The 56,742-nt window shown below is 71.4% G+C and carries 48 protein-coding genes (1 of these 48 only partly in view); 23 read left to right on the forward strand and 25 right to left on the reverse strand.

What is annotated here, in order from left to right; translation table 11 throughout:
- Positions 1-132: 132 nt before the first annotated feature.
- Positions 133-1,209, reverse strand: coding sequence for a trypsin-like serine peptidase (locus tag ACZ4VI_RS15050; RefSeq protein WP_467999649.1), 1,077 nt, complete (start codon positions 1,207-1,209; stop codon positions 133-135).
- A gap of 444 nt (positions 1,210-1,653) precedes the next feature.
- On the opposite strand from ACZ4VI_RS15050, the gene ACZ4VI_RS15055 reads away from it, so the two are divergent.
- Positions 1,654-2,157: a hypothetical protein gene (locus ACZ4VI_RS15055; protein ID WP_467999650.1), complete on the forward strand. Its 504-nt coding sequence runs from the start codon at positions 1,654-1,656 to the stop codon at positions 2,155-2,157.
- Positions 2,158-2,300: 143 nt separating this feature from the next.
- Here ACZ4VI_RS15055 and ACZ4VI_RS15060 read toward each other — a convergent pair whose 3' ends face one another.
- Positions 2,301-2,510 (reverse strand): DUF397 domain-containing protein, encoded by a 210-nt coding sequence (locus ACZ4VI_RS15060; RefSeq protein WP_467999651.1) that lies wholly within the window; start codon positions 2,508-2,510, stop codon positions 2,301-2,303.
- On the reverse strand, positions 2,507-3,382 hold the full coding sequence (locus tag ACZ4VI_RS15065) for a helix-turn-helix domain-containing protein (RefSeq protein ID WP_467999652.1): 876 nt from the start codon (positions 3,380-3,382) through the stop codon (positions 2,507-2,509). Before ACZ4VI_RS15065 ends, ACZ4VI_RS15060 begins: the two co-directional genes overlap by 4 nt.
- 154 nt (positions 3,383-3,536) lie before the next feature.
- Here ACZ4VI_RS15065 and ACZ4VI_RS15070 point away from each other — a divergent pair, with 154 nt between their 5' ends.
- The 4 genes from ACZ4VI_RS15070 (at position 3,537) to ACZ4VI_RS15085 (ending at position 6,326) form a co-directional block, all read left to right on the forward strand.
- Positions 3,537-3,971: an ATP-binding protein gene (locus ACZ4VI_RS15070; RefSeq protein WP_467999653.1), complete on the forward strand. Its 435-nt coding sequence runs from the start codon at positions 3,537-3,539 to the stop codon at positions 3,969-3,971.
- A gap of 244 nt (positions 3,972-4,215) precedes the next feature.
- Positions 4,216-5,079 carry a helix-turn-helix domain-containing protein gene (locus tag ACZ4VI_RS15075; RefSeq protein ID WP_467999654.1) on the forward strand — a complete coding sequence of 288 codons (864 nt, stop codon included), beginning with the start codon at positions 4,216-4,218 and terminating at the stop codon, positions 5,077-5,079.
- A gap of 104 nt (positions 5,080-5,183) precedes the next feature.
- Positions 5,184-6,068: an RpnC/YadD family protein gene (locus ACZ4VI_RS15080; RefSeq protein ID WP_467999655.1), complete on the forward strand. Its 885-nt coding sequence runs from the start codon at positions 5,184-5,186 to the stop codon at positions 6,066-6,068.
- A 30-nt stretch (positions 6,069-6,098) separates the two neighbouring features.
- Positions 6,099-6,326 (forward strand): hypothetical protein, encoded by a 228-nt coding sequence (locus tag ACZ4VI_RS15085; RefSeq protein ID WP_467999656.1) that lies wholly within the window; start codon positions 6,099-6,101, stop codon positions 6,324-6,326.
- A gap of 78 nt (positions 6,327-6,404) precedes the next feature.
- On the opposite strand, the gene aspS is transcribed toward ACZ4VI_RS15085, so the two are convergent.
- On the reverse strand, positions 6,405-8,228 hold the full coding sequence (aspS, locus tag ACZ4VI_RS15090) for an aspartate--tRNA ligase (protein WP_467999657.1): 1,824 nt from the start codon (positions 8,226-8,228) through the stop codon (positions 6,405-6,407).
- 138 nt (positions 8,229-8,366) lie between these two features.
- Here aspS and ACZ4VI_RS15095 point away from each other — a divergent pair, with 138 nt between their 5' ends.
- Positions 8,367-10,586, forward strand: a complete 2,220-nt coding sequence (locus ACZ4VI_RS15095; protein WP_467999658.1) for an ATP-binding SpoIIE family protein phosphatase — start codon at positions 8,367-8,369, stop codon at positions 10,584-10,586.
- Between the two features lie 715 nt (positions 10,587-11,301).
- Positions 11,302-12,120, forward strand: a complete 819-nt coding sequence (locus ACZ4VI_RS15100; protein WP_467999659.1) for an oxygen-binding di-iron domain-containing protein — start codon at positions 11,302-11,304, stop codon at positions 12,118-12,120.
- A gap of 21 nt (positions 12,121-12,141) precedes the next feature.
- Here the strand turns inward: ACZ4VI_RS15100 and ACZ4VI_RS15105 are convergent, their stop codons facing one another.
- Both ACZ4VI_RS15105 and ACZ4VI_RS15110 read right to left on the reverse strand, forming a co-directional pair.
- The gene (locus ACZ4VI_RS15105) at positions 12,142-13,203 is read right to left on the reverse strand and encodes an AI-2E family transporter (RefSeq protein WP_467999660.1); all 1,062 of its coding nucleotides are present in this window, start codon (positions 13,201-13,203) and stop codon (positions 12,142-12,144) included.
- Between the two features lie 179 nt (positions 13,204-13,382).
- On the reverse strand, positions 13,383-14,345 hold the full coding sequence (locus tag ACZ4VI_RS15110; protein ID WP_467999661.1) for a pirin family protein: 963 nt from the start codon (positions 14,343-14,345) through the stop codon (positions 13,383-13,385).
- A 131-nt stretch (positions 14,346-14,476) separates the two neighbouring features.
- On the opposite strand from ACZ4VI_RS15110, the gene ACZ4VI_RS15115 reads away from it, so the two are divergent.
- Positions 14,477-14,971 carry a hypothetical protein gene (locus ACZ4VI_RS15115; RefSeq protein ID WP_467999662.1) on the forward strand — a complete coding sequence of 165 codons (495 nt, stop codon included), beginning with the start codon at positions 14,477-14,479 and terminating at the stop codon, positions 14,969-14,971.
- A gap of 87 nt (positions 14,972-15,058) precedes the next feature.
- Here the strand turns inward: ACZ4VI_RS15115 and ACZ4VI_RS15120 are convergent, their stop codons facing one another.
- Positions 15,059-15,514, reverse strand: coding sequence for an SseB family protein (locus ACZ4VI_RS15120; RefSeq protein WP_467999663.1), 456 nt, complete (start codon positions 15,512-15,514; stop codon positions 15,059-15,061).
- A gap of 49 nt (positions 15,515-15,563) precedes the next feature.
- Complete coding sequence (locus tag ACZ4VI_RS15125) at positions 15,564-16,001, reverse strand: BP74-related protein (RefSeq protein WP_467999664.1); 438 nt, start codon at positions 15,999-16,001, stop codon at positions 15,564-15,566.
- A 272-nt stretch (positions 16,002-16,273) separates the two neighbouring features.
- Between ACZ4VI_RS15125 and ACZ4VI_RS15130 the strand changes: the two genes are divergently transcribed.
- Both ACZ4VI_RS15130 and ACZ4VI_RS15135 read left to right on the forward strand, forming a co-directional pair.
- The gene (locus ACZ4VI_RS15130) at positions 16,274-18,103 is read left to right on the forward strand and encodes an acyl-CoA dehydrogenase (protein ID WP_467999665.1); all 1,830 of its coding nucleotides are present in this window, start codon (positions 16,274-16,276) and stop codon (positions 18,101-18,103) included.
- A 188-nt stretch (positions 18,104-18,291) separates the two neighbouring features.
- Positions 18,292-19,581 carry a M18 family aminopeptidase gene (locus tag ACZ4VI_RS15135; RefSeq protein WP_467999666.1) on the forward strand — a complete coding sequence of 430 codons (1,290 nt, stop codon included), beginning with the start codon at positions 18,292-18,294 and terminating at the stop codon, positions 19,579-19,581.
- Positions 19,582-19,604: 23 nt separating this feature from the next.
- Here the strand turns inward: ACZ4VI_RS15135 and ACZ4VI_RS15140 are convergent, their stop codons facing one another.
- Both ACZ4VI_RS15140 and ACZ4VI_RS15145 read right to left on the reverse strand, forming a co-directional pair.
- The gene (locus ACZ4VI_RS15140) at positions 19,605-21,392 is read right to left on the reverse strand and encodes an NHL domain-containing thioredoxin family protein (protein ID WP_467999667.1); all 1,788 of its coding nucleotides are present in this window, start codon (positions 21,390-21,392) and stop codon (positions 19,605-19,607) included.
- 201 nt (positions 21,393-21,593) lie between these two features.
- Complete coding sequence (locus ACZ4VI_RS15145) at positions 21,594-23,279, reverse strand: recombinase family protein (protein WP_467999668.1); 1,686 nt, start codon at positions 23,277-23,279, stop codon at positions 21,594-21,596.
- Positions 23,280-24,878: 1,599 nt separating this feature from the next.
- Between ACZ4VI_RS15145 and ACZ4VI_RS15150 the strand changes: the two genes are divergently transcribed.
- Positions 24,879-25,634, forward strand: a complete 756-nt coding sequence (locus ACZ4VI_RS15150; protein ID WP_467999669.1) for a bestrophin-like domain — start codon at positions 24,879-24,881, stop codon at positions 25,632-25,634.
- 30 nt (positions 25,635-25,664) lie between these two features.
- Positions 25,665-26,156 carry an LURP-one-related/scramblase family protein gene (locus tag ACZ4VI_RS15155; RefSeq protein ID WP_467999670.1) on the forward strand — a complete coding sequence of 164 codons (492 nt, stop codon included), beginning with the start codon at positions 25,665-25,667 and terminating at the stop codon, positions 26,154-26,156.
- 37 nt (positions 26,157-26,193) lie between these two features.
- Here ACZ4VI_RS15155 and ACZ4VI_RS15160 read toward each other — a convergent pair whose 3' ends face one another.
- Positions 26,194-26,967, reverse strand: a complete 774-nt coding sequence (locus tag ACZ4VI_RS15160; RefSeq protein ID WP_467999671.1) for a carbon-nitrogen family hydrolase — start codon at positions 26,965-26,967, stop codon at positions 26,194-26,196.
- 179 nt (positions 26,968-27,146) lie between these two features.
- Between ACZ4VI_RS15160 and ACZ4VI_RS15165 the strand changes: the two genes are divergently transcribed.
- Positions 27,147-27,971 (forward strand): maleylpyruvate isomerase family mycothiol-dependent enzyme, encoded by an 825-nt coding sequence (locus ACZ4VI_RS15165; RefSeq protein ID WP_467999672.1) that lies wholly within the window; start codon positions 27,147-27,149, stop codon positions 27,969-27,971.
- Between the two features lie 18 nt (positions 27,972-27,989).
- On the opposite strand, the gene ACZ4VI_RS15170 is transcribed toward ACZ4VI_RS15165, so the two are convergent.
- The 4 genes from ACZ4VI_RS15170 to ACZ4VI_RS15185 all read right to left on the reverse strand — a co-directional run bounded on the left by ACZ4VI_RS15170 (position 27,990) and on the right by ACZ4VI_RS15185 (position 33,348).
- Positions 27,990-29,285, reverse strand: coding sequence for an MFS transporter (locus tag ACZ4VI_RS15170; RefSeq protein ID WP_467999673.1), 1,296 nt, complete (start codon positions 29,283-29,285; stop codon positions 27,990-27,992).
- Positions 29,282-29,923, reverse strand: coding sequence for a GntR family transcriptional regulator (locus ACZ4VI_RS15175; protein ID WP_467999674.1), 642 nt, complete (start codon positions 29,921-29,923; stop codon positions 29,282-29,284). Before ACZ4VI_RS15175 ends, ACZ4VI_RS15170 begins: the two co-directional genes overlap by 4 nt.
- Positions 29,924-29,995: 72 nt before the next feature.
- The gene (locus ACZ4VI_RS15180; protein WP_467999675.1) at positions 29,996-32,809 is read right to left on the reverse strand and encodes a DUF7948 domain-containing protein; all 2,814 of its coding nucleotides are present in this window, start codon (positions 32,807-32,809) and stop codon (positions 29,996-29,998) included.
- A gap of 146 nt (positions 32,810-32,955) precedes the next feature.
- Positions 32,956-33,348 carry a winged helix-turn-helix transcriptional regulator gene (locus ACZ4VI_RS15185; RefSeq protein WP_467999676.1) on the reverse strand — a complete coding sequence of 131 codons (393 nt, stop codon included), beginning with the start codon at positions 33,346-33,348 and terminating at the stop codon, positions 32,956-32,958.
- Between the two features lie 99 nt (positions 33,349-33,447).
- Between ACZ4VI_RS15185 and ACZ4VI_RS15190 the strand changes: the two genes are divergently transcribed.
- Positions 33,448-34,293 (forward strand): NAD(P)H-binding protein, encoded by an 846-nt coding sequence (locus ACZ4VI_RS15190; RefSeq protein ID WP_467999677.1) that lies wholly within the window; start codon positions 33,448-33,450, stop codon positions 34,291-34,293.
- Positions 34,294-34,370: 77 nt separating this feature from the next.
- Here ACZ4VI_RS15190 and ACZ4VI_RS15195 read toward each other — a convergent pair whose 3' ends face one another.
- The 3 genes from ACZ4VI_RS15195 to pdhA are packed head-to-tail and all read right to left on the reverse strand — an operon-like array spanning position 34,371 to position 37,919.
- Positions 34,371-35,723, reverse strand: a complete 1,353-nt coding sequence (locus tag ACZ4VI_RS15195; RefSeq protein ID WP_467999974.1) for a dihydrolipoamide acetyltransferase family protein — start codon at positions 35,721-35,723, stop codon at positions 34,371-34,373.
- Positions 35,724-35,754: 31 nt separating this feature from the next.
- Positions 35,755-36,735 carry an alpha-ketoacid dehydrogenase subunit beta gene (locus tag ACZ4VI_RS15200; protein ID WP_467999678.1) on the reverse strand — a complete coding sequence of 327 codons (981 nt, stop codon included), beginning with the start codon at positions 36,733-36,735 and terminating at the stop codon, positions 35,755-35,757.
- A gap of 2 nt (positions 36,736-36,737) precedes the next feature.
- Complete coding sequence (pdhA, locus tag ACZ4VI_RS15205; protein WP_467999679.1) at positions 36,738-37,919, reverse strand: pyruvate dehydrogenase (acetyl-transferring) E1 component subunit alpha; 1,182 nt, start codon at positions 37,917-37,919, stop codon at positions 36,738-36,740.
- 335 nt (positions 37,920-38,254) lie between these two features.
- On the opposite strand from pdhA, the gene ACZ4VI_RS15210 reads away from it, so the two are divergent.
- The 3 genes from ACZ4VI_RS15210 to ACZ4VI_RS15220 all read left to right on the forward strand — a co-directional run bounded on the left by ACZ4VI_RS15210 (position 38,255) and on the right by ACZ4VI_RS15220 (position 40,490).
- Positions 38,255-38,914: a response regulator gene (locus tag ACZ4VI_RS15210; RefSeq protein ID WP_467999680.1), complete on the forward strand. Its 660-nt coding sequence runs from the start codon at positions 38,255-38,257 to the stop codon at positions 38,912-38,914.
- A gap of 76 nt (positions 38,915-38,990) precedes the next feature.
- Positions 38,991-39,407, forward strand: a complete 417-nt coding sequence (locus tag ACZ4VI_RS15215) for a pyridoxamine 5'-phosphate oxidase family protein (protein ID WP_467999681.1) — start codon at positions 38,991-38,993, stop codon at positions 39,405-39,407.
- 15 nt (positions 39,408-39,422) lie between these two features.
- Positions 39,423-40,490 carry a phosphotransferase gene (locus ACZ4VI_RS15220; RefSeq protein ID WP_467999682.1) on the forward strand — a complete coding sequence of 356 codons (1,068 nt, stop codon included), beginning with the start codon at positions 39,423-39,425 and terminating at the stop codon, positions 40,488-40,490.
- A gap of 40 nt (positions 40,491-40,530) precedes the next feature.
- On the opposite strand, the gene ACZ4VI_RS15225 is transcribed toward ACZ4VI_RS15220, so the two are convergent.
- Entirely contained in the window at positions 40,531-42,132 is a 1,602-nt protein-coding gene (locus ACZ4VI_RS15225; protein ID WP_467999683.1) for a protein kinase domain-containing protein, read from the reverse strand.
- A gap of 269 nt (positions 42,133-42,401) precedes the next feature.
- Here ACZ4VI_RS15225 and ACZ4VI_RS15230 point away from each other — a divergent pair, with 269 nt between their 5' ends.
- From ACZ4VI_RS15230 to ACZ4VI_RS15255, 6 genes are all read left to right on the forward strand, one after another.
- Positions 42,402-44,027 carry a protein kinase domain-containing protein gene (locus tag ACZ4VI_RS15230; RefSeq protein ID WP_467999684.1) on the forward strand — a complete coding sequence of 542 codons (1,626 nt, stop codon included), beginning with the start codon at positions 42,402-42,404 and terminating at the stop codon, positions 44,025-44,027.
- Positions 44,028-44,141: 114 nt separating this feature from the next.
- The gene (locus ACZ4VI_RS15235; RefSeq protein WP_467999685.1) at positions 44,142-44,885 is read left to right on the forward strand and encodes a hypothetical protein; all 744 of its coding nucleotides are present in this window, start codon (positions 44,142-44,144) and stop codon (positions 44,883-44,885) included.
- Positions 44,886-44,990: 105 nt separating this feature from the next.
- Positions 44,991-45,641 carry a PadR family transcriptional regulator gene (locus ACZ4VI_RS15240; RefSeq protein WP_467999686.1) on the forward strand — a complete coding sequence of 217 codons (651 nt, stop codon included), beginning with the start codon at positions 44,991-44,993 and terminating at the stop codon, positions 45,639-45,641.
- 158 nt (positions 45,642-45,799) lie between these two features.
- On the forward strand, positions 45,800-46,534 hold the full coding sequence (locus tag ACZ4VI_RS15245; protein WP_467999687.1) for an ABC transporter ATP-binding protein: 735 nt from the start codon (positions 45,800-45,802) through the stop codon (positions 46,532-46,534).
- Positions 46,531-49,398, forward strand: coding sequence for an ABC transporter permease (locus tag ACZ4VI_RS15250; protein ID WP_467999688.1), 2,868 nt, complete (start codon positions 46,531-46,533; stop codon positions 49,396-49,398). Before ACZ4VI_RS15245 ends, ACZ4VI_RS15250 begins: the two co-directional genes overlap by 4 nt.
- Positions 49,399-49,504: 106 nt before the next feature.
- Positions 49,505-50,053 (forward strand): bacterial proteasome activator family protein, encoded by a 549-nt coding sequence (locus tag ACZ4VI_RS15255; RefSeq protein ID WP_467999689.1) that lies wholly within the window; start codon positions 49,505-49,507, stop codon positions 50,051-50,053.
- 65 nt (positions 50,054-50,118) lie between these two features.
- On the opposite strand, the gene ACZ4VI_RS15260 is transcribed toward ACZ4VI_RS15255, so the two are convergent.
- From ACZ4VI_RS15260 to ACZ4VI_RS15285, 6 genes are all read right to left on the reverse strand, one after another.
- The gene (locus ACZ4VI_RS15260) at positions 50,119-51,108 is read right to left on the reverse strand and encodes an NAD(P)H-quinone oxidoreductase (RefSeq protein WP_467999690.1); all 990 of its coding nucleotides are present in this window, start codon (positions 51,106-51,108) and stop codon (positions 50,119-50,121) included.
- A 10-nt stretch (positions 51,109-51,118) separates the two neighbouring features.
- Entirely contained in the window at positions 51,119-52,177 is a 1,059-nt protein-coding gene (locus ACZ4VI_RS15265; RefSeq protein WP_467999975.1) for a potassium channel family protein, read from the reverse strand.
- A gap of 20 nt (positions 52,178-52,197) precedes the next feature.
- Positions 52,198-53,709, reverse strand: a complete 1,512-nt coding sequence (locus ACZ4VI_RS15270; protein ID WP_467999691.1) for a molybdopterin molybdotransferase MoeA — start codon at positions 53,707-53,709, stop codon at positions 52,198-52,200.
- On the reverse strand, positions 53,706-54,569 hold the full coding sequence (locus ACZ4VI_RS15275) for an NTP transferase domain-containing protein (protein ID WP_467999692.1): 864 nt from the start codon (positions 54,567-54,569) through the stop codon (positions 53,706-53,708). Before ACZ4VI_RS15275 ends, ACZ4VI_RS15270 begins: the two co-directional genes overlap by 4 nt.
- A 100-nt stretch (positions 54,570-54,669) precedes the next feature.
- Positions 54,670-56,010 (reverse strand): dihydrolipoamide acetyltransferase family protein, encoded by a 1,341-nt coding sequence (locus ACZ4VI_RS15280; RefSeq protein WP_467999693.1) that lies wholly within the window; start codon positions 56,008-56,010, stop codon positions 54,670-54,672.
- Positions 56,010-56,742 carry the 3' portion of an alpha-ketoacid dehydrogenase subunit beta gene (locus ACZ4VI_RS15285; protein WP_467999694.1) on the reverse strand. It continues 287 nt past the right edge of the window, so 733 of the gene's 1,020 nt are visible here — the last part of the coding sequence; its start codon lies off the right edge, out of view — the gene reads right to left on this strand; it ends in the stop codon at positions 56,010-56,012. Before ACZ4VI_RS15285 ends, ACZ4VI_RS15280 begins: the two co-directional genes overlap by 1 nt.

The following is a 56,742-nucleotide window of genomic DNA, read 5'->3' on the forward strand; positions in this document are numbered from 1 at the left end:
GCACCCACCCCATACGACAACGTCGGCCTTCAAGACCACAACCAGGTCTCGAAGGCCGACGTCACGCACAGGCCCCGGATTTGCCAACAGCATCCGGGATGCTCGGGGCCCCTTCGTGTCGGCTGCCGGCGGCTAGCTCAGCGTGTTGGCAGTGTTGATCGTGTTCGCCGACTTCGAGTCGTACTCGCTGGAGAAGATGTCGTCATCGACGCGGGGGTCCCCCTCGTAGTGCGAGAAGTTCGCGACGATCCTCGGGTTGGTCGTGGACTTGCCCCAGATCCACGGGCCGCCGGATGAGCCCTTGCCCTGGTCGCAGTCCATCTCCTTGCGGTCGTCGATGAACGGGTCGTAAGGACCGGCGTCGATGGTGTTGCCGTAGCAGTAGAACATCCGCTCACCGATCATGTCGGTGCGGTTGTAGCCCTCGCCCGGGTAACCCGCCGCGTAAATGTCGTCGTACTCCTCCACATTCTCGGCGAAGTAGTAGCCGAGCGCACCAACGTTGTCCTGCAGCTTCCCGCGGGTCGGGTGATCGTTCAGCACGAGGGCCGCGTAGTCGGCGTCGAACATGTCGCCGTTGTCGATCCAGTCGTCGTTGACGACCTTGTACTTGACGGTCCACGCGCCATAGGGGGCGGCCCCGTCGCGGTAGCCGGGGATGAAGTACATGTCGTTCATGAACCCTGCGGAACCGGTGCCGTCACCCATGTGTGCGCAGTGGGCGGCGGTCCACAGGGTGTTGCGGTTGTTGGAGACGATCACAGAGGCGCTGCACTTGGACTCGGTGGTCGCACCGGGCTTCTTGAAGAACAGCTTGCCGACGATGGAGTAGGACGGCTGCGTGGTGTAGGGGACTTCCTGTGCGACGGCGACCTCGGCGGCGGCCATCGGCGTCATCGTGCTGGTGGTGGTGGTGGTGGTCTTCTTCGGCTTGGCTGCGGATGCGGAGGCGAAGATCCTGCCAGTGCCGGAGGTATGGCTGTCGCCGTTGGCGGTGTGCTTTCCCCTGTTGGTGGGGGCGAGTTCCTTGGCGTTCTTCAGGCGCTCTGGTGTCCAGTACTCGCGTATCTCGCGGTCGGTGCTGGTCTCTTCGCCGATGGTGACGCCGGCGGGTTCCTTGGGCTGCTGGTTGGATGCGGCCTGGGCGTTGAGGGGGACGAGGGCGAGGGCCGCGGCGGTAGCGACGAGTACGGGGCGCCGGATGCGCATAGCTCGTGATCCCTTTCTGTTGTGGATCTTGAGCGTGCATCCAAACATGCTGGTGAGCGGGTAAAGGTGTCGCTCTCGTAGAGGGACCGAGTTGATCAAGAGCCGAGTGTGAAGCTGTCCTGGCAGCGGACTTGGTGGACGCGATGGCGCTGTTGTTGGAGGTGCGTCAGGGGAGTCGTGCGAGGTCACTCCCGCCGCCAGAGGCACGCCTTCGGCACCCGCCCACTGACCGGATCGGCCCGCATCCGGAGGCCGCTGATGGCGAGATCCCGGGCCGGCTGGAACGTCTCGCGCAGTCCCGACCGCGTGATCCACGCGGGTCGCGGCACCGCTGGTGAAGGTTCTTACACTGAGGCGTGCACCGTCCTCGCCGGGGCGAGATCGCTGGTTGAGCGGGGGCGACTTCGTCCGCCAGGCACTGATCGACACACTGGAGAACTGGACGTGACAGGCATTGGATTTCTCGCCTCTTTCATCACCACTGGAAAGCTGCACGGGATCGGCATCGGCTCGACACTGGGCGACGTCGATCGGGCTTTCCACCATCCCTTCGTCGACGTTGTCGGCGAAGAGGGAACGTGGCTGCGGCGAGACTCCGGACTTATCGAGTTCGCCTTCAACCCAGCGCCGGAATGGGTCATGGCCACCGCATCCATCCAGCTACATCGCCTGGCGTCGGACGGCGACTTGGCACGGGAATGGGCGCGGAACATGGGGATCGAGTTTCCTCGATACATGTCCTGGGAGGAGTTGCAGGACGAACTCTCCCGCACCCCGGACGCCCTGGAGTGGAAGGTCACCGACCAGGGCGGATTTCTCGAGTACCGCGCAGCACCCTCGAACGTCTCCATCCTCGCCGTGGACGACGAGGATGAGGAGCGAGGCTATCGGGTCGGTCACGGTGACGTATGGAGTCTTGATCTGTGGGCGCCCGTTCAGGCGGGCTGACGTGCCTGCCCGGCATAGGGGGTGTGGGGGCGCTTCGATGACGGGGGGCTCTTTCCCCCGGTCGGACGCCCGGTTCTGAGCCGTACGATCACGTGCCCCGCGTCCTGCGACAACCAGGCGCGGGGCGTGTGTAGTTGGGGATGTCAGCTGCGCGACGCGTACGACACGAAGCCCGCCCAGGCGCCCGGAGTGAGCGCGAGCTGAGGGCCGTCGAGGCACTTGGAGTCGCGGACGTGGATCGTGCCGGGGGTGGGGGCGACCTCGACGCAGGAGTCGCCTTCGCTGCTGCTGCTGTAGCTGCTCTTGAACCACGTCAGTTCGGAGGTGTCCCCGGCGGAGGCCTTGCGGATCATGTCTCTCCCAGCAGTTGCTCGATGCGGGCGGTGGACTCACGGGGAGTGAGGGCCTGAGTCCGGATGATGCCATAGCGCAGTTCCAGGATACGGAGCTGTTTCGGGTCGGTCACCGGTCGGCCGTTGGCAACGGCCGGCGAGCGTCCGACGACCGAGCCGTCCTCGAACTTCAGCACCTCGATGCCGCCTGCCAGTCCGGCGTGCTCCTCGCGGTCCATCGGCATCACCTGGAGCTCGACGTTCCGCAACTGCCCGACCTCCAGCAGGTGTTCCAGCTGGGAACGCAGCAACCCCCTCCCGCCCAGCGGACGCCGGAGCGTCCACTCCTCCAGGACGAAGCTGAGTTCCGGTGCGGGGTCCCTCTCGAAGACGGCCTGCCGAGCCACGCGGCCGGCCACCATCCGCTCCACGTCGTCCTGCGTGTACGCCGGACGACGCATCAGGAGCAGTCCGCGTGCGTACTCCGGTGTCTGCAACAGGCCGTGGATGTTGAGCGGGTCGTACAGCTGGAGCTCCACCGCTCTGGCCTCCAGCATCGCCAGGTCCCGTACTTTCTTCGGGTACCGGACCTTCGCCACGTCCTCCTTCATGGCCGCGACCTGCCCGCCCGCGCCCAGGACCTCGTCCGCCTTGTCCAGGAATTCGGGCCTCGGGATCCGCTTCCCGCCCTCGATCTTGTAGATCATGTCCTCGCCGTAGCCGACCGCCTCGCCGAAGTCGGCGGCCCGCATCCCTACCGCCTCCCTCCGCAGCCTCAACTGCCGTCCTACGGTGGCGACGACGGCCACACCCCAGTCGTCGTCCGGGTCCACCTCCCAGCCCGGTTCGTCCGCCTCGGTCTTGAGCCGTCGTACCTCGCCGTCCACCGACATGCCGTACCCCTCCGTCGTGCCTCCATGTCGCGACGCCCCTACCCGTCGGACGGGTCCCGACAGCCCGGACAGCAGTGGACAAGCCTCGGACAGTCACCCTACGCATCGGCGTCGTCACTGTTCACGGTACGGGCGGGCCGCCACGCTCGGTGACATGAAGCAGAACATCGCCATCCAACTCACGTACCCGACACGTCACTTCAGCGTCCAGTTGTCCCCTACGCCACGCGGAGCCCGCCTCGCCCGGCTGCTTGCCGTCGAGTGGCTGCGCACTTGGGAGGTGCCGTACCGCGTCAGTGAGGCCGCCGAGCATGTCGTCGCCGAGCTCGCCGCGAACGCGGCCACTCACGGCAGGGTCGCCGGCCGGGACTTCCGTCTCGCGCTCCTCGCCCAGGCGGACACCCTCCGTATCGAAGTCACGGACACCCGGGGTGACGACCTCCCTCGGCTCGGGCGCGGGCGTGGGCTGCTCCTCGTCGAGGCGCTCGCCGACCGGTGGGGCGTCGGACTCGGTCCCGTACCCCGGAAGACCGTATGGGCCGAACTCGACCTGCCACGCACCGGAGTCCGTGAATGCGGACGTCGGTGAGGCCGACGGTCTCCCCAAGGACGACGAGAGAGAAAGAAACCGGACCAGGCCCCACCCCTCCTCCCCGCTCAGGCCGGACTCACTCACTTGAGTGAAAAAGACCAACTCGGCTGGCTTTGGGACGGGTTGCTTGATCTACGCTCAGCGCGACACACCACATCACTGCCGACATGGGTCGGCCCCCGCCGGGAGTGCGAATCCCATTGCGAGGGCCTGACCACCGAGGAAGTCTGGACCCTTCCCGATGGATACTCAGAACACTAGCGTGCGCCCGCACGCCCAGTCCCGTAACAGCGGGAAAAGCCACCCGAACCGGCGCTGCGGCGGCGTCATCCACGACAACGCCCGCCACACCACCCGCTTCACGGTGATCGGCAACCACCTCGCCCAGCATGCCGAGTTGTCGCTGCTGGCCATCGGCCTGGCCGTTCACATCCAGTCCCTCCCCGGCGGGGCCCAGATCGACATCGGGACCCTTGCCGCCCGCTTCCCGGAGGGGAAGACCCGGATTGCCGCAGCCCTGCGCGAGTTGGAGGCCCACGGCTATCTGCGCCGTACCCGCGTACGCACCGAGGAGGGCCGCATCGTCACCCGTACGGTCTCCTGCAACCAGCCGGGGCGGACCGGCGACGGGGGCGGGGACGAGCCGAGGCCCCAGCCCCCGCCCCGGCGGGCCGCCGACAAGCCACCGCGCCGCCGCGCCCTGCCCGCCGTACCGCAGCCCGCGTATCCCGCCCCCGACCTGCTCCAGACCGCCATCGGAGTCCTCGCCGGCCTCCGCCGCGAGGACCCCCGCCTACTGCTCTCCGCCACGGACACCGAACACCTCGCCCCCGGAGTCGCCGCCTGGCTCGAACGCGACCTCACCCCCGAGGCCGTCCACCGCGCCCTGACCTCCGACCTGCCGCCGGAACCCCTCCAGCGCCCGGCCGCACTCCTGGCCCACCGCCTCGCCGCCAAACTCCCGCCCCTGCCGCCGTTCCGGGCCCCGGGCGTGCTCCATCCCCTCCAGAACTGCGACGTCTGCGACCTCGCATTCCGCGCGGCCGAACCCGGCCGCTGCCGCGGCTGCCTGACGGAATCGACCGAGGCTCACCCCTCCGGGTGAACATCGCCAACTGACCTCAGTCCGGACCGCGTTGCCCCCTACGCTCGCCACAAGCCACGCCTTGGCATGTGCCAGAGGCAATCCCCAATCTCACAGGAACCCCTATGGTCAGCTCGCCCCACGAGGCGATGCACCGCATCTTCCAGGAACACCCGGGACTCTTCTCCCGAGTATCAGAGGTGCTCGGCGTCGACTTCGCCTCGCCCACCTCAGTCACCATCCTGCCCAACGACCTCACCGAGACCCGCCCCCTCGAACGCCGCGTCGACACTCTGCTGCGGCTCGAAACGGAGGATGACGGGTCCTTCCTCCTCGCCGTCGAGGCCCAGGGCAAGAAGGACCCGGACAAGCCCGCCAGCTGGGCGTACTACGCCTCTTACCTGCTCACCAAGTACCGGTTACAGCCCATGCTGCTGGTCGTCTGCCAGGACCGCGCGACCGCCGAATGGGCCGCACGCCCGGTCCGCTTCGGCCCTCCTCAGTGGCCCCTGCTCACTCTGTGCCCGCTGGTCGCGGGGCCGCACAACATGCCGGTGATCACCAACCCCGCCGAAGTCCGAAAGGACCTCGCGCTCGCCACCCTGTCCGCGATCACCCACGCCACGAGTCCGGACATCGGGGCCATACTCAAAGCGATGACACATGTGCTGCCGGACACACCGGCAGAACTCGCCAACCCGATCATCGAACTCATCGCACAAGGCCTGGGCAAGCACCCATCCGCAGAACTCTGGAGGAAACTGGTGGCCGTGGACCTCTCTTTCTACAAGTCGCCCCTCTCCGAAGAACTCCGAGACGAAGGCCGAGCTGAAGGCCGGGCCGAGAGCCGCGCCGAGGACGTACTCGACGTCTTCGACGCGCGGGGCATCGACGTCCCCGACGACGTACGGGAACGCATCACTAACTGCGACGATCTCGAACTGCTGCGGCGCTGGCTGCGCCGCGCCGTCACCGCGCCCACGGCGCACGACGTGTTCGGCGATGAGTAGCCGGCGACGAAGCACGGAGGATCGGCAACTGTGGACCGCTCCTTCTACAAGTCGTGGCTCGCCGAGGAGATCCGCGCTGAAGGCTACCTGTGCCAGGCCGTCGAGGACGTACTGACCGTCTTCGACGTGCGCGGCATCGACGTCCCCGACGACGTACGCGAGCGCATCACCACCTGCGACGACCCGGGCCTGCTGCGGCGCTGGCTCCGCCGCGCCGTCACCGCCTCCTCCGCCGAGGGGATCTTCGAGGACGCGTAGCACTCGCGCCGCTCACGCAAGAACGCTCGGCTGGGACACCCCAGCCGAGCCTTCTCGCGTGAACCAGTTACGGCCTCGTCAGCCGCGCGCCGCGTCCGGGTGGACCGCCTCGGTGATCGGGCGCTCGGGCGTCGGCTTCTCCTTGGCGACCGGCTTGCGGAGCTGGAGGTTCAGCTCCTTCAGGCGGGACTCGTCGAGTTCCGTCGGGGCGCCCATCAGGAGGTCCTGGGCGTTGCCGTTCAGGGGGAAGGCGATCGTTTCGCGGATGTTCGGCTCGTCGGCCAGGAGCATCACGATGCGGTCCACGCCCGGGGCGATGCCGCCGTGCGGCGGGGCGCCGTACTCGAAGGCGCGGAGCATGCCCGCGAACTCGGCCTCGACCGTCTCGCGCGAGTAGCCCGCGATCTCGAAGGCCTTGAACATGATCTCGGGCTCGTGGTTCCGGATCGCGCCCGAGGAGAGCTCGATGCCGTTGCAGACGATGTCGTACTGCCAGCCGAGGACGTCCAGCGGGTCCTGGGTCTCCAGGGCCTCCAGGCCGCCCTGCGGCATGGAGAACGGGTTGTGCGAGAAGTCGATCTTGCCGGTCTCCTCGTCCCGCTCGTACATCGGGAAGTCCACGATCCACGCGAACCGGAAGACGTTCTCCTCGAACTGGCCGGCGCGCTTGGCGGCCTCGACCCGGACCGGGCCCATGATCTTGGAGACCTCGTCGAACTCGCCCGCGCCGAAGAAGATCGCGTGGCCCGGCTCCAGGCCGAGGCGCTCGGTGAGGACCTTGACGTTCTCCTCGGTCAGGAACTTGGCGATCGGGCCCGTCAGCGCGTTGCCCTCGCCCACGCGCACCCACGCCAGGCCCTTCGCGCCCAGCGAGACCGCGAAGTCACCCAGGGAGTCGAAGAACTTGCGCGGCTGGTCGCCCGTGTTCGGGACGGCCAGGGCACGCACGTGCTTGCCGGCGAAGGCCTTGAACTCCGAGTTCTCGAAGACGTCCGAGATGTCGACGAGCTCCAGCTCGGTCCGCAGGTCCGGCTTGTCGTTGCCGTACTTGAGCATCGACTCGCGGAACGGAATCCGCGGGAACGGGGACGTGACGTGCCGCCCGCCGCCGAACTCCTCGAAGAGCTCGGTCATGAGCTTCTCGATCGGCTGGAAGACGTCCTCTTGCTCGACGAAGCTCATCTCGACGTCGAGCTGGTAGAACTCGCCCGGCGAACGGTCCGCGCGGGCGTCCTCGTCGCGGAAGCACGGCGCGATCTGGAAGTAGCGGTCGAAGCCGGAGATCATCAGCAGCTGCTTGAACTGCTGCGGCGCCTGCGGAAGGGCGTAGAACTTGCCCGGGTTCAGCCGGGACGGGACGACGAAGTCACGCGCGCCCTCGGGGGAGGTCGCGGCGAGGATCGGGGTCGCCATCTCGTTGAAGCCGAGGGCCACCATCTTCGAGCGGATGGAGGCGATGACGGCCGAGCGCAGCATGATGTTGCGGTGCATGCGCTCGCGGCGCAGGTCGAGGAAGCGGTACTCCAGGCGCCGCTCCTCGTTCACGCCGTCGTCCATGTTGACGGTGAACGGGATCTGCTTCGCCGCGCCCAGGACCTCGACCTCGGCCGCCTCGATCTCGATCTCGCCGGTGGGAAGCTCCGGGTTGACGTTCTCCGCGCCACGCGAGACGACCTTGCCGTCCACGCGGACGACGGTCTCCTTCGTCAGCTTGTCGAGCACCTCGGCGGCGGCGGTGCCGGGCCGGGCGACGAGCTGCGTGATGCCGTAGTGGTCGCGCAGATCGATGAAGAGGATGCCGCCCAGGTCGCGCCGATTGTGCAGCCAGCCGCTCAGCCGGACGTCGGTGCCGACGTCAGAGGCGCGGAGCTCGCCGCAGGTGTGGGACCTGTACCGATGCATCGTCGTTCATCCAGTCTTCGGGATCCATGGGGGTGTGCCGCCGTGACGGCAGACCCATCAAGACTACCGGGAGACCCGAGATCGCATTTCGAATACGCTCAGTGGCGACCTGGAGTCCGATATTCATAAAGTAGGTCAATGCGCACCGAGGATGTCCTGGCCGCGATCGCGACCGGCCTGTGGCGCTGGGACAACGCCTCCGGGACCGTGACCCTCGACGCCGAGGCCGCCCGGCTCCTCGGCCTGCCCGCCGAACCGGCCCAGCTCACCGAAGCGGCCGTACGCTCCCGGTTTCATCCCGTCGACTGGAACGAGATCGACGGGGTCGTGAACCTCGCCGTCGCCGAAGGGACCCTCGCCGAGGCCCGGCTCCGGATCATGGACGGCAACGGACGGGTGATCCGTACCGTACGGAGCAGGTCCAAGCCGCTCATCGAGGACGGCGCCTACCAGCTCGTCGGCACCCTCCAGGAGGTCGCCGAGCCGCAGCCCGGCACCGCCGCCCGTACGCCCGTCACCGGCGACTGGCGCCGCTCCCGCGAGGCGTTCCTGCTCGACGCGGGCCGGGCGCTGGCCGAGGCCCGGTCGACCGCCGAGGTGCTCCGGGTCGCCGCCTCGCTCTCCATGCCGGGCTTCTCGCCCGACGGGCTCGCCGTCTTCGGGGTCGCCGGCGAGCGGCTGACGATCATCGGCCACCACGGGCACAACGCGGGCGACGAGGGCCCCTTCACCTCGATGTCGGTGGACACCGACTATCCGGCGGCCGAGGTCGTACGGACCGGGCGGGCGATCTATCTGCCGTCGCCGGACGAGTACCTGCGGCGCTTCCCGGTGACCTGGCCCCTGGCGCAACGATTCGGCAGGCAGTCCTGGGCCTACCTCCCGCTGATCGTCGCGGGCCGCACCATGGGCGCCTGGATGGCCGCCTTCAAGCACCCCGTCGCCTTCACCCCCGACGAGCGCTCCGTCCTCACCACCGTCGCCCGGATGCTCGCCCAGGCCCTCGCCCGCGCCGGTGTCGCCGAGTCCGAGCGCGAGCTGGCGCTGGGCCTGCAGCGCACGATGATGCCGGTCCTCGGCCCCGGGATCCCGGGGCTGCACGTGGCCGCGCGGTACGTCCCGACCGGCGGCGGGCTCCAGGTCGGCGGCGACTGGTACGACATGATCCAGCTGCCCGGGGGCCGTATCGCGCTCGTCATCGGCGACGTCCAGGGGCACGACGTCCGGGCCGCCGGGCTGATGGGCCAGCTCCGGATCGCCCTGCGCGCGTACGCCTCCGAGGGCCACCGGCCGGACGCCGTCCTCTCGCGCGCCTCGCGGTTCCTGTACGGGATCACCAGCGGGGACGGGGAGGGGGTGGACGGGTACGGGGCCGGGGACGGGGCGCATGAGAGCCCGGGTGGCCGTGCCCTGGACGGCGGCCGTGCCCCGGACGGCGGTCGGCCGGACGGCGGCCGGCCGGACGGCGGTCGGCCGGACGGCGGTCGGCCGGACTGGGGTCCCCGGTTCGCCACCTGCCTCTATCTGGAGATCGACCCGGTCGCCGGTGTCGTGGACATCGCCCGGGCCGGGCACCCCGACCCGGCGGTCCGGATGACCGACGGAACGGTTCTCCTGCGTCCCACGGCCGGCGGGCTGCCCCTCGGCATCGACCCCGACACCGACTATCCGACGACCCGGTTCACCCTGGAGCCCGGCGAGACCCTGATGATGTGCACCGATGGGCTCCTGGAGACCGGCGGCCACGACCTCGACAGCGGCTGGGAACGTATCCGCGCGCTGCTCGAAGGGCACGAGGGGGACTCCCTGGAGGACCTGGCCGACAGCCTCGTCGAGGCCGTCCACGGGCCCGGGTCCCACCACACCACTGGGCCGCTCGCAGACCGCCGCGAGGACGACATCGCGCTCCTGCTCCTGTCCCGCCAGGGCCCGACCGCCGTCCAGGCCCCGCGCCGCACGATGATGACCGTCGCCCAGGCGGAGCCGCAGCGGATCGCGGCCGCCCGCCAGCACCTGCGCCAGCTCCTGCACGACTGGCGGGACGAGGACCAGGTCGACTCGGCGGTCCTGATGGTCTCCGAGATGGTCACCAACGTCCTCATCCACACGGACGGCGACGCGCTCCTCGTCGCGGAGGTGACCTGCGCGGCGGACGCGCGGAGGCTCCGGGTGGAGGTCTCCGACGCCAGCGACGAGCTGCCGCACAAGCGGCACCCGGGGGAGATGGCGTCCTCGGGGCGGGGCCTGGTGCTGATGGAGATGCTGGCGCACGCGTGGGGCGTGGACCCGCGGGGCGAGGGCAAGTCGATCTGGTTCGAACTCCACGAGCCGGCATCGGAGAAGGGCTGCTGCGCGTAGCCGCGCCTGGGTGGGCGTGGCGCGGCGCGCAGCCGCGCCTGGCTTGGCGCGGGCGCGGTGGTCACCGCCGTCGTACCCGCCGCCGGGCGCAGCCGCCCTCGGCTGCGCACGGCGCGAGGGCGCGTAGCTGGCCCCCTCTGTACAAGGCGCGGACGCACAGCCGCCCCCGCTGCGCACGGCGCGGGCGCCCAGCCGGGGCCCGTCCAACACGCCGCGGGCGCGCAGCGCCCCCAGGCTGTGCACCGCGCGGGCGCGGTAGTCGCCCCGGCTGCGCACGGCGCGGCGCGCAGACGCCCCCGTCCGTACACGCCGGGAGCGCGCAGCCGCCTCCCGTCTGTACACCGCGCGGGCGCAGCCGCCTCCCGTCTCTACACCGCGCGGGCGTAGTCGCCTCGGGCTGTGCACGGCGCGGGCACGGTAGTCGCCCGCGGCTGTGTGCTGCGCGGGCACGGTAGTCGCCCGCGGCTGTGTGCTGCGCGGGCGCGCAGCCGCCCCCGGCTGTGCACGGCGCGGGCACGGTAGTCGCCCCCGTCTGTGAACACCGCGCGGGGCGCAAAGCCGCCCCCCGTCTGTTCACCGCGCGGGCGCACACCCGTCCCCCGTCTCCACACGCCGCGGGCGCACACCCGCCCCCCTGTGCACGGCGCGCGAGGCGCACCGGCGGGGAGGAGACTGGTGTCGTACCGCCGCCGCCGGGGGGACCACGGAGTTCGCCATGGACACCCACAGGGTCGGAAGCGACACCACCGTCCTGGCCGACAGCCTCGAAGTGCCGGGGATCGGTCACATACCCGCCAACGCCTACGTCCTCAAGGCCCAGGAACCCGTCGTCGTCGACACCGGGCTCTCGATAGCCGACCGCGACTTCGTCAACGCGCTCGGCTCGGTCATCGACCCCGCCGACGTCCTCTGGATCTGGCTCACGCACCCCGACCGCGACCACACGGGCGGCATCTTCGACCTGCTCGTGGCCGCGCCCCGGGCGAAGGTCGTGACCACCTTCCTCGGCGCCGGGATCATGACCACCGAGCGCCCGCTGCCGATGGACCGCGTCTACTTCCTCAACCCCGGCCAGTCCCTGGACGTCGGTGACCGCACCCTCGACGCCTTCCGGCCGCCGCTCTACGACAACCCGGCGACCGTCGGCTTCTACGACGAGAAGACCCGGATCTGCTTCACCTCGGACTGCTTCGGCGGGCCGATGCCCACCGCCGAACTCGCCGAGAGCGGGCACGCGAACGACCTCAAGCCGGAGGAGCTGCGGCAGACGCAGCTGCTGTGGGCGACCGTGGACAGCCCGTGGGTGCACATGGTGGCCCCGGGCAAGTACCGGGAGACGGTCGAGCCGCTGCGGGAGATGAACCCGGAGATCGTGCTCTCCACGCATCTGCCGCCCGCGGTGCGGATGACCGGCCAGATGGTCGACACGCTGCTGATGGCCCCGGACGCGGACCCCTTCGTGGGCCCGGACCAGGCCGCCCTGGAGAAGATGCTGGCGTCCTTCGAGCCGGGCGGCATGCCGGCGGCGACCTGACCACGTGCGGACGCCTCAGGTTCACTCCGGGGCGGACGCCTCCTGCGTCCCGTACCGGCCGCGCAGCTCGCCGATGACGCCGAACGCGGCCGCCGTGACCGGTACGGCCAGCAGCATGCCCAGGATCCCGGCGACGGACGCCCCGGCCGTGATGGCGAGCATGACGACCGCCGGGTGCATCTGCACGGTCCGGCTCTGGATCATGGGCTGGAGGACGTTCCCCTCCAGGACCTGCACGGCCAGGACGACGCCGAGGGCCCACAGCGCGATGACGAAGCCCCGGTCGGCGAGCGCGACGAGGATGGCGACGGCCCCGGAGAGGAAGGCGCCGAGGTACGGGATGTAGGCGGTGACGAAGACGAGCGCGCCGAGCCCGACGGCGCCCGGCACCCGCAGGATCAGCAGCCCGACGGTGATGAGGACGGCGTCGACCAGGGCGACGATGGTCGTCCCGCGCATGAAACCCTCGACGGCCTCGAAGGCGCGGCGGCCCATGGCCTCCATCGTGTCGCCGTTCGCGCCGGGGGCGATCGAGCGCAGAACCCCGGCCGCCTTGTCGGAGTCCCGGAGGAAGAAGAAGATCAGCAGCAGGGCGAGGAGAGCCATGGCGGCCACCTCGCCGACGACGCTGAGCCCGGAGATCACCCCGGAGGCGGCGGTCCCGCCGAACCTCTCGAGCAGCGCCTTCGCGTTCCTGGCGAGGTCGTCGAGCGAGGTGCCGGCCGCCCCCAGGTGCTCGGCAATGTCGACGGCGGCCTGCCGCACCGACGTGATGATCTGGTCGCCGGTCTCGATGAGCGCGACGACGACGATGTACGTGGCGCCGCCGACGAAGCCGAGGACCGCGAGGACGGTGAGCCCGGCGGCGAGCGACTTCCGTACCTTCATCTTCACCAGGCGCCGGTGGAGCGGCCCGAGGAGCGCGGTGCCGAGGATCGCTAGCAGGACGGGCGTGACGGCCGTCTGGAACACGACGCACAGCCAGATCCCGACGGCCGCGACCCCCGCGACGAGCAGCGCGACCACGCACCAGGCGGCGACCCGTCGGGCGGCTTCGGGGAGGAGGGGCCTCTGCGTCTGCACCCGTCCACCGGACCACGCCGCCCGGCGTGGCGTCCTGCGCTACGAGCCGGACGAGTGACGCCCCGTCAGAGTTCGTACGGGTACGGGGCGGGGGCAGGGGCGTGCGCCCGGCCCCGTACCTCTACTCGGGCGGGGGCAGGGCCGTGCGCCCGGCCCCGTACCCGTACCCGTAGTCGCTGTTACTCGCCGATCCCGTGCACCGCCGGGATCGTGCCGAGTCGGCCCGCCTGGAAGTCCTCGAAGGCCTGGCGGAGTTCGGCCTGGGTGTTCATGACGAACGGGCCGTAGTGCGCCATCGGCTCGCGGATCGGCTGTCCGCCGAGGACGACGACCTCCAGGTCGGGCGTGTGCCCGTCCTGCTTCTCGTCCGCCCGCACCGTGAGCGCGCCGCCCTTGCCGAAGACCGCGGTCTGGCCCGTGTGGACCGGCCTGCGCTCCGTACCGACGGAGCCGCGCCCCGCGAGCACGTAGACGAGGCCGTTGAAGTCCTCGCGCCAGGGCAGGGTCAGCTCGGCGCCCGGCCGGACGGTCGCGTGGATCATCGTGATCGGGGTGTGCGTGACGCCAGGCCCGGCGTGGCCGTCGAGGTCGCCCGCGATGACGCGGATCAGCGCGCCGCCGTCGGGGGAGGTCAGCAACTGGACCTGACCGCCGCGGATGTCCTGGTAGCGCGGGGCCATCATCTTGTCGGAGGCCGGCAGGTTCACCCACAGCTGGAGCCCGTGGAAGATCCCGCCGCTGACGACGAGGGACTCCGGCGGAGCCTCGATGTGGAGCAGGCCCGATCCGGCGGTCATCCACTGGGTGTCGCCGTTGGTGATGGTGCCGCCACCGCCGTTGGAGTCCTGGTGTTCGAAGATGCCGTCGATGATGTACGTGACGGTCTCGAAGCCGCGGTGCGGGTGCCAGGGCGTGCCCTTCGCCTCGCCCGGGCCGTACTCCACCTCCCCCATCTGGTCCATCATGATGAACGGGTCGAGGTACTGGTAGTTGATCCCGGCGAACGCGCGGCGCACCGGGAAACCCTCGCCCTCGAAGCCGGACGGGGCCGTGGTCACGGCGAGCACGGGGCGGGAGACGGCGTCGGCCGGGGCGGCGACGCGCGGCAGGGTGAGCGGGTTCTCGACAGTCACAGCGGGCATGGCGGGACCTCCTTGTGCGACTAGTTTAGTTGAACCATGAACTTCCTGCCACCCGGAACGCGGAGCGTCCCGAAGACATTCCCCGGAGCGGACCCAACCGTCACCGGCCGTCCGGCGTCCTACCGTCCGTGATGGATGCCCTGAACCCCGACGACGACCTGCCGGAGAACGGAGAGCACGGAGAGCACGGAGAGCACGAGGAGGGCGAGACCAGGCCCGGCCCGCTGTGGCGTCACGCGCTCTGGGGTGTGGCCGTCACCGTCTGCGGCCTCGGCCTGGGCTGGGCGGCCTCGATGTTCCGCCTGGGTTCGCCCGAGTTCGGCATCCCGAGCGCGGCCCCCGGCTCGCCTTGGCCGCTGCTCGCCGTATGCGGCGTCACGGGCCTGGCCGCCGCCGCGCTGCTGCGCGCCACGGCGGCGCGGATACCGGTCTACGGGCCGGGCCGGGTCTGCTGCGGCATCGTGTTCCTCAGCACCCGGCTGGCGCTCGCCTTCCGCCCGGAACCGTTGATCCTGGGCGCGGGAGCGGCCGCGGCGCTGCTGGCCGCCGCGGTGTGGTGCGCGTACGCCGGGTGGACACACCGGAGCGCGCGCAAGGCCGGCACCCGCCGGCCGGTCACTCTCTGAGCCGCTGCCCGCCGGCCGGTCACTCTCTGAGCCGCTGCCCGCCGACCGGTCACTCTCTGAGCGGCTGCCCTCTAGCCGTACATCCGGCTAGCCGTACATCCGGCGCATCGCGAAGTCGACCATCTGCTCCACGGCCTTCGCATCGAAGACCACCCGGTGGTCGCCCTCCATGTCGAGGACGAAGCCGTAGCCGGTCGGGAGCAGGTCGATCACCTCGGCGCCGGTGATGACGAAGTACTTCGACTCCTTGCCCGCGTACCGCCGCAGCTCCTTGAGGGAGGTGAACATCGGGATCACGGGCTGCTGGGTGTTGTGCAGGGCCAGGAAGCCGGGGTTGTCGCCGCGGGGGCAGTAGACCTTCGAGGTCGCGAAGATCTGCTGGAAGTCCTCGGCCGACAGGGACCCGGTCGTGAACGCCCGTACGGCGTCGGCGAGCGAGGGCGGCGACGGCTCGGGGTACAGAGGCGGCTGCTGCGCGTACCCCTGCTGCGGAGGCGGGGCGTACTGCTGCTGCGCACCCGGGTTCTGCTCGTAGCCGTACATGCCCCAGAGACTAGTCGGTGCGCATCCCCGCCCGCCGCCCCCTCCGGAGTTACGGGGCACTGACCTCACGGGTCAGCTGCGAGGTCCAGGGGCACCAGACGAGGCCCGGCAGGAAGGCACCGCCCGCCTCGTCGAGGTGGTCCTCGACGTACGGCATGGTCGCGTCGCAGACCTCGATGGCCACCTCGAAGAAGTCGACGGTCTCGGGCCGGAGGTGGTAGCTCCAGCGCGGGTTGTAGGGAGCGGGGCGCTTGTCGATCCGGCCGACGAGGTGCGGCCGCTCGCTCGTCTCGCCGCTGAGCAGGTCACGGGCGTGCTGGATCTTGGCGGGGTCGTCGATGCGTACGACGGCCGTCTCGCGGGTCACGTCCGTGAACTCGAAGTACGCCGGGTCCGCCGCCGTCGCGGGGGCGGACGAGGCCGCCGCGGTCAGGGCCATCATCGTGCCGGCCAGCAGGCCGCCGAGCTTCACGAAGGAACGTCGCATGAGTGATACCTCCGGTTCGTGTGAGCGCACGTGATCTTCATGCGCCGTCACGGACCGTAGCGGCCCGGTTACGCGACACACCCGGGCGGAACGGATCATTCCCCGATCCGTGGGCGAGCCGCCCGCAACCCTTGACGCAGCGATTGACGTCACAGATGTCGGATAGGGGTTGCTTCTTATTACCCGCGGGTAGCATCATCGGAGAGAGCATTAGCTACTCGCTGGTACGTGTACGAGGAACCTGCCTCCCCGAGCCTTACGGAGCCGTCGCCATGGGGCACTACAAGTCGAATCTCCGCGACATCGAGTTCAACCTCTTCGAGGTACTCGGGCGCGACAAGGTGTACGGCACCGGTCCGTTCGAGGAGATGGACGTCGAGACCGCCAAGAGCGTCCTGGAGGAGCTGACCCGCCTCTCCGAGAACGAGCTGGCCGAGTCCTTCGCCGACGCCGACCGCAACCCGCCGGTCTTCGACCCGGAGACCAACACCGCCCCGGTCCCGGCGAGCTTCAAGAAGTCGTACCAGGCCTTCATGGACTCCGAGTACTGGCGGCTCGGCCTGCCCGAGGAGATCGGTGGCACCACCTCCCCGCGCTCCCTGATCTGGGCCTACGCGGAGCTGATCCTCGGCGCCAACCCGGCCGTGTGGATGTACTCCTCCGGCCCGGCCTTCGCCGGCATCCTCTTCACCGAGGGCAACGAGGCGCAGAAGAAGATCGCGCAGATCGCCGTCGAGAAGCAGTGGGGCTCCACCATGGTCCTCACCGAGCCCGACGCGGGCTCGGACGTCGGCGCGGGCCGTACGAAGGCGATCCAGCAGGAGGACGGCTCCTGGCACATCGAGGGCGTGAAGCGCTTCATCACGTCCGGCGAGCACGACATGTCGGAGAACATCCTCCACTACGTCCTCGCCCGCCCCGAGGGTGCAGGGCCCGGCACCAAGGGCCTCTCCCTGTTCCTCGTGCCGAAGTACCACTTCGACTGGGAGACCGGCGAGCTGGGCGAGCGCAACGGCGTGTACGCCACGAACGTCGAGCACAAGATGGGCCTCAAGGCCTCCAACACGTGCGAGATGACGTTCGGCGACCAGCACCCCGCCAAGGGCTGGCTGATCGGCGACAAGCACGACGGCATCCGCCAGATGTTCCTCATCATCGAGTTCGCCCGCATGATGGTCGGCACGAAGGCGATCTCCACCCTCTCCACGGGCTACCTCAACGCCCTGGAGTACGCCAAGGAGCGCGTCCAGGGCACCGACCTGGCGCAGTTCATGGACAAGACCGCCCCCAAGGTCACCATCACGCACCACCCGGACGTCCGCCGCTCGCTGATGACGCAGAAGGCGTACGCGGAGGGCATGCGCTCCCTCGTCCTCTACACGGCCGCCGTGCAGGACGAGATCCAGCTCAAGGAGGCCGCGGGCGAGGACGCGAAGGCCCAGATCGGCCTGAACGACCTGCTGCTGCCGATCGTGAAGGGCTACGGCTCCGAGAAGGGCTACGAGCAGCTCGCGCAGTCGCTCCAGACCTTCGGCGGCTCCGGCTTCCTGCAGGAGTACCCGATCGAGCAGTACATCCGGGACGCCAAGATCGACACCCTCTACGAGGGCACCACGGCCATCCAGGGCCAGGACTTCTTCTTCCGCAAGATCGTCCGCGACCAGGGCGCGTCCCTGAACGCGCTGGCCGAGGAGATCAAGAAGTTCCTCGCGGTCGGCACCGGCGGCGAGGAGCTGGCCGGCGCCCGCGACGCGCTCGCCAAGGCGGCCGTGGACCTGGAGGGCATCGTCGGCACGATGCTCACCGACCTCACCGCCACCGGCGAGGACGTCAAGAACATCTACAAGGTCGGCCTCAACACCACCCGCCTGCTGATGGCCTCCGGCGACGTGGTCGTCGGCTACCTGCTGCTGAAGGGTGCGGCCGTCGCCGCCGAGAAGCTGGCCGCCGGCGCCTCCGCCAAGGACCAGGCCTTCTACCAGGGCAAGATCGCGGCCGCGAAGTTCTTCGCCGCGAACGTCCTGCCGGGCGTCTCCGCCGAGCGCGCGCTCGCCGAGGCGGTCGACGGCTCGCTGATGGACCTGGACGAGGCCGCGTTCTAGTACCGCTTGGTACGACGCGCCACGTCCATGAAGGAACGGCTCGCTCCCGGGGAGGGGAGTGGGCCGTTCCGTCTTTTCCGGGGTTCTTCAGGGTTCTTCAGGGGTTCTTCAGGGGTTCTTCGGGGTTGGTTCTTCGGCGTTTTTCGGGGCCCCGACTCCGGAATCCGGGGCGTGCGTAAGGTGAACCCATGACGAGCACCGCCCGCTTCGACCGCGGCCACACCGACGACCTCATGACCTTCCTGGCGGCCTCCCCGTCGCCGTACCACGCCGTGGCGAACGCCGCCGAGCGGCTGGAGAAGGCCGGCTTCCGACAGGTCGAGGAGACCGCCGCCTGGGACGGGACGACCGGCGGGAAGTACGTGATCCGCGGGGGCGCGCTCATCGCCTGGTACGTACCGGAGGGCGCGACGCCCCACACCCCGTACCGGATCGTCGGCGCCCACACCGACTCCCCCAACCTGCGCGTCAAGCCGCAGCCCGACATGGGTACGCAGGGCTGGCGCCAGGTCGCCGTCGAGATCTACGGCGGGACGCTGCTCAACACCTGGCTCGACCGCGACCTCGGCCTCGCGGGCCGCCTCACCCTGCGGGACGGCCGCCACCACCTGGTGAACGTGGACCGCGCGGTGCTGCGCGTCCCGCAGCTCGCCATCCACCTCGACCGCCAGGTCAACGACGGCCTCAAGCTGGAGCGCCAGCGCCACATGCAGCCGATCTGGGGCCTCGGCGCGGTCCACGAGGGCGACCTGATCCGCTTCGTGGCGGAGGAGGCGGGCGTCGACGCCGAGGACGTCAGCGGCTGGGACCTGATGGTCCACGCCATCGAGGCCCCCTCCTACCTCGGCCGCGACCGCGAACTCCTCGCGGGCCCCCGGATGGACAACCTGATCTCCGTGCACGCGGGCGTCGCCGCCCTGGCCGCCGTATCGGCCCGGCACGACCTCCCGTACATCCCGGTCCTCGCCGCCTTCGACCACGAGGAGAACGGCTCCGAGGCCGACACCGGCGCCCAGGGCCCGCTGCTCGGCAACGTCCTGGAGCGCTCCGTCTACGCCCGCGGCGGCGCCTACGAGGACCGCGCCCGCGCCTTCGCCGGCTCGATCTGCCTCTCCTCCGACGTCGGCCACGCCGTCCACCCCAACTACGCGGAACGCCACGACCCGACGCACCACCCGCGCCCCAACGGCGGCCCGATCCTCAAGGTGAACGTCAACCAGCGCTACGCCACCGACGGCAGCGGCCGGGCGGTGTTCGCCGCGGCCTGCGAGAAGGCGGGCGTGCCATGGCAGTCGTTCGTCTCCAACAACGACATGCCCTGCGGCACGACGATCGGCCCGATCACGGCGGCCCGCCACGGCATCAGCACGGTCGACATCGGCGTCGCCTGCCTCTCGATGCACAGCGCCCGCGAACTGTGCGGCGCGAACGACCCGTACCTCCTCGCGAACGCCCTGGTGGCCTTCCTGGAGGGCTGAGCCTCCCCGGGCAGGCGCCGGGCCTAGGCGTCCATACCCGCGAGGATCAGCGGGAGCCGGGCGGCGCCGCCGTCGGTCACCTTCACCGGGACGCCCCAGTCCTGCTGGTGCACATGGCAGGCCGGGTACTCGTTGGCCGGGTCGTCGTCGCAGGAGGCGGCCATGGCCGACACGTGCAGGACGCCCTCGGTGATCTCCGGGTTGATGTCGAGCTCCCGGAACAGGTCCGTGCCCGTGCCCTCGCCGCCGAGCAGCAGCTCCGGCGGGGTCGAGGAGACGAGGAGCCGGGTGGAGGGGCCGTAACGGTCGTCCAGCTTCTGGCCCGTCGGCGCCTGGAAGACCACGTCGAGCCGGAGCCGGCCGGGCGCGACCTCGGTGGCCTCGCGCCGGGTGCGGTGGGCGACCGCCTCGACCTGGACCGCCTCCTCGGGCAGCCGCAGCCGGGTCAGCCGGTGCCGGGCCGACTCGACGACCACGATCTCGTCGCCGACGAGAACGGCGTCGCTCGGCTCGCGCAGATCGGTGGCGAGCGTCGTCACCTCGCCGGACGCCAGGTCGTAGCGGCGCAGGGCGTGGTTGTACGTGTCGGAGATGGCGACCGACCCGTCGGGGAGGGCCGTGACGCCCAGCGGGTGCTGGAGCAGGGCCTGGCCGGCGGCGCCGTCGCGGTGGCCGAAGTCGAAGAGCCCGGTGCCGACGGCGGTGTGGACGATGCCCTCGGTGTCGATCCACCGCAGGGCGCTGGTCTCGGAGTCGGCGATCCATAGCCGGTCCTCGGTGGCGGCGAGCCCCGAGGGCTGCGCGAACCAGGCGTCGTCGGCCGGCCCGTCGACGAGCCCCTCGTTCGTCGTACCGGCCGCGACCTGGACGGTGCGCGTCTCCGGGTCGTACGTCCACAGCTGGTGGACACCGGCCATCGCGATCCACACCTTGCCCTGCCACCAGGCCACGTCCCACGGCGAGGACAGGTCCACGTCGAGGGCGCGGCCGGACGTCGGCGAGCCCTGCCACCACTGCTTCCCGGTGCCGGCGATCAGCTCGATCGCGCCGGTCGCCGGATCGAAGGTGCGCAGCGCGTGGTTGACGGTGTCGGCGACGACGACCTTGCCGTCGGGGAGCAGCGCGAGACCCTGCGGCTCGCGGAACGCACCGTCCCCGATCCGCCGCACCACGGTCTCCCCGTCCGGCTCCAGCTCCACGAGCTCGTGGCGGGTGGTGTCGGAGACCAGGAAGTTGCCATTGCCGAGGAGGACGACCTTGCCGGGGAAGCGCAGGTCGGTCGCGACCGGCTCCGGCGGCACGTACGGCCCGTCCCCGCGCCGCAGCGTCCCCTTGGCCTCGTGCTCGGCCTCCAGCTCCTCGACGAGCGTCCGGATCGCGTTGGCGTGCCCCTCGCCCGCGTGCTGGGCGACGACGTACCCCTCGGGGTCGATGACGACGAGCGTCGGCCAGGCCCGTACCGCGTACTGCTTCCAGGTCGCCAACTCCGGGTCGTCGAGGACCGGGTGGTGCACCTCGTACCGCTCGACGGCGTCGACGACGGCCTGGTGATCGGCCTCGTGAACGAACTTCGGCGAGTGCACGCCGATGATCACGAGCGTGTCGCGGTGCTCCTCCTCGAGTTCGCGGAGCTCGTCGAGGACGTGGAGGCAGTTAATGCAGCAGAAGGTCCAGAAATCAACAACAACGCACTTACCTCGCAGGTCGGCGAGCGTGAGCTCCTTGCCTCCGGTGTTGAGCCAGCCGCCCTTGCCGATCAGCTCGGGAGCACGGACACGGGCACGGCGGCGGGACGCGGAGGCATCGTTCATGCTTCAAGCTTGCCATCCGCCCGTGAACGCAGGATCACGCAGGTAAGAACCGCCTGCTCAGGGCGTGCACTCCACCGCGGCGACTTCCGAGACTCCCGAAGGTACGTCATGTGACCGTCCGGCCGGTGTGCTGGATCAGAGGTAACCGGGCGAGAGCGTCACGTCTGTCCGCTGCCGACGGCGGGGCGCTTGCCGTAGTTCTCAGGTGGCGGCGTCGGTGCCCGCCGGCTTCGCCCAATGGATCTGGATGCGTTGCTCCGGGACGATCCGCTGCCCGCGCACTCCCTTACTCACTTCAACCCGGTCGATGGCGAGCGACAACCGATCGCGCCGGTCTTCGTTCGCCGCGTCCGCCCACGCCTCGCGCAGGGTGAGGGCGTGGAGCATCGGTGACACGTCCACGGAGGGCATGGGGAGCCTGTGGAGATCGGTGCGAAGGCCCTCGATGCGGCCCCTCAGTCGCTCCGAAAGCCGGTTGTAGCGTTCCACGGCTGCAGGGCCATTGAACTCGCCGCGCACGTAGCGGGCGTCCTCCAAGTCAGCCAAGCGGGCTTCCTCGTCCTGGATCTCGGAAGTAAGCGCATCACGTCTCGCGAAGGTCTCCGGGTCCACGCGGTGCACCCAGCGATCCGCGATTGCGACAAGCAGCGGATCGTGCGGTTCGAGCCCCGGGAGCTTCGTGAGGAACTGTTCGGTCACGTAGTCGTCCACGGCCTCAGCCAGCGCCGAAGCGCCGATGCACTGGTTGCCCGCACGGCGAGCCATGCACTGATAGCTCCCGCCCACGCGGTGCATCCGGCGACCGCAGCCAGGAACCGCACAGTAGACGAGTCCGGTGAGCAGTGCAGTTCCCTCGGGCTTCGGTCGCCGCTTTCCCGCGTGCACGAACGTTCTGGATTCCAGCGTGCGGATGATCTGTTCACGCTCTCCGACCGTAATGATCCCCGCACCGATCTCGACCGTGTCGAGCGTCTCGGGATCTCGGTATGGAAAGACCCTGCCCGTGTACTTCCGCTCGCCGTCGTCCGTCTCAATGAACTCGGTCTCCGGCATCAGGCCGGCGAACGCCGGGGAGCGCAGGAGCTGCATGATGCTGGCCGCGTTCCACTGACCACCCCTGGGCGACTGGATCTCGTACTCGTTGAGGAGTCGGGCGATCTTGACCAACGAGGTTCCGGCGAGTGCTTCATCCGCGATCAGGCGGGCGTAGACGGCGTGGTCCGGGTCGTGGACGAGCTTCTTGGTCTTCGGGTCGATGAGCAGCCCGTACGGAGGCTGTCCGCCGATCCACTGGCCCTTGCTGCGTAGGTAGCGCTTGGCATGGCCGACGCGCGTACCGAGGTTCTTCGACTCGGACCGGGCGAGCTCAGCGAGCATGGCGACGACCATGCGCGCCGAGTCGTTCGATGTGTCGAGACCGTCCACGACCGAGACGAGACGGCCGCCGGCCTTCTCGATGTCGTCCAGCACCTTGCCCACCTGGCCGATGCCCTTGCGGGACAGGCGGTCCAGTTTCCAGACGATCAGCGTGCCGACGACGCCTGCCGTGACTGAAGCCAGCGCGGCGTCGAAGCCCTTGCGCTCAACGGTCTTGTAGCCGGAGCGCCCTCTGTCCATGTGGACCTTGCGGACGGTCAGTCCGTTGTGTTCGGCCCAGGCACGGCAGTCGGCTTCCTGCCGTTCGATTGCAGTCTTGCCGTCCCGGTCGAGGGACAGGCGGAGGTACAGGAGGGTGCCGCACAGAGGGGCGGGGCGGGACCGGGAGGGTGAAAGCGGGGGTGGGGAGGGGGAAGGGGGCGTGTCTTGCCGTTGGCATATGCCGAAGGTCTGGACAGCATGGGCGGAACGATCATCCGACTTTTCCGTCTCCTGGGTGCGAGGTGTCATGCGTCGTCGGCACGCCGGGCTGCCTCTCCTGGCGGCGGTCCTGTTTCTGCCCCTGTTTCTGCTTCCCGTCTCCGGTGCCCGGGCCGGCGGGACCGGGGAGGGGGCGCTGCGGGTCACCGTGACCGTCAACGCGCGCGGCGACAGCGAGGAGTGGCCCCCGGACGTGCGGGTGGGGGACCTGGTCGAGAAGCGGTACCGGCTGGTGAACAGCGGGGAGGCCGATCTGTACGGGATCCGGGTGAGCGAGCCGGGCGTGAGCGTGCGCTGCCCGGCCGGGCCGCTGGCCCCGCGCTCCTCCGCCGTGTGCACGGCCCGCTTCCGTGCGCGGGCCGGTCACCACGAGGGGACGGCGCGGGCGTTGGCGGAGGTCCCCTCGCTGCGGTTACGGCACACGGCCACCGCCTACTCCGGGTACACCGGGGTGGGCGGGGCACTGGAGCTGACGGAGACGGTACGGACACGGCCCCCTGGGACGGCGGTCGTGCAGTACACGGTCTCCAACCGGGGCAACCGGCCGGTCCACGCGATCCGCCTCACCGACGCCGCGCTCGGCCTGACGGAGGCGGGCATCGACTGCGCGGGGCGACGCGGCACCGTACCCGTCCTCGCACCCGGGGCCTCGGCCCGCTGCGCAGCCACCGTCCACCGCCCGCCGGGCACCCACCGCAGCACGGGCCACGCGTCGGGCAGCGACCGAGTCGCGACGGTGGGCGTTCGGGGGAATGTTGTGGGCCCGCCCCTGCTGACGGCGAACGCGTCGGCGTCGTTCACGCTCCGCGCCCCGGCCCCTCCGGGGGGAGCGCCTGGGCGTGCCCCGGGTGCTGCCGCCGGCGCTCCGGGGGTGGCAGGGGTGGCAGGGGCGCCTGGGGTGGCAGGGGTGCCAAGGTCGTACGTCATGCCCGTCGGACCACCGGTGGATACGCCCGGCGGGGCCGCCGGCGCTCCCGGAGCTCCCGGAGCCCCTGGCGCGGGTGCGGGAGCCGGTGCCGGCACGGCTGCCGGTACGGGCACGGGCACCGGCACCGCAGCCGGTACAGGTACGGCAGCCGGTACGAGTACGGGTGTCGGTACCGGCACCACCGGCAGCGGCACCGCAGCTGGCACGGACACCGGTACGGCTGCGGGAGCTGGCACGGGCACGGCTGCCGGCACGGGCGCGGGCACGGGCACGGCTGCCGGTACTGGCACGGGTACGGGTATGGGCACCGGCCCGGGCGCCGCCGCCGTACCCCCGCCCGTACCACCCGCGCCGCCGCCCCCTCCCGTCGCGCCCCCTCCCGTACCGCCCCCGCCCCCGCCCGGGGGGGGGGGGGGGGCCACCCCCCCCCCCCCCCCCCCCCCCCCTCCCCCCCCCCCCCCCCCCCCCCCCCCCCCCGCCCGGCGCCCCCCCCCCGGACACCCCTCCCGCCGTCCCTCCCGCCATCGCCGTCCCGCCGACCATCACCGACGACGAAGGGCTCCTCCCCCGTCTGCGCCGCCGCACCCGCGAACTCCCCGAGCTCGGCGTCGTCCTGACGCTCCTGCTGATCCTCATCCCCGCGGCGATCGCCGCCGCCCTCCTCGGCTCCCGCCAACGCTGACGACCACGGAAGAAAGACCATGGCCCTCCTGGAAACCCTCGTCGTCGTCCTCGGAGTCGCGCTCGCCGCCGCCCTCGCCGTGGTCGCCAAGACCAGGCTGTTCCCGGCCGCCGCGGACGAGGAGCCCCGCGAGGACGTCGCCGAGTTCATCGCGATGATGGTCTCGGTCCTCTACGCCGTCGTGCTCGGCCTGTGCCTGGTCTCGGTCTGGGACAACCGTTCCTCGGCCGCCGACCACGTCCAGGCCGAGGCGAGCGCCCTCCACCAGATGTACCTGCTCGCCGACGCCCTCCCCGCCGACCGCCGACAGCCCGTCCGCGACGCCGCCCACGCGTACGCGATCCATGTCGTCGACGTCGAGTGGCCCAGGATGGCCGAACGCGAACCCCTGGGCCAGGGAGGCTGGCAGCTCCTCGAACGGCTGCGCGCCGCGAGCGAGGCACACGACGAGGACCCGATCCCCGATCAGCTCCTCGCCCAGGAGGTGCTCGCCCAGCTCGGCTACGTCGACGACGCCCGGCGGGGCCGCGAGGCGGCGGCCCAGGAACGGCTGTCACCGGTCCTGTGGACGGGCCTGATCATCGGCGGCGCGCTGACCCTGGCCTTCATGTTCCTCTTCGGCATCAGGCGCAGCTTCACCCACATGGTGATGGTGATGGGCCTGGCCGGTTTCATCGCCTTCACGGTGCTGCTGATCCACCAGCTCGACGCCCCCTTCGGCGAGCTGCTCGGCGCCACCACCGAGCCCTTCACGCGCTACTTCGCGCCTGCGTGAACCGCCGTCCGTCGGGGAAGGCCTGACAGAATGAAATATCTCGTACGGGACAAAATCTTCGCCATCGGCGACGACTACTGGATCGAGGACGAGCACGGCCGCCACGCCTTTCTCGTCGACGGCAAGGCCCTGCGGCTGCGCGACACGCTGGAGCTGAAGGATCCCCACGGGCAGGTCCTGGTCACGCTGCGGCAGAAGATGTTCAGCCTGCGGGACGCGATGACCATCGAGCGCGACGACCGGCCGCTCGCCGCCATCCGCCGCAAACGGCTCTCGCTGCTCCGCAACCACTACCGGGTCACCCTCGTCGAGGGCACCGAACTGGACGTCAGCGGGCGGATTCTGGATCGGGAGTTCACCGTCGAGTACGACGGCGAACTCCTCGCCCACATCTCCCGGCAGTGGTTCCGCGTCCGGGACACGTACGCCGTGAACGTCGTCCGCGAGGACGCCGACTCCGCGCTGCTCATCGCCGTCGCGGTGTGCGTGATCCGGATGGCCGAGCGGGAGCGCGAGGGCTGAGACCAGGGCCGGGGCCAGGGCGATGCCTCCAAGGCCCTTACAGCACCCGGTCCTTCAGCGCCGGGAACTGTTCCCTCGTCGTCGTCACCTTCTCCGGGTCGAGGTCCACGCGCAGGATCTCCTCGCCCGGGCCCGCCTCCGCGAGGACCTCGCCCCACGGGTCCACCACGATCGAGTGCCCGGCCTGCTCCACGCCCGCGTGAGTGCCGGCCGTGCCGCAGGCCAGCATGTACGCCTGGTTCTCCACCGCCCGCGCCTGCGCGAGCAGCGTCCAGTGGGCGCGGCGCCGGGCCGGCCAGCCCGCCGGGACGACGAACGCCTGGGCGCCCGCGTCCACCAGGCCCCGGAACAGCTCCGGGAAGCGCAGGTCGTAGCAGGTCCCGACCCCCACCATCAGGTCCGGCAGGGCGAACGTCACCAGCTCGTCGCCCGCCGCCATCATCACGGCCTCGCCCTTGTCGAAGCCGAAGCGGTGGATCTTCCGGTAGCTGGCGGCGAGTTCGCCCTCCGGCGTGAAGACCAGGGAGGTGTTGTACAGGGCCCCGCCCGCCGCCTCGACGATCGAGCCGGCGTGCAGCCAGACCTCCGCGTCCCGGGCGGCCGCCGCCATCGCCTCGTACGTGGGGCCGTGCAGCGGTTCGGACTCCGCCGCGAAGGACTCGTACGCGAACGCCCCCATCGGCCACAGCTCCGGCAGGACGACGAGGTCCGCGGCGCCGCGCTCCGCCCGTACCAGCTCCGCCACCCGCGCACGGCGCGAAACGACCGATTCGTCCGGGTCTACTGCGATCTGGATCAGCGAGGCGCGCACACTACCACCGTCCTGGCATTCGAGCCGTCAACACGGGCCTACGATCGTCACACGAAAGCACTGCCGGGGTGCCTTCGGGCAGCGTAACTTAGCGTCCGAGCCTCCCACGCAGTCTTGTCTCCAGCCCGCCTGTCCGCTCGATCGCCAGCCCGTGCACCGCAGAACCGCCGAGGGGTCCCGTGACCGTCCATCCCAGCCTCCAGACCTACGCCGACGCCTGGACCCACTCCATCGAAGCGATAGCCGAGCTGGTGCAGCCGCTCGTGGAGGGCGAATGGAACCGCGCGACACCGTGCCCGGGCTGGTCGGTCCGCGACATCGTGTCCCATGTCATCGGCCTGGAGTGCGAGATGCTCGGCGATCCGCGGCCGATCCACTCGCTGCCCCGCGATCTCTACCACGTACGCAGTGAGTTCGCGCGCTACATGGAGATGCAGGTCGATGTGCGGCGGCACCACACCGGCCCCGAGATGACCTCGGAGCTGGAGTACGTCCTGATCCGCCGCGCCCGTCAGCTGCGCAACGAGAACCGGTCGCCCGACCGTCTGATCCGCGCCCCCCTCGGCGCCGAGCAGACCCTCGAACTGGCCTACCGGATGCGCGCCTTCGACGTCTGGGTCCACGAGCAGGACCTGCGGACCGCCCTCGGGAAGCCGGGCAACCTGGACTCCCCCGGCGCCCTGGTGGCCCGCGACAACCTGCTCGCCGCGCTGCCGAAGGTGGTCGCGAAGGACGCGGGCGCGCCGCCGAACTCGGCGATCGTGATGGACGTGCACGGCCCGGTGGAGTTCCTGCGGACGGTACGCGTGGACGCGGAGGGTCGCGGCACGGTCGACGGCGCTCCGTCGCTGGGGCCCGCCGTGACGCTGGCGCTCGACTGGGAGACGTACGTACGCCTCGCCTGCGGCCGGGTCCGTCATGGGGCGGTCGCCGACCGGATCAAGATCGAGGGCGACGCGGAGCTGGCTCAGGCCATTCTGGACAACTTCGCCGTCACGCCGTGAAGTCCGCGTGAGGTCCGTCTACGCCGGTACGTGAACGGCCTCGACGCGGCTCGCGACGAGGCGTTCCTTCTCCAGGCGTGCCGTACGGGACTTCAGGCGCAGGATCTGCACGACGCCCAGCGCCTCCAGGACGAAGACGGAGGAGAACGCGATCCGGTAGTCGTCTCCGGTCGCGTCGAGGAGGACGCCGACCGCGAGCAGCGTCGTCATCGAGGCCGTGAAACCACCCATGTTGACGATTCCCGAGGCCGTTCCCTGACGCTCCGGCGGGTTGGCGGGGCGGGCGAAGTCGAAGCCGATCATCGAGGCGGGCCCGCAGGCGCCGAGGACCGCGCAGAGGGTGATCAGCAGCCACATCGGGGCGCGGTCGCCGGGGTACGCGAGGGTGGCGCCCCACAGCAGCGCGGTCGCCGCGACCGTGCCGAGGGCGAGCGGGGCCCTGGCCGCGTGATGGCGGGCGATGATCTGCCCGAACGCGAGCCCCACCACCATGTTGGAGAGCACCACGAGCGTCAGCAGCTCGCCGGCTTCGCCCCGGGAGAGCCCCTGCGCCTCGACCAGGAACGGCAGCCCCCACAGCAGCAGGAACACCATGGCCGGGAACTGGGTGGTGAAGTGCACCCACATACCGAGCCGGGTGCCGGGCTCCCGCCAGGACTCGGCGATCTGCCGTCGGACGAACGCGGCGCCGGCGTGCGGGAAGGGCTGGGGCTCGTGGCCCTCGGGGTGGTCCTTGAGGAAGAGCAGCAGCAGGACGAGGACGAACGCACCGGCGACAGCGCTGCCCGCGAAGGCGGCGGTCCACCCGACGCCGTGCAGGAGCCGGGCGATGACGATCGTGGAAACGAGGTTTCCGGCCATGCCGACCAGGCCGGCGAGCTGGGCGATCAGCGGTCCGCGCCGGGCGGGGAACCAGCGGGTGCCGAGCCGCAGCACGCTGATGAAGGTCATCGCGTCGCCGCAGCCGAGCAGCGCGCGGGCGGCCAGCGCCATGCCGTACGAGGGGGAGAGCGCGAAGCCCAGCTGGCCGACGGTGAAGAGCACGACGCCGATGGTCAGCACCTTCTTGGTGCCGAGCCGGTCGACCATGAGGCCGACCGGTATCTGCATGCCGGCGTAGACCAGGAGCTGGAGTATGGAGAAGGTGGACAGCGCGGAGGCGTTGACGTCGAAGCGGTCGGCGGCGTCGAGTCCGGCGACGCCCAGCGACGTACGGAAGATGACGGCGACGAAGTAGACGGCGACGCCGACGCCCCAGACGAGGGCGGCGCGCCGTCCGCCGGGCGGGTCACCGGGCAGGGACCGTGTACTCACCGGTCCTCACCCCGGACCAGGACCTTCACCCAGCTGAGGTGCTGCCGCACGCAGTGGGCGGCGCCCTCGACGTCTCCGGCCTTGATGCGCTCCAGGATCTCGGCGTGCTCGGTGATGTTCTTGGCGATCCGGTCGGGCTGGGACTGCATGACGGCGACGCCCATCCGCAGCTGACGGTCGCGCAGCTGGTCGTAGAGGCGGGCGAGGATCTGGTTCCCGGCGTGCTTGACGATCTCGGCGTGGAAGCAGCGGTCGGTGACGGCGACCTCCGCGAGGTCCCCGGCCTCGGCCCGCCGCTTCTGCTCCTCCAGGAGCTCTTCGAGCCGCTCGACGAGCGCGGCGGACGCGGGGACGGCCCGGCGGACGGCGAACTCCTCGACGAGCAGCCGGGTCTCGACGACATCGGCGATCTCCTGCGCGGAGACGGCGAGGACGAGGGCGCCCTTCTTCGGATAGAGCTTGAGCAGCCCTTCCATCTCCAGCTTCAGCAGCGCCTCCCGCACGGGGGTCCGGGACACCCCGACGGCCTGGGCGAGTTCGCCCTCGGTGAGCAGCGTCCCTCCCTCGTAACGGCGGTCGAGGACGGCCTGCTTGACGTGCATGTAGACGCGGTCGGCTGCTGGGGGCGCTGATGGCATGCGCACAGCATAGATACAAGAGGGGTGCAACAGGAGGCCCCGTCCGCGATGCGGACGGGGCCCGTGGGTCGGTCAGGGGCAGCTCCGACCCGTGCTGGGGTTGACGCACACGTCGGTTCCGGGACCGCCGCTGTTGGTGTTCGTGCCGGGACCGCCGTCGAGCTGGTCGGCCCCGGTACCGCCCGACAGGTCGTCGTCGCCCTCACCGCCGCAGAGCCGGTCGTCGCCGCCCCGCCCGTTGATGATGTCGTTCCCGCCGCCGCCGATGATGACGTCCGGCCCGGCCGTGCCGGTGAGCCGGTCGTCCCCGTCGGTTCCGGTGAGCGTCGCCGGCTGCCCGAAGCACAGCGGGACGGGCGCGTTGACGGTGGTCGTCTCGGTGGCGGTGTTGTCGCCCGGGTTGGGGTCGGGCGTGGAGGTGGTCGCGGAGACGGTGTTGGTGAAGGTGCCGGCGGCCGTGGTGGTCGCCGTGATGGTCCGTACCTCGCCCTCGCCCGGCGGGATGTTGCCGACCGGGCAGGTCACCACACCTGAGGACTCCACGCAGCCGGGGCTCGCCGAGACGAAGTCGAACGACGCGGGGAGGGTGTCCTTCAGGGTCACCCCGACCGCGGTGGTGTCGGGCCCGTTGTTGATGACCGCGATGGCGTAGGTGACGTTGTCGCCGACCATGACCGGGTCGGAGTGGCTGTCGGCCTTCACCGTCAGCAGATCGGCCTGGATCGCCACCGCGCTCACCTTCGCGACGAAGGCGTCCCCACTGCCGTTGGCGGTGAGGTCGGGTCCTCCGGTGACCGGGAAGGTGGCCTCGGTGGAGGTGGTGGCGCCGACGACATGGGCGGCGCCGGCCGCGTCCACCGCGATGCCCCGTCCGGTGTCGAGGGCGCTTCCGCCGATGTAGCCCGCGTAGTGCAGGGCGGTGCCGTCGGGCAGCACCTTGGCGACGAACGCGTCATTCGTGCCCCCGTTGTACGTCAGGTCCGGGCCCACCGCCACGGGGAAGGTGGACTGGTTGGAGGTGGTCTCGCCGGTGACGAAGACCGAGCCGTCTGGGCCGAGGGCGACGGCCCCTGCGATGTCACTTCCGGTTCCGCCGATGAAGCCCGCGTACACCAGACCGGTCCCGTCCGGCTCCACCTTGGCCACGAAGGCGTCCGAACCGCCGTTGTGGGTGAGGTCGGGCCCCACCGTCTCGGGGAAGGTGTTCTGGTCGGAGAAGGTCTGCCCGGCGACATGGGCGGCGCCGGCCGCGTCCACCGCGATACCGAAGGCGGCGTCCGCCTGGTTTCCGCCGATGAAACCGGCGTAGACGAGGCCGGTTCCGGCAGGCTCGACCTTGGCGACGAAGGCGTCCACGCTGCCGAAGTTGAAGGAGAGGTCCGGGCCCACCGCCACCGGGAACCCGGAGAACGAGGCGCTGTGTCCCGCGAGGTACGCGGCACCGCTGCCGTCCACGGCGATGGCGTTCCCGTGGTCGTCCTGGCTTCCTCCCACATAGCCCGCGTACTCAAGCCCGGCACCGCCCGGGGCGACCTTGGCGACGAACGCGTCCGTGCCGCCGTTGTGGACGAGGTCCGGGCCCACGGTCTCCGGGAACGTCGCGGCGGTCGAGTCGGTGTCGCCGCCGACGTACGCGGCGCCGCTCGCGTCCACGGCGACACCGAACGCCACATCGTCCAGGGATCCGCCGATGTAGCCCGCGTACTCCAGCGCGGTGCCGCTCGGGGCGACCTTGGCGATGAAGGCGTCCTCGACTCCGTTGTGGGTGAGATCCGGGCCCACCGCCACCGGGAACGTCGCCTCGGTCGACCGGGTGACCCCGACGACGTACGCGGCGCCACTGCCGTCCACGGCCACAGCGCTCGCGCCGTCCCCGCCCGATCCGCCGATGTAGCCGGCGTAGACCAGGCTGCCGTCGGAGGCGACCTTGGCCACGAAGGCGTCCGAAGCGCCGCTAGCGCCGTTGTGCGTGAGGTCCGGGCCCACCGCCACCGGGAACGTCGCCTCGGTGGAACTGGCGCTGCCGGTGACATAGGCGGCGCCGGTGCCGTCCAGCGCGATCCCGATGGCCTGGTCGAACCCGTCGCCACCGATGAACCCGGAGTACACCAGGGTCGCCGGGTCGATCACGAGCGGCCGGCTCCGGTCGTACGAGCCGAGGTCGAAGCCGTACGTGAAAGCCCCCTCGGCCTTCGTCAGCCGGAAGGCGCTCTTCACGTCGGAGCGCCGCCCGCCGTCGCGGCCCGGTTGGTAGCTCACCGGGGCCTTGTCCGTGAACGAGTCCGCGCCGGTCTCGACACGGAGGTCGCCGGACTTCTCGACGCGCACGTCGGTGGGTCCGCGCCAGGCCATCCGGATACGGGACGGGTCGGCGCCCGGGTCCACCCGGAACTCGTACTTCAGGCTGCTTCCCGTCCCCGAGTAGACGAGGTCGATGCCTGGCCAGAGGTCGTTGTAGACCAGCCGTTCGTAGGTCCGCAGTCCGGTCTTCCATTCGTCTGGCGCGCCCTTGAAGTGGCTCACCCGGCTCGAGGCCGGGGCCTCGGCGACGGGCGTGGTCGGGGTGGCGCCGACGAAGTCGAGTGCGAGGTTCCAGCGTTGCTTCTCCCCGGCCAGGCCGTACCTGAGACCGGTGTCGGTGAACGCCACCGAGGTCTTGGAACCCTGCAGGGAGTACCGCACGGCGTCCGGCGCCTGTCCCCGGTTCTCGACGAAGCGGAGCGGCATCTCGGTCAGCGCGGCCTCGACGTCGGCCTTCTCCACCGCGGTGGGAACACCGCCGGAGGGCCTTGCGGGCTGCTCTATGGCCGCATCGGCCGCCACGGCTGTCATGTTTGCTGCCATCAGCCAAGCCAGCACGGCACCGACCGCGAGAATGCGGCGCATCGATCAGCCCTCTCTGCTCATCGTGTCCCCCTCTCGGGCTCCAGGAGACACCACGCGCAGGCCTCCGCCCGGCTTCGACCGCGCGCCACGGCGGAGAGGGCCCTCGAACGGCCGATCAGACAAGATGCCCGGCCTCCCGGGCCGCGTCAGTGGGTCGGGTCGGCGTCGTACTCCTGGCGGGCGCGGTCGACCTTCTCCAGGTTGTCGGCGGCCCACTCGGCGAGATGGGCGAAGAGCGGGGCGAGGCTGCGGCCGAGTTCGCTGATCTCGTACTCGACCCGGGGCGGGACTTCCGGGTGGTACGTACGGATGACCAGGCCGTCGCGCTCCAGCTGCCGCAGCCGCTGGGTGAGCACCTTCGGCGTGATCCGGTCGATCCGCCGCTCCAGCTCCACGAACCGCTGCCGGCCGTGGGTGTGGAGGCTCCACAGGATGGGCGTGGTCCACCGGCTGAAGACGATGTCCACCACGGGGGTGACCGGACAGGCGAGCTGCGGGTCGGTGGCGGCGGATGCCGTCCACGCCGTCTCGGCCGCCATGCATGCCCCCTGGGCATAGTCACTTTCCCCTAGGTACCTACTATACCGAGGCTGTTAGCGTCCCGACGTCAACCGAAGGCAATGACAGGGGAGTTGTCCATGCTCGTAGTGACGGGGGCGACGGGTAACGTCGGCCGATCGCTCGTACAGGTGCTCGCGGCGGCCGGGGAGCAGGTGACCGCGACGTCCCGGGGGATCTCGGACACGGACGTGCCGTCGGGCGTCCGGCACGTGCGGTCGGATCTGATCGACGCGGAGAGCCTGCGGCCGGTCCTCGACGGCGCCGAGTCGCTGTTCCTCCAGAACGGTGGCCCCAGCGCCCACCGGCTCAACCCGCACGACATCCTCGACGCGGCCAAGGCCGGGGGCATCCGGCGGGTCGTCCTGCTGTCCTCCCAGGGCGTCGCGACCCGCCCGGAGTCGGCCTCCCACGGGGACACGGGACGCACCATCGAGGAGGCGGTCCAGCAGTCGGGGCTCGCCTGGACGATCCTGCGCCCCGGCGGCTTCGCCTCCAACGCCTTCGCCTGGGCCGAATCGGTCCGTACGCGCAGGGAGATCGCCGCTCCGTTCGCCGACACCGGCCTCCCGGTCATCGACCCGGACGACATCGCCGAGGTCGCCGCCGTGACCTTGCGGGAGGACGGCCAGGACGGCCAGATCTACGAGCTGACCGGCCCCGCCCTCAGCACACCCCGCCAGCGGGCCGCAGCGATCGCCGACGCCCTCGGCGAGCCCGTGCGTTTCGTGGAGCAGACCCGGGACGAGGCCCGGGCGCAGATGCTGGGCTTCATGCCCGAGCCCGTGGTCGAGACGACCCTGACCATCCTCAGCGACCCGACCCCGGCCGAACAGCGCATCAGCCCCCACGTCGAGCAAGTCCTGGGCCGCGCACCCCGCACCTTCGCCGACTGGGCGCACCGTTACGTCGCCGCGTTCCGCTAGGGCCCTCCAGAAGAAGCGGAAACGCCCGACCGGGGAGCCCGGTCGGGCGTTTCACGTGAAACAGGACGCTTGGTCCATCAGGCCCAGGTGATGAGCCGCTTCGGCTGCTCCAGGATCGCGGCGACGTCCGCCAGGAACTTGGAGCCGAGTTCGCCGTCGACCAGGCGGTGGTCGAAGGAGAGGGCCAGCGTGGTGACCTGGCGGGGCTTCACCTTGCCCTTGTGGACCCAGGGCTGGAGCTTGATCGCGCCGACCGCGAGGATCGCGGACTCGCCCGGGTTCAGGATGGGCGTACCGGTGTCGACGCCGAAGACGCCCACGTTGGTGATGGTGAACGTGCCGCCCTGCATAGCCGCCGGGGTCGTCTTGCCCTCGCGGGCCGTGGCGACCAGTTCGCTCAGGGACTTCGACAGCTCCGGCAGGGTCTGGGCGTGCGCGTCCTTGATGTTCGGCACGATCAGACCGCGCGGGGTGGCCGCGGCGATGCCCAGGTTGACGTAGTGCTTGAGCACGATCTCCTGGTTCGCCTCGTCCCAGGCCGCGTTGATCTCCGGGTTGCGCTTGACGGCGACCAGGACGGCCTTGGCGATGAGGAGCAGCGGGTTGACCCGCAGGCCCGCCATGTCCTTGTCGGACTTGAGCTCCTCGACCAGCTTCATCGTGCGCGTGATGTCGAAGGTGATGAACTCGGTGACGTGCGGCGCGGTGAAGGCCGAGCCGACCATCGCCGCCGCCGTGGCCTTCCGTACACCCTTGATGGGGGTACGGGTCTCCCGGGTTTCCGCCGCCATGGCGGGGGCGGGTGCCTCCGCCACGGGGGCCGGGGCTTCGGCCACGGGAGCCGGGGCCGGGGCGGCCGCCCTGTGGACGTCCTCGCGGGTGATGATCCCGTCCGGGCCCGTCGGCGTGACCGTCGCCAGGTCCACACCCAGGTCCTTGGCCAGCTTCCGTACCGGCGGCTTGGCCAGCGGGCGGGTGGCGGTGGCCGTACCACCGGCACCGGCGTGCCCGTTGAGCTCGGCCTGGATCGCGGCGGCGGCCTGCGCGGGCAGGGCCGCGGCCTTGCGCGCGCGGCGCTTGGTCGAGCTCGCGGCCACGCCGTAGCCGACCAGGACCGGCTGACGGCCCTGCGGCTCGGGCTCCTCCGCCGCCGGGGTCTCGACGACCGCCGGGGCCGGGGCCTCCGCGGCCGGAGCCTCCGGAGCGGCGCCGCCCACGTTCACCGAGATGATCACCTGGCCGACGTCGACCGTCGTGCCCTCGGGGAAGAGCAGCTCGTGCACCGTGCCGTCGAAGGGGATCGGCAGCTCGACGGCCGCCTTCGCCGTCTCGACCTCGCACACGACCTGGCCGTCGGTGACCGTGTCACCGGGCTGGACGTACCACTTGAGGATCTCGGCCTCGGTGAGGCCCTCGCCCACGTCGGGCATCTTGAATTCGCGGATCGTCACGATGCTCTCCTCAGTACGCCAGCGAGCGGTCGACGGCGTCGAGCACGCGGTCCAGGCCCGGCAGGTACTCCTCCTCCAGGCGCGCCGGCGGATACGGCGCGTGGTAGCCGCCGACCCGCAGGACGGGGGCTTCCAGGTGGTAGAAGCAGCGCTCGGTGATGCGGGCGGCGATCTCCGCGCCGGAGCCGTAGAAGACCGGGGCCTCGTGGACCACGACCAGGCGGCGGGTCTTCTCGACCGAGGTCTGGAGGGTGTCGAAGTCGATCGGGGACATCGAGCGCAGGTCCAGGACCTCCACCGACTTACCCTCCTCCTGGGCGGCCGCGGCGGCCTCCAGGCAGACCTTCACCATCGGCCCGTACGCGGCGAGCGTGAGGTCACTGCCCTCGCGCGCCACGCGCGCCCTGTGCAGCTCGCCCGGGATGGCCTCGGTGTCGACCTCGCTCTTGTCCCAGTAGCGGCGCTTGGGCTCGAAGAAGATGACCGGGTCGTCGCTCTGGATGGCCTGCTGGAGCATCCAGTACGCGTCCGATGAGGTGGACGGCGAGACGATCTTGAGTCCGGCGACGTGCGCGAAGAGCGCCTCGGGGGACTCCGAGTGGTGCTCGACGGCGCCGATGCCACCGCCGTACGGGATCCGGATGACGACCGGCAGCTTGACCTTGCCGAGCGCACGGGCGTGCATCTTGGCGAGCTGCGTGACGATCTGGTCGTACGCGGGGAAGACGAAACCGTCGAACTGGATCTCCACGACGGGCCGGTAGCCGCGCAGGGCCAGGCCGATCGCGGTGCCGACGATGCCGGACTCGGCGAGCGGGGTGTCGATGACCCGGTCCTCGCCGAAGTCCTTCTGCAGACCGTCGGTGACGCGGAAGACACCGCCGAGCTTGCCGACGTCCTCGCCCATGATGAGGACCTTGGGGTCGGACTCGAGGGCCTTGCGGAGCGACTCGTTGAGCGCCTTGGCCAGGGGAAGCTTCTGTACGGCCATGGTTAGTTACCCTCCTCGGCGCCGGAGTCGGCGAAGGACGCCTGGTAGGCGGCGAACTGCGCGCGCTCCTCGTCGACGAGCGCGTGCCCGTCGGCGTAGACATTCTCGAAGATCGCCATGTGGTCCGGGTCGGGCATGGAACGGACGGCCTCGCGGACGCGCTTGCCGAGCGTCTCGCTCTCCGTCTCCAGCTCCTCGAAGAAGGCCGCGTCGGCGTGCCCCTCGCGCTCCAGGTACGCCTTGAGCCTCAGGATCGGGTCCTTCGCCTCCCAGGCCTCGCGCTCCTCGTCGGCGCGGTACTTGGTCGGGTCGTCGGAGGTGGTGTGAGCGCCCATGCGGTAGGTGAACGCCTCGACCAGGGTCGGGCCCTCGCCGCGGCGGGCGCGCTCGAGCGCCCAGCGGGTCACGGCCAGGCAGGCGAGGACGTCGTTGCCGTCGACGCGGACGCCGGGGAAGCCGAAGCCCTGCGCGCGCTGGTAGAGCGGGACGCGCATCTGCCTCTCGGTGGGCTCGGAGATCGCCCACTGGTTGTTCTGGCAGAAGAACACGACCGGGGCGTTGTAGACCGCGGAGAAGGTGAACGACTCGGCGACATCGCCCTGGCTGGACGCGCCGTCGCCGAAGTACGCGATCACGGCCGAGTCCGCGCCGTCCTTGGCGACGCCCATGGCGTAGCCGGCGGCGTGCAGGGTCTGCGAGCCGATGACGATCGTGTACAGGTGGAAGTTGTTGCTGTTCGGGTCCCAGCCACCGTGGTTCACACCGCGGAACATGCCCAGCAGATTTGCCGGGTCGACCCCGCGGCACCAGGCGACGCCGTGCTCCCGGTAGGTCGGGAAGACGTAGTCGTCATCGCGCAGCGCGCGGGCCGAGCCGATCTGGGCGGCCTCCTGGCCGAGCAGCGACGCCCACAGGCCCAGCTCGCCCTGGCGCTGCAGGGAGGTGGCCTCGGCGTCGAAGCGGCGCGTGAGGACCATGTCCCGGTACAGGCCGCGCAGCTCGTCGGCGCTCAGGTCGATGTCGTAATCGGGGTGCTGGACTCGCTCCCCTTCAGGCGTCAGCAGCTGAACGAGCTCGGGCTCCGAAGTCTGGGACTTCTTGGCGCCCGCGCTGGCGCTGGCGGTGCGCTTGGGGCCGCTGCTGCGGCGCGTCGTCTTGCGCGCGGCAGTGCTTTCCACGGTCACGTGCGTGCTCCTCCGTCGGTCCGGCCCCCGGGGTTGCCGGGAAAGGCCAGTGCGGCTCGCCTTGTCCGTACTCGCGCACGGGGTGGGTGCGACTCGGCCGGGGTCAGGCGTGACAGGTGCCCCGGCGAGCGCCCTGTCATAGGCACGTTACCCAGTGCGCTGCATTCCTGCGAAACCCTCTTTGACCTGCGATTTTGCTTGGATTTCCAAGTAAATCGAGGAAAAGGGAAACGCACCTGGTCAGCGCGGTGCAACGGCCTCGGCGCCGTCGGAACACGGGCACGGTATCCCGCCACCCCCGGGCACGGGAAGAGCCAATATGTGAGACTGCCCCCGTGCGCGAAGACGGAAAAATCCGGGTATTTCTGCTGGACGACCACGAAGTCGTCCGGCGTGGCGTCCACGAGCTGCTCTCCGTGGAGGACGACATCGAGGTGGTCGGAGAGGCGGGCACGGCGGCAGATGCCCTGGTCAGGATCCCCGCGACGCGGCCCGACGTGGCCGTGCTCGACGTCCGGCTGCCGGACGGCAGCGGCGTCGAGGTCTGCCGCGAGGTGCGCTCGCAGAACGAGAACATCAAGTGCCTCATGCTCACCTCGTACGCCGACGACGAGGCGCTCTTCGACGCGATCATGGCCGGGGCCTCGGGATATGTCCTCAAGGCCATCCGCGGGAACGAGCTCCTGTCGGCCGTACGGGACGTGGCGGCCGGCAAGTCCCTGCTCGACCCGGTCGCGACCGCACGCGTCCTGGAACGGCTGCGGGACGGAAACAGCCCCAAGGGTGACGACAGGCTCGCGAGTCTGACGGAGCAGGAGCGCAGGATCCTGGACCTGATCGGCGAGGGCCTGACCAACCGGGTCATCGGCGAGCGGCTCCATCTGGCGGAGAAGACCATCAAGAACTACGTCTCCAGCCTGCTGTCGAAGCTGGGCATGGAGCGCCGTTCGCAGGCCGCGGCGTACGTGGCCCGGATGCAGGCCGAGCGGCGCTGATTCGGGACCTACGTCCCGGACCGAGCGGGGCGGGCGCCCCTTTTCCGACACCTGCCGGTGGCGGAGAGTGGAAGCCATGTCCACCGAGGAGAACCGCGCCATCGAGCTGCTGAACCGTGTCTCGTACGGCCGGGTGGCGACGAGCATGCGCGCGATGCCGTTCGTCGCCCCGGCCCGGCACATCGTGGACGACGGGCGCGTCCTGATCCGGATGCACCGCGGCCTCGGGTATCACCGGGCCTGCGCCGGCAGCGTCGTCGCCTACGGCGCGGACAACTTCGACTCCGGCGCCGAGAACCTCTGGTCCGTGCAGTTCACCGGCACCGCGGAGGTCTTCGAGCCCACCGCGGAACAGCTGGCCGCCTTCGGCCGCGCACCGCAGCTCGTCGACGGCGAGCCCTTCGAGGCGATCTACCTGCGCATCGAGCCCCAATTCGTCACCGTGCACCAGCTCGACTACACCACCGAGCGACCTCTCGGGCACGTAGCGTGATCTAACATCTGCGGAGTGCCGCGCTCATCTGAAACGCTCGCTCCGCCCGTCGGCGCCCTCACGCCCGCTCCGCGCTCATCTGAAACGCTCGCCCCGCCCGTCGGCGCCCTGCTGCGCCGCTACCGCGAGGCCGGCGAGCCGCTCTCCTGCGAACCCGTCACCCAGGGCCTCCTCAACCGCGGCTACCGCCTCGCCACCACCCGCGGCGCCTACTTCCTCAAGCAGCACCTCGACGCCCCGACCGCCGACCGGGACACGATCAGCCGCCAGCACCGCGCCACCCAGCGCCTGCACGCCCTCGGCCTGCCCGTCGCCCCGCCGCTCGCCGACTCCGCCGGCCGCACGGTCGCCGTGATCGGCGGCCGCTGCTACGCCCTCCACCCCTGGATCGACGGCCGCCACCGCGACGGCGCCCAGCTCTCCACCGGGGGTTCGCGGCGCCTCGGCGCACTCCTCGGGCACGTCCACACCAGCCTGGAGCAGGTGATGGAGTCCCCGCCGCCCGGCGAAGGCCACGACAACGCCCGCCCGGAGGACACCCTCCGCGTCATCGACGAGCTCCTCCGCCTCGCCCGCGCCCACCGCCCCCGCACCGGCTTCGACGCGCTCGCCGAGCACCGGCTGCTCGAACGGCGCGTCCTGCTCGCCGAGCACGCCCACCGCCGTCCGCCGCGCGCCAGCTCGGCCGGCTGGGTGCACGGCGACTTCCACCCGCTGAACCTGCTCTACCGGGGCGCCGAGCCGGCCGCGATCGTCGACTGGGACCGCCTCGGCGTCCAGCCCCGGGCGGAGGAGGCCGTCAGGGCCGCCGCCATCTTCTTCGTACGGCCGCGGGGCGAGCTGGCGCTGGAGAAGGTACGGGCGTACGCGCGGGCCTACCGGCGGGCGGCGGGCGCGGACGGGGCGGAGCTGGCGTCGGCGGTGCACCGGGTGTGGTGGGAGCGGCTCAACGACTTCTGGATACTGCGCTGGCGCTACCAGCTGCACGACCGAAGGGCCGACCCGCAGTTCCCCGCGGCGTCGGCCCTGGCGGTGTGGTGGACCCGCGAGTACGAGGCGGTACGCGACGCGTTCGCGGGGTGACGGGTCCCTGAGACGTCAGCCTGAGAGTCAGCCTGAGAGGTCAGGGGGTGGAGCCGGGGCCGGTCGGCTGACCGCCGTTGCCCTGCACCGCGCCGCCGTTCGTCGTCGGGTCCGTGGGCTCGCCGGTCGGGGTGCCGGTCGGCTCGTCCGTCGGCTCGCCCGTGTTGCCCCCGTCGTCCGAACCGTCGTCCGTGGGGTCCGTCGACGGGGTGGTCGGCGGGGTCGTCTGCGGAGTGGTCGGCGGATGGGTGGACGGCGTGTACGACGGCGTCCAGGGCTGCTGATGACCGCCCGTCGACGTGTCCGGCTCCTGGCTCTCCGTGCTCGGCTCCTCCGACGGCGTCGGCGACTCCGACGACGGGGTCGGCGAGTCGGTGACCACCGGAGTCGTCGGCTTCTCGCCCTTGCTGTCGGCCTTGTCGAGCGCGTACACGACACCCGCCACGATCGCGATCATCGCGAGCGCCAGGAACAGCAGCACCTTGCCGCGACCGCCCTTGCCGCCGCCCTGGGATCCGTAGCCGCCGCCCTGGCCGTGACCGCCGTAACCGCCGTGCCCGCCGCCGTCGTAACCGCCGTCGTCCGGGTTCATCGGCGGCAGGATCGGGCGCTGCGCGGTCTCGTGGTGCATCGGGTGCCCCATCGCCGCCGTCGCCGCGACGCCGCCGACAGGGGTGTGACCGCCCTCGTGCACCTCCACCGGGCCGGTGTTCCACGCGCCGGTGTGACCGCCCGCCTGCTGGAGCATCTGCAGGCCGTACTGGATCAGCCCGCGCATCTCCTCGGCGCTCTGGAACCGGTCGTCCGGGTCCTTCGCCAGCGAGCGCATCACCAGACCGTCGAGCTCCGGCGGCGCGTCCTGCGCGACGTCGGACGGCGGAACCGGGGCGTCCTGCACATGCTGGTAGACCACCGAGAGCGGGGTCTCGCCGGTGAACGGGGGCCGCAGCGCAAGGAGTTCGTACAGCAGACAGCCGGTGGCGTACAGGTCCGAGCGGTGGTCCACGGCCTTGCCGAGGGCCTGTTCGGGGGAGAGGTACTGCGGCGTGCCCATGACCATGCCGGTCTGGGTCATCGTCGACTGCGCGCCGTGCAGGGCGCGCGCGATGCCGAAGTCCATCACCTTCACCGCGCCGGTGTGCGTGATGATGACGTTCGCGGGCTTGATGTCCCGGTGCACGATGCCGTGCTGGTGCGAGTACGCGAGCGCCTCGAGCACGCCCGAGACGATGATCAGGGCCTGCTCGGGACCGGGCGCCTCGGCGCTGATCAGCAGGTCGCGGATGGTGCGGCCCTCGACGAGCTCCATCACGATGTACGGCACGGACTGGCCGCCGACGACGTCCTCGCCGGAGTCGTAGACCGCCACGATCGCGTGGTGGTTGAGGCCGGCGACCGACTGGGCCTCGCGCGTGAAGCGGGCCTTGGAGACCGGGTCCTCGGCGAGGTCGGAGCGGAGCAGCTTGACGGCGACGGTGCGTCCCAGGCGGACGTCCTCGGCGGCGAACACCTCGGCCATGCCGCCGCGTCCGAGACGGTGCGTCAGCCGGTACCGTCCGTCACCGACCACACCGCCGAGGCCCCAGGACTCCGCGGCGGCGCCCGACAGGCCGCCGCCGCCTGCTTCGGATTCGGGTGCCATCAGTCCTCGCCGCCATCTGTCTGTGGTGTGGTGCCGTACCGCCGTCACGCTACAGGCTTCGTCCGACATCGCTGTCCGAGTGGACCGGCCATCCAACCCCCTGCGCGTACACCGGAGCAAATTCCGGCCGGTTCGTGTAACGCTTCCGAGACTCTTCTTGCGCGGAGGGTCACGGAACGGGCACCCGGCTTGACGTGTCGGTGCCCTGGGGCAGACTTGGCCAGGAAATTCCGGATCAGCGCCGCCACGCGCGCGTAGGGGGAGCACGAATGAGCCAGGACGGCGCACAGGGCCGCTATGCGGGCGGTTCGGTCGCGAACGGCCGGTACCAGCTTCACGACCTGCTCGGCGAGGGCGGCATGGCCTCCGTCTACCTGGCGTACGACAGCGCGCTCGACCGGCAGGTCGCCATCAAAACCCTGCACACGGAACTCGGCCGGGAACAGTCGTTCCGCGAGCGGTTCCGGCGCGAGGCGCAGGCGGTCGCGAAGCTTTCGCACACGAACATCGTCTCGGTCTTCGACACCGGCGAGGACACCCTCGACGGCGCCGTCATGCCGTACATCGTCATGGAGTACGTGGAGGGGCAGCCGCTCGGTTCGGTACTGGCCGCCGATGTACGGCAGTTCGGCGCGATGCCGGCCGACAAGGCGCTGAAGGTGACCGCCGATGTGCTGGCCGCCCTGGACACCAGCCACGAAATGGGCCTGGTCCACCGGGACATCAAGCCCGGCAACGTGATGATGACCAAGCGCGGCATCGTCAAGGTGATGGACTTCGGCATCGCGCGCGCCATGCAGTCCGGTGTCACGTCGATGACGCAGACGGGCATGGTCGTCGGCACGCCGCAGTACCTCTCCCCCGAACAGGCCCTCGGCCGCGCGGTGGACGCCCGCTCCGACCTGTACTCGGTCGGCATCATGCTGTTCCAGCTCCTCACCGGCCGACTGCCGTTCGACGCGGACTCGGCGCTGGCCATCGCGTACGCACACGTCCAGGAGGAGCCGGTCGCACCGTCCTCCGTCAACCGCTCGGTGACACCGGCGATGGACGCGCTCGTCGCCCGCGCGCTGAAGAAGAACCCGAACGAGCGTTTCCCGAGCGCCGCCGCGATGCAGGACGAGTGCCTGCGGGTGCTCTCGGCCGGGCAGACGGGCGCGCCGGTGATCGTGGCGGGCGGTCCGGTCAGCAGCGGTGCGGGCGTGGGCTCGGCGGTCTTCCCGCCGGTCGGCCAGACCCCGCCACCCTCGACGCACGGTGTCCAGCAGCCGTACCAGCAGCCGACGCCGCAGCCGGGTCCGTACGGCCCGCCGACGCCCGCCCCCTCCTACGGGTACCCGCAGCAGGCGCAGACCCCGCCGCCTGCCCCGGTGTACCAGACGCCGACCCCCGGGCCGTACCAGATGTCGCCGCAGGCGACCCAGGCTCCGGTGGGCGGCGGATCCGGCGGGTCCCGGCGGAACATGCCGGTGATCGTGGGGGCGGCCGTCGTCGCCCTGATCGCGATCGGCGGTGTGATCACCGCGATCAGCCTCAACAAGGACGACCCGGGGAAGAACGCGGGCGAGGACCCGAGCCAGAGCCAGTCGGCCGCGCCCGGGCACAAGGGTCCGGACCTGTCCAAGACCATCGACGTGAAGAAGTGCACGGAGCCGAGGGAGTCGAGCGACGACCCCTCGAAGTTCGAGATCCCCGACTTCACGTACAAGAACATCGAGTCGGTCAAGGCCTGCATCCAGGCGGCGGGCTGGAAGCTCAAGAAGCAGACCCCGGTGGACGAGGCGACGTACGGCCAGGGCACGGTGCTCAGCCAGTACCCGCCGGCCGGTGAGGACGCGTCGAAGGACGACGCCGAGTTCACCCTGGAGATCTCGACGGGCGACCCCGGGCAGTAAGTCGGCCGCCGCCCCGGTTGTCATCCGCGCGCGGGCGCCCGGATGCCGGAAGTGTCCCGACATGTGACGCTGAGTTGGACACCTCGGCGGCTCGGTACGGGAGGGGGTCACCCGGTGACTCCAGGACTCCGCGGCGCGCGGACACGGGCCCTGCGGTGGCGGGCGCTCGGCCCCGTGGCCGCGTGCTGGCTGGCGGCGGGCGGCGTACCGGCGTACGGGTACGAGCGGCTGCCGGAGGCATACGGGTACGGGCGGCCCACCCCCGTACACGCGACGACGGCTCCGTCGAGGGGCGCGCCGTCGGCGCCGTCGAGAAGCGCCCTCTCGGCGTCCTCCGCGGCCTCGACGAGCGGCGACCCGGTCATCCCCGGCGCGTCCGGCCCTCCCGCCGCAGCGCCACGCGCCTCGTCCTCCGCCTCGTCCTCCGCCTCGCCCTCCGCTTCGTCCGCTGCGTCGGAGCCCTCGGCGTCGGAGGCTCCCGGTCCTCCCCGCCCGTCCGGCTCTCTGGCCGGGCGTCCGGCCGGTGAGGGGCGCGAGCGGCCCGGGCGGCCCGCCTCGCCCGCGAAGCCGAGCGGCACGAGCGAGGAGGCGGACCCGTCTCGTACCAAAACAGCAACAGCCGAGGAGCCGCCCGAGGAGGCGGAGGAGGCGGACGAGATCCTCGAAGCGGTACCGGAGTCGGAGGCCACGCCCTCCGGACCATCGCCCGCCACGCTGCCCGCCGCGGCGCCCCGGCTCGGCTCCCGGACCGCCGCCACGGCCACTGACCGGCAGATTCCCGTCCTCACGCTGGGCGCGGGGCTCGCGCTGATGGGTCTCGGCATCGGTTTTCTCGGCGTCCGGATGCGGCGCCGCTGAGCGCCTCGTCCCCCGCACGACCCCGCGTGTCCCCCTTGAGACGGACGCGGAGGCTCCGCCTCAGGTCGCTTGTCGGCGACGACATACTCGGTATACATACTGAGTATGTCGATCCGTCACGGGCTTCTCGCCCTCCTCGAACGCGGGCCCCGCTACGGCTCGCAGCTCCGTACGGAGTTCGAGTCCCGCACGGGCTCCACCTGGCCCCTCAACGTGGGCCAGGTCTACACGACCCTCAGCCGCCTCGAACGGGACGGGATGGTCGCCCAGAGCGGCGAGGACGAGGCCGGCCACGCGCTCTACGCGATCACCGACAGCGGCCGCGACGAGCTCAGGGCCTGGTTCGAGAAGCCGGTGGACCGCACCAGCCCCGCCCGCGACGAGCTCGCCATCAAGCTCGCCATGGCCGTCGGGGCGCCCGGCGTCGACATCCGCGCCGTCATCCAGTCCCAGCGCCGCCACACGGTGAAGGCGATGCAGGACTACACCCGGCTCAAGGCCCAGGCGCTCGCCGCGCTCGAGAGCGGCCAGTCCCGGGAACGCGACGACGTGGCCTGGCTCCTCGTCCTGGAGCAGCTGATCTTCCAGACCGAGGCCGAGGCCCGCTGGCTGGACCACTGCGAGGCCCGGCTGATCCGGCTCTCGACGTCCGCCACGTCCGCCGCCGGGGCGGGGGACCCACGGCCTCCCGGGACCGCCGCGTCCCCGTCCGCGCCGCCGTCCGCCGAGGCCACGCGCCCGGCCCGGCTGCGCTGACCCGCGGCCCCACCCACCCGCGGCCCCACCCACCCGCGGCCCCACAGACCCGCATCCCCACAGACCCGCACCACCTCTCCGAACCGCTCCGTACGACCTCTCCAAACCGCTCCGTACGCGCACGCCACCCGCGTCCGTACGCCCAAGGGGGACCCTTCATGTCCACAGCGCACTCCGTGCTGCAACTCCAGAACCTGACCCGCGTCCACGGCTCCGGCGCCACCGAGGTGCACGCCCTGCGCGGGATCGACCTCGACGTCTTCCCCGGTGAACTCGTCGCCGTCATGGGCCCGTCCGGCTCCGGCAAGTCCACGCTCCTCACCATCGCCGGCGGCCTCGACACCCCCACCTCCGGCCGGGTGATCGTCGAGAACACCGACATCACCACCGCGGGCCGCAAGGCCCTCGCGGCCCTGCGCCGCCGCAGCATCGGTTACGTCTTCCAGGACTACAACCTCATCCCCGCCCTCACCGCCGCCGAGAACGTCGCCCTGCCCCGCGAGCTGGACGGCACCTCCGCCCGCAAGGCGCGTGGCGAGGCCCTGGCCGCCCTGGAGGAGATGGAGCTCGGCCACCTCGCCGACCGCTTCCCCGACGAGATGTCCGGCGGCCAGCAGCAGCGCGTGGCCATCGCCCGCGCCCTCGTCGGCGACCGGCGCCTCGTCCTCGCCGACGAGCCCACCGGCGCCCTGGACTCCGAGACCGGCGAGTCCGTCCTCGCCCTGCTGCGCTCCCGGTGCGACGCCGGGGCCGCGGGCGTGCTCGTCACCCACGAGCCGCGGTTCGCCGCCTGGGCCGACCGCGTCGTCTTCCTGCGGGACGGCGCCGTCGTCGACCAGACCGTGCGCAGCGAGGCCGACTCGCTCCTGACCGGCCAGGCGGCCGAGCGGTGAACAACTGGCTCCACTCCTGGCGCGCCGCGATCCGCATCGCCCGCCGCGACGCCTGGCGTTCCAAGGGACGCAGCTTCCTCGTCCTCGCCATGATCGCCCTGCCGATCCTGGGCGTGAGCGCCGCCGATCTGACCCTGCGCAGCTCCGAGCTCTCCACAGAGGAGAGCCTGAGCCGGAGGATAGGCGCCGCCGACGCCCGGTTCACCGACGCCTCCGTGAACGGCGTGCCGATCTTCCAGGATCCGAGCGGCGACATGAACACGCCCGTCGAGGACTACGAGGACAAGCCCTGGCCGAGCGGTCCGACCGATGTCACCAAGACCTTCCCGGCCGGCTCGACCGTCCTCACGGACAGCTCCGGCAGCGCCAAGCTGACCACGGCCCACGGGCTGCTCCAGAGCGAGGTACGTGAGCTGAAGGCCGCGGACCCGATGGCCCGGGGCATCATGACCCTCCAGGAGGGCCGCTTCCCGCAGAAGCCCGACGAGCTCGCCGCGACCACGCACTTCCTGGAGACCAGCGGGCTGACCATCGGCTCCACGCTCACCGCGCGCGGCGACGTGCGGACGTACCGGATCGTCGGCTCGTACGAGCTCCCCGACGAGCTGAAGGCCGACCAGGTCAACGCCCTGCCGGGCGCCTTCCTCGCCCCGTACGCCAAGGTGGTCGAGAAGTCCGGGCTGAGCGGTACCGATTCCTCCACGACGTACCTGGTGAAGGCCGCCGGTGGTTTCACGTGGAACACCGTCCAGCAGATCAACACCAAGGGCGTGGCCGTCACCTCGCGTGCCGTCCTCCTGAACCCGCCCGCCAAGGCCGACGTCCCGCTCTACCAGAAGGAGGGCTGGGGCGGTTACGACGCCAGCCCGGGCGCCCGGGCCGCCGAGCTCGCCGCCGCCGGCACGGTCGTCGGTCTCGCAATGCTGGAGATCTGCCTCCTGGCCGGGCCCGCGTTCGCCGTCGGCGCGCGCCGCTCCCGCCGCCAGCTCGGCCTCGTCGGCGCCAACGGCGGCGACCGCCACCACATCCGCGCGATCGTGCTGAGCGGTGGACTTGTCATCGGCGTCGCCGCGGCCGTCACCGGCACCGTCCTCGCCCTGATCCTGACCTTCGCGCTGCAGCCCCTCCTTGAAGATGCCATGGGCCAGCGGTTCGGTGCCTTCGACATCCGGCCGCTGGAACTGCTCGCCATCGGGCTGATCGCCGTGCTCACCGGCCTGCTCGCCGCGATCGTCCCGGCCGTCACCGCGTCCCGGCAGACCGTCCTGGCCTCCCTCACCGGCCGTCGCGGCGTCCGCCGCAGCAGCCGCGTGCTGCCGCTGGTCGGCCTCGGCGCCCTGCTCCTGGGCGGCGCGATCGCGCTCTACGGATCGGTGATCTCGGACCAGTTCGTCATCGTCGCGGGCGGCAGCGCCATCGCCGAACTGGGCGTGGTCGCCATGACGCCCGCCCTGGTGGGGCTCTTCGGCCGCACCGGTCGCTGGCTGCCGCTCTCGCCGCGCCTCGCCCTGCGGGACGCGGTGCGCAACCGGGGCCGTACGGCACCCGCCGTCGCCGCCGTGCTCGCCGCGGTCGCCGGAACGGTCGCCATCGCCACCTTCTCGGCCAGCCGCGAGGCCCAGGACGAGGCCGGGTACCGGGCGACACTGCCGCACGGCGCGGTCTCCGCGCTCGTCATGGAGGAAGGCGGCCGGGACGTCCCGGCCGTGCGCGACGCCGTGCAGCGGCTGCTGCCCGTCGACACCCGCGCGGACGTCCACCGCATCCAGATCGGCAAGCCGGGCTGCGAACCGTACAGCGACCGGTCCGGCTGCGGTCGCTTCGAGGTCGTCGTCCCGAAGGCCAACGAGTGCCCGCTGTGGGCCTCCGAGAACGGCGAGGACCCCGCCGAGAAGTTCTCCAAGGAGCAGCGGCGCAAGCTCGCCGAGGACTGGCGCTGCAAGGAGAGCAGCGGCGGGGACCTGGGTGGTGGCGCCTATGTCGAGGGCGGCCTGCTGGTCGGTGACGCCTCGCTCCTGAAGGTCCTCGGGATCAAGGACGCGGGCGCCGAGCAGGCCCTCGCCGAAGGGAAGGTCGTAACCTTCGCCAAGGCGCCCGTCGACGCGACCGGCAAGATCGGCCTCAAGCTGATCACCGACGGCAAGAAGGCCGCCGAGGCGGAGATGGAGGGCAAGCCGGCCCCCGGCGAGATCAAGGCCCTGCCCGCCCACCTGGTGACCGGCGAGCAGAACGCGTACGGCGTGCGGGCGCTCCTCACCCCGGCCGCCGCCAAGGCCGCCGGCCTCACCACGGTGCCGCTCGGCTCGTTCTTCACCACCGACACGATGCCCAGCGCCGAGCAGCGCCAGAAGCTCGACGGGGAACTCGCCAAGATCGGCAGCAATGTCGGGCTCTACCTGGAGGAAGGATTCGTCAGCGACACCAGCATCGTGCTCCTCGCGCTGACCGTCTTCGCCGGCCTCGTCACCATCGGCGCCGCGGGCATCGCCACGGGCCTCGCGCAGGCCGACGCCGAGGCCGACCTCAAGACGCTGTCCGCCGTCGGCGCGCCCCCGCGGGTCCGTCGCACACTCAGCGGCTTCCAGTGCGGGGTGGTCGCCGCGATGGGCGTGATCCTCGGATCGGCGGCCGGTGTGCTCCCGGCGGTCGGACTGCGGCTCACCGAGGAGCGCGAGCAGCTGCGCTTCTATCAGGAGGCCCTGGATCAGGGCTGGAGTGTCGAGCCGACCGCTCCGTACGTCCCGATCGTCGTCCCCTGGGAGACGCTCGCGGCGCTCCTGGTCGCCGTACCGCTCGGCGCGGCGCTCCTCGCGGCGCTGGTCACCCGCTCGCGCGGAGCCCTGGCCCGCCGCGAAGCGGCCTGATCCGACCTGACCGGCCCGTTGCCGTCCTGTGCCCCCGGAGAAGGGTGGATCACCCTCCTCCGGGGGCACACCGTGTGGTGAGGCACGTGTGCGAGAGAATGGCGGCATGGAGATGCCGAGGAATGAACGGTCGCAGGAGAAGACTCCCCAGGTCCTCATCGTGGGACAGGACGGGATGGCACTCGGCGGCACTCAGGGTGACGACGAATCCCGCGAGGTCCCGGTGACGGAAATGGTCGAGCAGCCTGCGAAGGTCATGCGGATCGGCAGCATGATCAAGCAGCTGCTGGAGGAAGTACGCGCGGCACCTCTCGACGAGGCCAGCCGGGTCAGGCTCAAGGAGATCCACCACAGCTCGGTGAAGGAGCTGGAGGACGGGCTCGCGCCCGAGCTGGTCGAGGAACTGGAGCGGCTCTCCCTGCCGTTCACCGACGAGGCGATCCCCTCCGAGGCGGAACTGCGGATCGCGCAGGCCCAGTTGGTGGGCTGGCTCGAAGGCCTCTTCCACGGCATCCAGACGGCGCTGTTCGCCCAGCAGATGGCGGCCCGCGCCCAACTGGAGCAGATGCGCCGGGCGTTGCCTCCGGGTGCGCCGACCGACGATGACGACGAGGGCGGGCGCGGGCACGCGATCCGCTCGGGCCCGTACCTGTAGGCCTTCGGCGTCGTACGAGGGCCCGGCACACCATGGGTGTGCCGGGCCCTTTCGGGTGTGCGGGGTCAGGCTGCCGACGGGGCCAGCAGCAGGACCTTGCCGACGTGGGTCCCCGAGTCCAGGGCCCGGTGCGCCTCGGCGGCGTCCGCCATGGCCACCGTACGGTCGACGACGGCGCGTACCGTGCCGGAGTCGATCAGCGGCCAGACGTGCTCGCGCACCGCGGCGACGATGGCTGTCTTCTCGTGCAGCGGGCGGGCACGCAGCGTGGTTCCCGTGATCGCGGCACGCTTGCGGAGCAGCGCCCCGAGGTTCAACTCGCCCTTCACCCCGCCCTGCAGGCCGATGACGGCCAGCCGGCCGTTGACCGCGAGGGCCTTCACATTGCGTTCCAGGTACTTCGCTCCGACGATGTCGAGGATCACGTCCGCGCCGGCGCCGTCCGTGGCCTTGCCCAGCTCCTCGACGAAGTCCTGCTCGCGGTAGTCGATCAGGATGTCCGCGCCCAGCTCGGCGCAGCGCGCCAGCTTCTCCGGCCCGCCGGCGGTGACCGCGACCTTCGCGCCGACCGCCTTGGCGAGCTGGATCGCCATCGTGCCGATGCCGCTGGCGCCGCCGTGCACCAACAGCGTCTCGCCGGGCCGCAGATGGGCGACCATGAAGACGTTCGACCAGACCGTGCAAGTCGCCTCGGGCAGCGCCGCGGCCGTCACGAGGTCCACCCCCTCCGGTACCGGCAGCAGCTGGCCGACCGGCACGACGACCTTCTCCGCGTAACCGCCGCCCACAAGGAGTGCGCACACCTCGTCCCCGACCGACCAGCCGGAGACGCCCGGGCCCAGCGCGGCGATCCGGCCCGAGCATTCGAGACCGGGGTACGGAGACGTGCCCGGCGGAGGGTCGTAGAAGCCCTGGCGCTGGAGCAGATCGGCACGGTTGACGGCGCTCGCCACCACCTCGACGAGGACCTCGCCCTCGGCGGGCACGGGATCGGGCACCTCGGCCCAGACGAGGGCTTCGGGACCACCGGGTTCCGGAATCGTGATCGCATGCATGGCGGCGAGGCTACTCGGGAGGTGTCGTGAGCGGGGTGACGGGCACCGCGCGCACGATCGTGATCACCCGGTCCGTCAACTGCAGCGGGCTGGCGGCCGGATCGTCGTAACCGAGCAGCCGGTGCCCGCGCAACACGCTGACCACCAGGTCCTCGGTCTCCCGCACGCTCTTGCCCGCCTCGGCCTTGGTGACCGGCCGCTCCACCAGATCGAGGCCCGTGCCCTGCTGGATCAGGTCCTCCATCAGCTTGCCGGCGCTGGGGCTGAGCACGGAGAGCCCGAGCAGCCGGCCGGCCGCGCTGGCGCTGGTGATGACGGCGTCCGCGCCGGACTGGCGCAGCAGCGGCGCGTTCTCCTCCTCGCGCACGGCGGCGACGATCTTCGCGCCCTTGTTGAGCTGGCGGGCGGTGAGCGCCACCAGGACGGCGGTGTCGTCGCGCTGGGTGGCGATGATGATCTGACGGGCCTTCTGCACCTCGGCGCGGAGGAGCACATCGCTGCGGGTCGCGTCGCCGATCACCCCGACGAAACCGTCCGCGCTCGCCGTCTCGATGACCTTGCTGGACGGGTCGACGATGACGATCTGGTCCTTCGGCAGCCCCGTCGCGCAGAGCGTCTGGATCGCCGAGCGGCCCTTGGTGCCGAAGCCGACGACGACGGTGTGGTCGCGCAAGGTGGACCTCCAGCGGTTCAGCCGCCACTCCTCCCGGGTCCGTTCGGTGAGGACCTCGAGAGTGGTGCCGACCAGGATGATCAGAAAGAGCACGCGCAGTGGCGTGATCACCAGGATGTTGATGAGCCGCGCCGGGTCGCTAGACGGGACGATGTCGCCGTACCCCGTGGTGGAGAGGGTGACGGTCGCGTAGTAGGCGCAGTCGAGGAAGTCGAGGGTCCCGTTGGCGCTGTCGTGATAGCCGTCGCGATCGGCGTAGACGATGAGCGTCGTCAGGGCCAGCACACCGAGGGCCATCAACAACCGCTTCGTCACCTGCCGCAGGGGCTTCTGGACGACGCGACGCGGCATCCGGATCCGGGAGGGGGACGCCTTCTCCTCCGCCTGACGGGCCATGACGTCACGGCTGGGAAGTTTCACGTGAAACACCCTCCGTCCGCGCTGCCGGCCCGTTCCGTCCCGAGGCCGCCCGGCCAGGGGAGGTCGAGGATCTCCAGCGCGTCGCCCGGGCGGGCGCCGCCGGGCGGGACGACGGCCATTCCGTCCGCCGCCGCGATTCCACGGAGCATCGCGGGGCCGTGGTAGCGCAGCGGTACGACCTGGTCGCCGCGGTGGACGACCGGGACGAGCCGGGTGTCGAACGGATGGCCTTGCACCTCGTCGCCGAGGGGCACCTGGTACGGCGGCGGGAGCGGGGCGCCCGCGAGGGCGCGGAGCAGCGGCTCGGCCAGGGTGAGCAGGCCCGAGACGGCGGCGAGCGGGTTGCCGGGCAGCCCGACCAGATGCCGGCCCGCGTCGAGGCGCGCGAGCAGCATGGGATGGCCGGGGCGGACCTTCACCCCGTCGACGAGGAGGGTGGCGCCCACCTTGGCGAGCACGGGGTGGACATGGTCGACGGGGCCCGCGGCCGTGCCACCGGTGGTGATCACCAGGTCGGCGGGGGAGCCGGTGAGGGCCGCCGCCAGGGCGTCGGCGTCGTCGCCGATCCGGCGGGTGGCGAGCACCTCGGCGCCGAGCGCGTTCAGCCACGGGCCGAGCATGGGGCCGAGGGCGTCCCGGATCAGCCCGTCGTGGGGGAGTCCGGAGGTCAGGAGCTCGTCGCCGAGGACGAGGACCTCCACCCGGGGGCGGTCCAGGGTCGGCAGCTCGTCGTACCCGGCCGCGGCGGCGAGGCCGAGGACGGCGGGGGTCACCCGCGTCCCGGCGGGCAGCAGCCGGTCGCCGGCGCGGCATTCCTGGCCCCGGGGGCGGATGTCCTGGCCGGGCACGACCTCGCGCCGGGCATGCAGATGGCCGGCGTCGGTGCGGGCGTGCTCGCTGCGGATGACTGCCGTCGTCTCGGGCGGCACGCGGGCTCCGGTGGCGATCCGTACGGCGGTGCCGTCGGCCAGCGGGGAGGCGGGGGCATGGCCGGCGAGGACGGCCTCCTCCGTACGGATCTCCCAGGGGCCGGGCCCGGCGACCGCCCAGCCGTCCATGGCCGAGGTGTCGAAGGACGGCAGATCGGTGAGCGCGCGGAGCGGTTCGGCGAGCACATGGCCCATCGCCCGTCCGAGAGGCGTACGAAGGGACTCGCGCGCCGCCCCGACGGCAGCCCCGGCGCGGGCAGCCACGGCCCGCGCGGCGGGCCAGGGGGTGGCGCGATGGGGTTCGGCGGACCGCGGCTTCGCGCCGCCTCGCGGCGGGGCGACGAGGGCGATGACCTCGTCCACACCGTCGTCGTCGGGGCGGGGGGCGGGGCTGGGGGTCGGGCCGGGGCTTGGGCCGGGGACGGGCCCAGGGCCGGTGGCCTGGCCGGTGACGGTGTCGGGGCCGGGGCCCGGGCTGGTGACGGTGTCGGGGCCGGGGCCCGGGCTGGTGCCGGTGTCGCTGCCGACACCGGTGTCGGTGTCGGCCCCGGCCTCGGCTGCGCGCTCCTGCGGGGTCATCCGGCCTCGTCCCGCTCCGCCTCGGCGGCCCAGCGGTTGGCGAGGGCGGCGGCCTTGCGGGCGGCCTCCGCGACCGCCTCGGGCCCGCCGTCGGCACCGGCCGCCTGCGCCGCCGCGTACCCGACCAGGAACGTGGTCAGCGGCGCGGCGGGGCGCGCGACCCCATGGGCGGCGTCCCGGGCCAGATCGAGGAGCACGCCGGTGTCGACGTCGATCTCGATGCCCAGTTCGTCCTTGACTGCGGTGATCCATTCGTCCAGCACGTTCCCATGCTCCCTGATCCGGGCCCGGGCCGCGGCGATGTCCTCCCAGGTGTCGCAGTCGAAGGAGGCGAGGGGCTCCGCGGCGACCCGGACGACGCGGAGTTCCTTGGTGAGCAGACGCAGCGGGAGGCCGGAGAGGGTGCCGTGGGCGTCGGCGACAAGAGCCAGCTCACGGCGGAGGGCCTCGGTGCGGTAGGCGGCGACGAGCGGCTGGTCCCGGCCCTCGGCGTCGACCAGGAGGGCCGCATCGGCCTCGGGCGCGGCGGCCAGGGCGTCCAGGAGCCGGCGGCCGGTCCCTTCGTCGAGGAACGGCAGGTCGGCGGAGAGGACGAGCACCGCACCGGCCCCGGCCTCGCGCACCCCGGCGTCGAGGGCGGCCAGCGGTCCCCCGCCGGGCGGCTCCTCCCTGGCCCACACCACGGGGCGCACGGTCTCCCGCCGCCCACCGACGACCACGGTGCGCCCGGCACCCCGGCAGCCGGCGAGCACCCGGTCGAGGAGCGCCCGCCCGCCGACCCGCACCGCGGGCTTGTCCACGCCGCCGAGCCGCTTGGCGGCTCCACCGGCGAGCACGATGGCGTCATACGAGGTCGTCACCCCAGCAGTATGGTCCGCCGTCGCACGGTACGACCCCGAAGATCCCCGCCGTCTCACGTACGAAGACACCGGGCGGGCCCAGACGGCGGCCCGCCCGGGGTCAGAGCGTGCGGAGCAGGACCGTGGGGTGTTCGACGCAGTCCGCGACGTAGCGGAGGAAGCCGCCCGCCGTGCCTCCGTCGCAGACCCGGTGATCGAAGGTCAGCGACAGCTGGACGACCTTGCGGACCGCCAGTTCGCCCTCGTGGACCCACGGCTTGGGGATGATCCGGCCCACCCCGAGCATCGCCGCCTCCGGGTGGTTGATGATCGGCGTGGAGCCGTCGACCCCGAACACCCCGTAGTTGTTCAGCGTGAACGTCCCACCGGTCAGGTCCGCCGGCGTCAGCGTCCCCTTCCGCGCGGACTCCGTCAGCCGCGCGAACTCCTCCGTCAGCGATTCCGCCGTCCGCGTGCCCGCGTCCCGGACCACCGGGACGACCAGACCGCGCTCGGTCTGCGCCGCGAACCCGAGGTGCACGGACGGCAGCCGCACGATCTCCCTGGCCGCCATGTCCACCGTGGAGTTGAGCTCCGGATAGCGGGCGAGCGCATGGGTGCAGATCCGGGCGAGCAGCGCCAGCAGCGAGATCTTCGGCCCGCCCGCCGCGTTCATCGCGGCCCGCGCCGCCATGAGCTCCGTCGCATCGGCGTCCACCCAGCAGGTCGCGTCCGGGATCTCCGTACGGCTGCGCGAGAGCTTGTCGGCGACGGCGCCCCGCACTCCGCGCAGCGGCACACGCTCGCCGGCAGCGACGACGGCCGAGGGCGTCGTCGGGGCGGCGGCCGGAGCCGGACGTACAGCGGCGGCCGTCTCGGCGGCGGCCAGGGCCGACTCCACGTCGGCGCGCAGGATCAGCCCCGCCGGGCCGGACCCCCGCACCTCCCGCAGATCCAGCCCCTTGTCCCGGGCGAGCTTCCGCACGAGCGGCGAGATCACCGGCACCGGTCCTTCAGGGGCCACAGGCTCCTGCGCGACCGGAGCGGCCGGAGCCGCCACAGGAGCCGCCGACGCCGCCGGGCTCTCGCGGCGCACCCGGCGGCGCCTGGCCGCCGGTCCCGCCGTGCCGTACCCGACGAGCACGTTGCCGGAGCCCTCCGAGGAATCGGCCGACTCGGCGTTCGCGGCAGCGGGCACTGCCGCGGACGGATCCGCTCCCCCCACCGCGACGGTCAGCAGCGGCGCGCCGACCGGCAGTTCCGTGCCCTCCTCGCCGAAGCGGGCGGTCACCACACCCCCGTAGGGGCACGGCACCTCCACCATCGCCTTGGCGGTCTCCACCTCGACGACCGGCTGGTCGATGGCGACGACGTCGCCCACGTTCACCAGCCAGCGCACGATCTCCGCCTCGGTGAGCCCCTCGCCGAGGTCGGGCAGCTTGAACTCGAGCACCTGGGCCATCAGTTCCCCGCCTCCCACTGGAGCCGCGCCACCGCGTCGAGCACGCGGTCCACGCCCGGCAGGTGGTGCCGCTCCAGCATCGGCGGCGGATAGGGGATGTCGAACCCGGCGACCCGCAGGACCGGCGCCTCCAGGTGGTGGAAGCAGCGCTCGGTCACCCGCGCGGCGATCTCCCCGCCCGGCCCGCCGAACCCGGCCGACTCGTGCACCACGATCGCCCGCCCGGTGCGCCGCACCGACGCGCAGACCGTCTCGTCGTCGAACGGCACCAGCGAGCGCAGATCGACCACCTCCAGGTCCCAGCCCTCGGCCTGAGCGGCCTCCGCCGCCTCCAGACAGACCGGCACGGACGGCCCGTACGTGATCAGCGTCGCGCTGCGGCCGCTGCGCCGCACCACGGCCCTGCCGATCGGCTCCACCGCCGCCGGCGCCTCGGGCGACCAGTCGGACTTCGACCAGTACAGCCGCTTGGGCTCCAGGAAGACGACCGGGTCGTCGGAGGCGATCGCCGCCCGCAGCAGCCCGTACGCGTCCTCGACCGTGGCCGGGGTGACGACATGGAGCCCCGGCGTCGCCATGTAGTACGCCTCGGAGGAGTCGCTGTGGTGCTCCACGCCGCCGATCCCGCCGCCGTACGGCACCCGGATCACCAGCGGCATCGGCATCGCGCCCCGCGTGCGGTTCCGCATCCGGGACACATGGCTGATCAGCTGCTCGAACGCCGGGTAGGCG

It is taken from the genome of Streptomyces sp. NPDC029169, assembly GCF_055563935.1.

Coding starts and splice junctions, on each gene's coding strand:
- ACZ4VI_RS15050 (WP_467999649.1), bottom strand. CDS start 1,209: ATGCGCATCCGGCGCCCCGTACTCGTCGCTACCGCCGCGGCCCTCGCC.
- ACZ4VI_RS15060 (WP_467999651.1), bottom strand. CDS start 2,510: ATGATCCGCAAGGCCTCCGCCGGGGACACCTCCGAACTGACGTGGTTC.
- ACZ4VI_RS15065 (WP_467999652.1), bottom strand. CDS start 3,382: ATGTCGGTGGACGGCGAGGTACGACGGCTCAAGACCGAGGCGGACGAA.
- ACZ4VI_RS15070 (WP_467999653.1), top strand. CDS start 3,537: ATGAAGCAGAACATCGCCATCCAACTCACGTACCCGACACGTCACTTC.
- ACZ4VI_RS15075 (WP_467999654.1), top strand. CDS start 4,216: ATGGATACTCAGAACACTAGCGTGCGCCCGCACGCCCAGTCCCGTAAC.
- ACZ4VI_RS15080 (WP_467999655.1), top strand. CDS start 5,184: ATGGTCAGCTCGCCCCACGAGGCGATGCACCGCATCTTCCAGGAACAC.
- aspS (WP_467999657.1), bottom strand. CDS start 8,228: ATGCATCGGTACAGGTCCCACACCTGCGGCGAGCTCCGCGCCTCTGAC.
- ACZ4VI_RS15095 (WP_467999658.1), top strand. CDS start 8,367: ATGCGCACCGAGGATGTCCTGGCCGCGATCGCGACCGGCCTGTGGCGC.
- ACZ4VI_RS15100 (WP_467999659.1), top strand. CDS start 11,302: ATGGACACCCACAGGGTCGGAAGCGACACCACCGTCCTGGCCGACAGC.
- ACZ4VI_RS15110 (WP_467999661.1), bottom strand. CDS start 14,345: ATGCCCGCTGTGACTGTCGAGAACCCGCTCACCCTGCCGCGCGTCGCC.
- ACZ4VI_RS15115 (WP_467999662.1), top strand. CDS start 14,477: ATGGATGCCCTGAACCCCGACGACGACCTGCCGGAGAACGGAGAGCAC.
- ACZ4VI_RS15120 (WP_467999663.1), bottom strand. CDS start 15,514: ATGTACGGCTACGAGCAGAACCCGGGTGCGCAGCAGCAGTACGCCCCG.
- ACZ4VI_RS15125 (WP_467999664.1), bottom strand. CDS start 16,001: ATGCGACGTTCCTTCGTGAAGCTCGGCGGCCTGCTGGCCGGCACGATG.
- ACZ4VI_RS15130 (WP_467999665.1), top strand. CDS start 16,274: ATGGGGCACTACAAGTCGAATCTCCGCGACATCGAGTTCAACCTCTTC.
- ACZ4VI_RS15135 (WP_467999666.1), top strand. CDS start 18,292: ATGACGAGCACCGCCCGCTTCGACCGCGGCCACACCGACGACCTCATG.
- ACZ4VI_RS15140 (WP_467999667.1), bottom strand. CDS start 21,392: ATGAACGATGCCTCCGCGTCCCGCCGCCGTGCCCGTGTCCGTGCTCCC.
- ACZ4VI_RS15145 (WP_467999668.1), bottom strand. CDS start 23,279: ATGACACCTCGCACCCAGGAGACGGAAAAGTCGGATGATCGTTCCGCC.
- ACZ4VI_RS15150 (WP_467999669.1), top strand. CDS start 24,879: ATGGCCCTCCTGGAAACCCTCGTCGTCGTCCTCGGAGTCGCGCTCGCC.
- ACZ4VI_RS15155 (WP_467999670.1), top strand. CDS start 25,665: ATGAAATATCTCGTACGGGACAAAATCTTCGCCATCGGCGACGACTAC.
- ACZ4VI_RS15175 (WP_467999674.1), bottom strand. CDS start 29,923: ATGCCATCAGCGCCCCCAGCAGCCGACCGCGTCTACATGCACGTCAAG.
- ACZ4VI_RS15180 (WP_467999675.1), bottom strand. CDS start 32,809: ATGCGCCGCATTCTCGCGGTCGGTGCCGTGCTGGCTTGGCTGATGGCA.
- ACZ4VI_RS15185 (WP_467999676.1), bottom strand. CDS start 33,348: ATGGCGGCCGAGACGGCGTGGACGGCATCCGCCGCCACCGACCCGCAG.
- ACZ4VI_RS15190 (WP_467999677.1), top strand. CDS start 33,448: ATGCTCGTAGTGACGGGGGCGACGGGTAACGTCGGCCGATCGCTCGTA.
- ACZ4VI_RS15195 (WP_467999974.1), bottom strand. CDS start 35,723: ATGCCCGACGTGGGCGAGGGCCTCACCGAGGCCGAGATCCTCAAGTGG.
- ACZ4VI_RS15200 (WP_467999678.1), bottom strand. CDS start 36,735: ATGGCCGTACAGAAGCTTCCCCTGGCCAAGGCGCTCAACGAGTCGCTC.
- ACZ4VI_RS15215 (WP_467999681.1), top strand. CDS start 38,991: ATGTCCACCGAGGAGAACCGCGCCATCGAGCTGCTGAACCGTGTCTCG.
- ACZ4VI_RS15225 (WP_467999683.1), bottom strand. CDS start 42,132: ATGGCACCCGAATCCGAAGCAGGCGGCGGCGGCCTGTCGGGCGCCGCC.
- ACZ4VI_RS15230 (WP_467999684.1), top strand. CDS start 42,402: ATGAGCCAGGACGGCGCACAGGGCCGCTATGCGGGCGGTTCGGTCGCG.
- ACZ4VI_RS15240 (WP_467999686.1), top strand. CDS start 44,991: ATGTCGATCCGTCACGGGCTTCTCGCCCTCCTCGAACGCGGGCCCCGC.
- ACZ4VI_RS15245 (WP_467999687.1), top strand. CDS start 45,800: ATGTCCACAGCGCACTCCGTGCTGCAACTCCAGAACCTGACCCGCGTC.
- ACZ4VI_RS15255 (WP_467999689.1), top strand. CDS start 49,505: ATGGAGATGCCGAGGAATGAACGGTCGCAGGAGAAGACTCCCCAGGTC.
- ACZ4VI_RS15260 (WP_467999690.1), bottom strand. CDS start 51,108: ATGCATGCGATCACGATTCCGGAACCCGGTGGTCCCGAAGCCCTCGTC.
- ACZ4VI_RS15265 (WP_467999975.1), bottom strand. CDS start 52,177: ATGGCCCGTCAGGCGGAGGAGAAGGCGTCCCCCTCCCGGATCCGGATG.
- ACZ4VI_RS15270 (WP_467999691.1), bottom strand. CDS start 53,709: ATGACCCCGCAGGAGCGCGCAGCCGAGGCCGGGGCCGACACCGACACC.
- ACZ4VI_RS15280 (WP_467999693.1), bottom strand. CDS start 56,010: ATGGCCCAGGTGCTCGAGTTCAAGCTGCCCGACCTCGGCGAGGGGCTC.